Genomic DNA, 57,215 nt, shown 5'->3' with positions numbered 1-57,215 from the left:
CCCGCCTGGACGGCGCCCAGCACTGGGTCCTGCACGACCGGGACCCCTACCTCCTGCACTTCGCCGCCGTCGCCTCCCCGCGGTCCGCCGCCGACGGCAGCCGCGTCAGCGTGGAGACCCGGCGCGGCGACGTCGCCCTGCTCACCGCGGACGCGCTGTCCGGCGCCTCCCTGGTGACGGCGTCCGCACTCCTCGACGTCCTCACCCGCGAGGACGTCGACGCCCTCGCCGCCGCCTGCGCCGGAGCCGGCTGCCCGGCGCTGCTGACGCTGTCGGTGGCCGGACGCGTCGAACTGACCGCGCCGCACCCGCTGGACCAGGAGATCACCGAGGCGTTCAACGCCCACCAGAAGCGAGGCGGACTGCTCGGTCCGGACGCGGCCACCGCCGCCGCGGAGGCCTTCTCCGAGCACGGGGCGACCGTACGGCTCGACCCGAGTCCCTGGCGGCTCGGCCCCGAGCACGCCGGGCTGACCGCCCAGTGGCTGCGGGGCTGGGTCGGCGCGGCGGTCGAGGAACGCCCCGAACTGGCCGAGCCCGCCGACCGGTACCTGACCGAGCGTCTGGAGGCCTGCGCCGCGGGCGACCTGCGAGTCGTCGTCCACCACACCGACCTGCTCGCCCTGTGCCGGCCGGCGGGCGGCGCCGAGTGACCGCCAGGGCGGTGGAGACACCGGTCCTGGGCCTGCCGGTTCCGGAGACGTCCCCGCCGCGCCCCGCACGCACCGGTGGCGGTGCCGGCACCGCCACCGGCCCCCGCGCCCTCCTCGCCCGGCTCAACACCCCCGCCGTACGCACCCGCCTCGGCACCCTCGCCGGCGTCGTCATCCTCGCCGTGCTGCTGTGGCGCCTGGGCACCGGTGTCCTCGTCGACGGGCTGCGCCGGATCGACGGGCCGTCCCTGCTGGCGGCGCTCGGGATCGGACTGGTGACCACGGTGTTCAGCGCGTGGCGCTGGGCGCTGGTGGCCCGCGGCCTGCGCATCCGGCTGCCGCTCGCCCCGGCGGTCGCCGACTACTACCGCGCCCTGTTCCTGAACGCGGCCCTGCCCGGAGGCGTCCTCGGCGACGTCCACCGCGCGGTACGGCACGGGCAGAGCACCGGTGACCTGGGCCGCGGGGTACGGTCCGTGGTCCTGGAGCGGACCGCCGGACAGCTCGCGCTGTTCGCCTCCGGCGCCGTGATGCTGCTGACCATGCCGTCCCCGGTCCGCGACGACCTCCGGCAGGCGGCACCCATGGCGGGCCTCGCCGCGCTGGGCGCCTGCGCCGTCGTCCTCGCCCTGCGCATGAACCGGCCGGGGCCCTCCCGCCGGGGCCGGGCGCTGCGGTCGGCGCTCGCCGAGGCACGCGAGGGGCTGCTGTCCCGGCGCAACGGGCCGGGCGTCCTCGTCTCCTCCGCCGTCGTCCTGGCCGGATACCTGGCGATGTTCGTCCTCGCCGCCCGCGTCGCCGGGGTCGGCGCGGCGGTGACCGAGCTGCTGCCGCTGGCCGTCCTGGCGCTGCTCGCCATGTCGCTGCCGCTGAACGTCGGCGGCTGGGGGCCCCGCGAGGGCGTCGCCGCCTGGGCGTTCGGCGCCGCGGGACTGGGCGCGGGCCGCGGCCTGACCGTCGCCGTGGTCTACGGGGTGCTCAGCCTCGCGGCGAGCCTGCCCGGCGTGATCGTGCTCGTCGCCCGCTGGTACGCCGGCCTGCGCGCCGGACGCCGGACGGCCGCCGCGACCGGACCCGCCCTGGACGCGCAGGAGACCCCGGACTACGCGCCGCTGCCGCCACCGGAGGCCGAGGTCGGGGAGGAGGCGGAGGTGAGCATCGAGAAATACGCGCCGAAGGAATCCACGAGGCTCACCAGGAGTTCCCTGCCCTTTTCCGCCGAGCCCAGCGAAGGACGGCCGATGACACCGGAATCGGTATAGGCGGACATTCCCCGCGTGAGCAACTGGCGCCGGTCGTCGGCGACGTGATCGGAGGTCTCATAACCGGGTCGAAGCAATTCGGGATGAGTGTGCAGAAGGATGGAGGTCTCGATTTCCCCCGCATGCATGTCGGTGAGCAGTGAGGTTTCCACACCGGCGTGCCGGAGCGCGGTCTCCCAGTCCTCCGGGGCGGGGAACAGCGCCATGCGTTCACCGCGGGCGGAGGATTCCTGGACGACGTTGCCGAGTACGTAGTTGCCGCCGTGTCCGTTGACCACCACCAGGGTGTCCACACCGGACCGGCGCAACGAGTCGGCGATGTCCCGTACCACCGCGTGAAGGGTCACGGAGGAGATGGAGACGGTCCCCGGCCAGGCCGCGTGCTCGTGCGAGCAGCCGATCGTCACCGGAGGCAGGAGATGCACCGGATACGCGTCGGCGATCTCCCGCGCGACGGCACACGCCACCAGCGTGTCGGTCGCCAGCGGCAGGAACGGGCCGTGCTGCTCGAAACTCCCGACGGGAAGGACCGCGATCTGCCGTGAGACGCCGGCGCCCCGCTTCCGTACCTCTTCTGTAGTATCCGCCGGCAACAGACCGTGGACCGGGCCGTATGCCGCCGACCGCTTTGGTGAACCACTCATATCCTCACGGCCTTTCGTCTCTGCTTAGGAACTCGAGAATCATGACAGAAAACATAGGCGTACTCGGCAAGAAGACCCCGCAGCGGACCGGCGTGGAACGCGTCGTGAATGCGCCGCTGCCCACCGTGTACGGAAAGTTCCAGGCGGTCGGCTACCTGGACCACGACCGCGGTGACGAACAAGTCGCCCTGGTCCACGGCGACATCGGCACGGACCGGGTCCTCACCCGGCTGCACTCGGAATGCCTGACCGGGGACGCGTTCGGCTCCCAGCACTGCGAGTGCGGCGACCAGCTGGCCGCCGCACTGCGCGCCGTCGCCGCCGAAGGGGCGGGCGTGGTCGTCTACTTGAGAGGGCACGAGGGCCGCGGCATCGGCCTGCTGGCGAAGCTGCGCGCGATGGCCCTGCAGGCGGAGGGCCTGGACACCGTCGAGGCGAACCTCGCCCTCGGCCTGCCGGTGGACGCCCGCGACTACGGAGTCGCCGCCGGCATCCTTCAGGACCTGGGCGTCGAATCGGTCCGGCTGATGTCCAACAACCCACGCAAACGCGACGCGTTGCAGCAGCACGGCATCCAGGTCACCGAGCAGGTGCCGCTGTTGATCCCGCCGTGCGAGAGCAACATCACCTACCTGCGCACCAAGCGGGAACGCCTCGACCACAACCTGCCCCACCTCGACGCGGTGGCGCACTGGTCCTGACGGCGCCCCCGGCCGGACAGTGGGCGGTTCAGCCGGTGACGGCCTCGTGCACGAGCCGCCTGAGGTCCCGGAAGACCGTGTGGGAGGACCTGGGCCGCACCTGCGTGTAGAACTGCACGGTCAGATCGCGGCCCGGGTCGACCCAGAACGCCGTGGTGGCGACCCCCGTCCAGCCGTACGTGCCGAGGCCGGACGGGGTCTGCGTACGGGACGGGTCGATCACGACGGAGACACCGAGGCCGAAGCCGATCCCCTCGTTGCCGGGCTCGTCGTGGGCCGGACGGCTGCCGACGGCGCGCAGATCGGCGCCGCCGGGAAGGTGGTTGCGGGTCATCAGGTCCACGGTCTGCGGAGCGAGCAGCCGGACCCCGTCCACCTCGCCCCGCCGCCGCAGGAGTTCCGTGAACCGGTGCATGTCGTGGGCCGAGGCCACCATGCCCCCGCTGCCGGACAGGAACCGCGGCCGGCCGTGCAGCGGCAGCCCGGCGACGGGCTTGATGCCGCAACCGCCGCTGCCGCTGCCGTCGCCGGAGCCGTCCGTCTCCCCGTACAACTCCGCGAGCCGTGCGGCCTGTTCGTCGGAGACCTGGAACCCGGCGTCCGTCATCCCGAGCGGACCGAAGATCCGCTCGGCGAAGAACACGTCGAGCGGCCGCCCGGACACCACCTCGATGATCCGCCCCAGCACGTTGGAGGCGACCGAGTAGTTCCACTGCGTCCCCGGGTCGAACTGCAGCGGCAGCCGCGCGTACGCGTCGACCGTCCCCGCCAGGTCCGTTCCCGGCGCCACCGACGAGCCGAGCCCCGCCTCGCGGTACAGCGCGTCCACCGGATGGGCGTGGTAGAAGGCGAACGTCAGCCCGGCGGTGTGGGACATCAGATGCCGTACGAGCAGGGGGCCCGCGGCAGGACGCGTCCGTATCCCGCCGCCGGAGCCGCTCTCGTACACACGGGGCTCGGCGAACGCCGGCAGGTGGCGGCCGACCGGGTCGTCCAGGGACAGCCGGCCCTCCTCGACGAGGATCAGCGCGGCCACGGCCGTCACCGGTTTGGTCATCGAGTAGATCCGCCACAGCGTGTCGCTCCGAACCGGCAGCCCGGCCGCGACGTCCCGCTGCCCGTACGCCGTGAGGTGGGCGATCCGCCCGCCCCGGGCGACGGACACCAGGAATCCGGGCAGTCGCCCCTCGTCGACCTCGTGCGCGAAGTGCCGGTCCATCCGGTCCAGCGCCTTCGCGTCCAGACCGGTCTCCTCCGGGCCGGCCTCTTGCCGCAGCAGTCCCATGGCACTCCTTCGATCAATCTCACGAGCCGATTCTCGGAATACCCCGCCCGGACCGGGTCAGACCTCGCCGCACACGGGAACACACCGGCGAACCCGGCCGGGGAACACCCGACCCGGTGCGTTCCGTTGAGCCGGGTATGACACAGGACACACAGCGGGCCCTGCTGGAGCTGATCGGCGACGAGGACGGCGGGGTGCTCGTCACCCTGAAGCAGGACGGACGGCCCCAGCTGTCGAACGTCAACCACGCCTACTACCCCGACGAGCGGATGATCCGTGTCTCGGTCACGGACGGCCGCGCCAAGACCCGCAACCTGCGGCGCGACCCCCGGGCGTCCTACCACGTGACGACCGCCGACCGGTGGGCGTACACGGTCGCCGAGGGGACCGCCGAGCTGTCGCCCGTCGCCGCCGACCCGCACGACGGGACGGTGGAGGAACTCGTCCGGCTGTACCGCGACGTCCAGGGCGAGCACCCCGACTGGGACGACTACCGTGCCGCCATGGTCCGTGACGGCCGCCTCGTGCTGAGGCTGCGCGTGGAGCGCGCGTACGGGATCCCGCGACGCGACGCGTCACAGGCGTAGCAGGCAGGCGGACGCGGGTGACGGACGCGGGTGACGGACGAAAGCCGGCCGGGACCCTCGAGCCGACGGTGCGGCATCCAGGGTCCCGGCCGGCGAGGGGACGGGGGCGGACTGGGGGACGGGGGTAACGGAGCGGGGCGGCCGATGCGGGTCAGGCCGTCACTTTCTCCGGACGGGCCGACCCGTCGTTCACCCGTTCGCCGAGCTGCTCGGTCGGGACGCGGTGCGTCTCCCGGGCGGAGAGCGCCGCGATGACCGGCGGCACGCACAGGGCGGCCGTGAACAGCGCCACCGCCATCCAGTCGTCACCGTCCGGGCCCGCGATCTGCGCGGCGAAGGTGACCGCGAAACCGGCCACGGCGAACCCGATCTGGGTGCCGATCGCCATGCCCGAGAGCCGCACCCGGGTCGGGAACATCTCGCCGTAGAAGGAGGGCCACACACCGTTCGCGGCGCTGTAGACGACACCGAAGGCGAGGATCCCGAGGAGCATCGTCAGCGCGAAGTTGCCGGTGGAGATGGCCCACAGGTAGACGAACATCGCCACCGCGCTGCCCGCGGCGCCGACCAGGTAGACCGGGCGGCGGCCGATCCGGTCGGAGAGCGAGGCCCACAGCGGGATCGCGGCGAGCGCGGCGACGTTCGCCAACGCGGCCACCCACAGCATCGACGTCCGGGACATGCCGACCGAGTCGCTGGTCGCGTACGCCAGCGCCCACACCGTGAAGATCGTGCTGACCGAGGCGACCAGCGCACCCGCGACCACCCGCAGGACGTCCGCCCAGTGCTCACGCAGCAGCACCACCAGCGGCAGCTTCACGACACCCTCGGTCGCGCTCTGCTGCTCGAAGGCCGGGGTCTCGTCGAGCTTGCGGCGGATCACGTACCCGACGACGGCCACCGCGACGCTCATCCAGAACGGCACCCGCCAGCCCCAGGAGAGCAGCTGCTCCTCGGGCATCGCGGCCACCGGGATGAAGACCAGCGTCGCAAGGAGCTGACCGCCCTGCGTGCCGCTCAGGGTGAAACTGGTGAAGAAGCCGCGCCGGTGGGGCGGCGCGTGTTCCAGGGTCATCGAGTTCGCGCTGGCCTGCTCACCCGCCGCCGAGATGCCCTGCAGGATGCGGCACAGCACCAGCAGGACCGGTGCGAGGGTGCCGACCTGGTCACGGGTGGGCAGACAGCCGATGAGGAACGTCGACAGGCCCATCAGCATCAGCGTGAAGACCATGATCTTCTTACGGCCGACCCGGTCCCCGAAGTGTCCGAGGAACAGCGCGCCGATGGGCCGTGCCGCGTACGCGACACCGAACGTGGCCAGGGAGAGCAGGGTGGCGGTGGCCGGGTCGGAGTCGTCGAAGAACACCTCCGGGAAGATCAGCGCCGCCGCGCTGCCGTAGATGAAGAAGTCGTAGTACTCCAGGGCGCTGCCGATCCAGGCGGCGGTCGCCGCCTTCTTCGGCTGCCCGGCCGGCTGTCCGGCCGGCTGTCCGGGCGGGGAGGAGTCACGGGGCGGGTTGGGGACGGACACGGCGGGCTCCTTCGAGGGGACTCCACGACGGTACGCGGAGGACGAGCGGAGGGGAGGCGCCGCTGTGCTAATTAACCCACTGGGTAGTTAGTTGCGGCTGGGTAGGGATGCTGCGCCCGACCGTCCACGGTGTCAAGGGGTGGCGTCGTACGGACTTGGTCCGGGGCCCGCCGGAGCGGGGCCGCAGGTCCTGGGGTCGTGCGGGGCCCGCAGTCGGTCCGCCGTCAGTCCGTCGTCCGCTCCGCCGTCAGGTACGCGATCACCATGTCGCCCAGCATCGCCCGGTAGTGCTCGCGCCGGTCCGCGTCGACCAGGTCGCGGCCGAACAGCACGCCGAAGGTGTGCCGGTTGGACACCCGGAAGAAGCAGAACGCGCTGATCATCGCGTGCAGGTCGACGGCGTCCACGTCAGCAGTGAACAGGCCCGACCTCTGCCCCGCCGCCAGGATCCGGCGGATCACGTCGAGCGCGGGCGAGCCCATCCGCCCGAGCTTCTCGGAGGCCGCGATGTGCTCCGCGCCGTGGATGTTCTCGATGCTGACCAGGCGGATGAAGTCCGGGTGCTGCTCATGGTGGTCGAAGGTCACCTCGGCGAGGCGCCGGATGGCCGCCACCGGATCCAGATGGTCGACGTCCAGCTCCTGCTCGGCCTCCCGGATCACGCCGTACGCGCGCTCCAGCACGGCCGTGAACAGCTGCTCCTTGCCGCCGAAGTAGTAGTAGATCATCCGCTTGGTGGTGCGGGTGCGGGCGGCGATCTCGTCGACGCGGGCGCCGTCGTAGCCGGCCCGCGCGAACTCCCGGGTCGCCACGTCGAGGATCTCGGCCCTGGTGCGGGCCGCGTCACGGATGCGCTCACGCTCGCCGGGCCGTGCCGGTTCTTCGACGCTGGTCATGGGTTCCTTCGGGGAGAGGGCCGTGCCGGTGATTGTAGAAGGGGGCCGCTCCCGGCCCGTCGGGTCTTCCGTGCGGCCCGACCGGCTGATATAGCTAACGTACTGGTTCGTACATTAGTGAGCCGCTCTCTGGAGGCCTCGGTGCTCAAGGACTCGTATCTCGTCGGGCTGATCGGCTCCGGCATCGGCCCGTCGCTCAGCCCCGCGCTGCACGAGCGGGAGGCCGGCCGGCAGGGCCTGCGCTGTCTGTACCGGCTCCTCGACCTGGACACGATCGGCCTGCCGCCCGAAGGGGTGGGCGAGCTGCTGGACGCCGCCCGGCTGCTCGGATTCGACGGGCTCAACATCACCCACCCGTGCAAGCGGCACGTCGTCGAGCACCTGGACGCGCTCGATCCGCAGGCCGAGGCACTCGGCGCGGTCAACACCGTCGTCTTCGAGGACGGCCGGGCCGTCGGCCACAACACGGACGTCACCGGCTTCGCCGCCTCCTTCGCCCGCGGCCTGCCCGACGTGCCGCTGGAGCGGGTGGTGCAGCTCGGCGCGGGCGGCGCGGGCGCCGCCGTCGCGCACGCCGTCCTCACCCTCGGCGCCGGACGGGTCAGCGTGGTCGACGCCGTGCCCGAGCGGGCCGACGAACTCGCCGGCTCCCTGAACCGCGCCTTCGGCGCCGGCCGCGCCACCGCCGCCCCCCTGGACCTGCTGCCCGAGCTCCTCGCCGCCGCCGACGGCAGCGGCGGCCTGGTGCACGCGACCCCCACCGGCATGGCCGCGCACCCGGGCCTGCCCCTGCCCGCCGGCCTGCTGCACCCCGGACTGTGGGTCGCCGAAGTCGTCTACCGGCCCCTGGAGACCGACCTGCTGCGCGCCGCCCGCGCCGCCGGCTGCGCCACCCTCGACGGTGGCGGCATGGCCGCCTTCCAGGCCGCCGACGCGTTCCGCCTGTTCACCGGCCGGGAACCCGACCGGGCCCGCATGCTCGCCCACCTCACCGACCTCACCGGTCCGGTCCCCGCTCCCCGGTAGCCCTCACCGCACGGAACTCCACGGAACTCCACGGAACGTCACGGAAGCAGAGGTACCGACGTGCGTACGTCCATCGCCACCGTCTCCCTCAGCGGCACCCTCACCGAGAAGCTCACGGCCGCCGCCCGCGCGGGCTTCGACGGCGTGGAGATCTTCGAGAACGATCTGCTCGCCAGCCCGCTCACCCCCGGGGAGGTCCGCACCCGCTGCGCCGACCTCGGCCTCACCGTCGACCTCTACCAGCCGATGCGGGACATCGAGGCGGTGCCCGCCGAGCTGTTCGCCCGCAACCTGCGCCGTGCCCGGCACAAGTTCGCCCTGATGCGCGAACTCGGCGCCGACACCGTGCTCGTCTGCTCCAGCGTCGACCCCGAGGCGGTCGACGACGACGCCCTCGCCGCCGCGCACCTGCGAGAACTCGCCGACCTCGCCCAGGACTTCGGCGTCCGTGTCGCCTACGAGGCGCTGGCCTGGGGGCGGCACGTCAGCACGTACGACCACGCCTGGCGCATCGTCGAGGCGGCGGGGCATCCGGCGCTCGGCACCTGCCTGGACAGCTTCCACATCCTCTCCCGGGGCTCCGATCCCCAGGGCATCGAGGACATCCCCGGCGAGAAGATCTTCTTCCTCCAGCTGGCCGACGCCCCGCTGCCCGCGATGGACGTGCTCCAGTGGAGCCGCCACCACCGCTGCTTCCCCGGCCAGGGCGGCTTCGACGTCGCCGGGCTCGTCCGGCACGTCCTGCGCACCGGCTACGCGGGGCCGCTGTCCCTCGAGGTGTTCAACGACGTGTTCCGGCAGGCCGAGGCCGCCCCGACCGCCGTCGACGCCCGCCGCTCCCTGCTCGCGCTGCAGGAGGAGGTGGGGACGGGGGAGGACACACCGCCCGCGTCCCTCACGCCCACCCCGGTCATCCCCGCCCCCGTCGTCCCCACCGGCTTCGCCTTCGCCGAACTCGTCGCCGCCGACGCCGAACCCCTCACCGGTCTCCTCGCCGCCCTGGGCTTCGCCCGCACCGCCCGCCACCGCAGCAAGCCCGTCGACCTCTGGCAGCAGGGCGAGGCCCGCATCCTCGTCAACACCGGAGCCGTCGTACGCCGCGACGCCGCCCACCTCGCCGCCGTGGGCCTGGAGTCGCCCGACCCGCGCGGCGCCGCCGACCGTGCGGAGGCCCTGCTGGCGCCCGTGCTGCCCCGTCGCCGCGCACCCGAGGACGCCCCGCTGGACGCGGTCGCCGCCCCCGACGGCACCGAACTGTTCTTCTGCGACGCCCGGCACACCGACTGGCGCGCCGACTTCGAGGACACCGGACAGACTCCGGCCGCCACCGCCACCGCCGGCATCCGCCGCATCGACCATCTCGCGCTCACCCAGCCCTGGCACCACTTCGACGAGGCGACGCTCTTCCACCGCAGCGTGCTCGGACTGGACGCCGAGGACAGCGTCGACGTCGCCGACCCCTACGGCCTGCAGCGCAGCCGCGCGGTCAGCAACCCCGACGGCACCGTCCGGATCGCCCTCACCGTCGGCGCCGCGCCCACCGACGACACCGTGCACGCCCAGCACATCGCGTTCGCCACCGACGACGTGGTCGCCGCCGCCCGCCGGCTCCGCGACGCCGGGGCCCCGTTGCTGCCGATCCCGGCCAACTACTACGACGACCTCGCCGCCCGCCACGAGTTCGCCGACGGCGAGCTGGAGACGTACCGGGAGCTGGGCATCCTCTACGACCGTGACGACAGCGGCGGCAGCCTGCGGCACTGCTACACCCGCACCGTCGGCCGGGTGTTCTTCGAACTCCTCCAGCGTGACGGCGGCCACCGCGGCTACGGCGCCCGCAACGCGCCGGTACGACTGGCCGCCCAGCACGCCGTACGGACCGCGAGCGCCCTCAGCGGCGGTGGCTGAGAAGCCGACGGACGGACCCTGCGCGGGCCGGGCCGCCGCGCCACGTCGCCGCTCGGGTCACGGCCGGGTGTTCCACTCCTCGATCACCGGACTGCCGTGCTCCAGCGACAGCCGGCTCAGTGTGCCCGTCTCCAGCCGGAACAGCCGTCCGTCCGCGGGCGGCAGACCCAGCCGGCGTGCCGTCAGGACGCGCAGCAGGTGACCGTGCGCCACGAGCATCACATCGCCCGCGTCGAGCGCCCCGGCCACCTTGGACAGCACCCGGTCGGCCCGTGCGCCGACCTGCCCGGGGGACTCGCCGGGGAACTCGGGGCCGGGCGGCACCCCGTCGGTCCACAGGTCCCAGCCGGGCCGGATGCGGCGGATGTCGGCGGTGGTGACGCCCTCGTAGCCGCCGTAGTCCCACTCCCGCAGGTCCGGCTCGGGCAACGCGTCCGCCAGACCCGCCAGTTCGGCGGTGCGCCGGGCGCGGGCCAGCGGGCTGGTGAGCACGAGGGCGAAGGAGCGGCCCGCGAGCAACGGGGCCAGCGCCCTGGCCTGCGTCTCGCCGTCCTCCGTCAGGGGCAGGTCGCTGCGGCCGGTGTGCCGCCCCGACCTGCTCCACTCCGTCTCACCGTGCCGGGCGAGCAGCAGGTCGCCCACGGCCGCTACACCTCGTCCGGGTTTCCCGGGTTTCCCGGGTTTCCCGGGTCCGCTCGGCCTGCCCGGACCTCTCCTGCGGTCCGGCTTCCCTGGCCCTGTGGGCTTCCATGGCTTCCCTGGTCGGGCCGGTCCGTCGACGTACCCGCGGACGTACCCGCGGACGTGACCGCGTGCCCGCCGAACTGCTTGCGCAGCGCCGCGACCATCTTCATCTGCGGAGAGTCCTCCTGCCGGGAGGAGAACCGGGCGAACAGGGAGGCCGTGATCGCGGGAAGCGGCACCGCGTGGTCGAGGGCCGCCTCCACGGTCCAGCGGCCCTCGCCCGAGTCCTCGGCGTAGCCGCGCAGCTTCTCCAGGTGGGCGTCCTCGTCGAGGGCGTCGACCGCGAGGTCGAGGAGCCAGGAACGGATGACCGTACCGTCCTGCCAGGAGCGGAACACCTCGCGGACGCTGTCCACCGAGTCGACCTTCTCAAGGAGCTCCCAGCCCTCCGCATACGCCTGCATCATGGCGTACTCGATGCCGTTGTGGACCATCTTCGCGAAGTGCCCGGCACCGACCCGGCCGGCATGGACGTAGCCGTACGGTCCCTCCGGCTTGAGCGCGTCGAAGATCGGCTTCAGGGGTTCCACGTGCTCCTCGTCGCCGCCGACCATGAGCGCGTAGCCGTGCTCCAGCCCCCACACACCGCCCGAGACACCCGCGTCGACGAAGCCGATGCCCCGGGCACCCAGCTCCTTGGCGTGCTTCTCGTCGTCCGTCCAGCGGGAGTTGCCGCCGTCGACGACGGTGTCACCCGGTTTGAGCAGGGTCCCCAGCTGGTCGATGACGTGCTGGGTGACGGCACCGGCCGGGACCATCACCCAGACCGCGCGCGGCCCGTCGAGCCGGTCGACGAGGTCGGACAGGTGGGCGACGTCGGAGAGGTCGGGGCGGGTGTCGTAGCCGACGACGGTGTGCCCGGCGGCGCGGAGGCGCTCGCGCATGTTGCCGCCCATCTTGCCGAGACCAACAAGACCGATCTGCATGTCAGTTCACTTCCCGATGTCGTGGTGGGGCGGCCCACCGGGGCGGCGGGTCGGTGCGGACGTGTCACCCGTGTCAGGCATGGAGGCGGAGGGAGAGGGGACTCTCAGGCAGGGCCGGTGGCCTCCTTGGCGCTCTCGCCGCGCAGGGCGACGGCGTACATCTCGTCCGCGTCGAGCCGCCGGAGCTCCTCGGCGAGCAGCTCGGACAGGGGGCGGACCTTCAGCGCGAGCCGCCGCGACGGCTGCCCCGGCAGCGACAGCGTGGCCATCGGGCCCTCCGGCCGGTCGATGACGATCTCGCCGTCCGCCGTGCCCAGCCGCACCCCCGTGACCACCGGGCCGGCCGTCTCCACGCGCTCGACCCGCACGTTCAGCCGGGCCTCCAGCCAGCGCGCCAGCAGCTCCGCGCTGGGGTTCTCGGCCTCGCTCTCCACGGCCGCCGACGTCACCGTCATCCGGGCCTGGTCCAGGGCGGCGGCCAGCATCGAACGCCACGGCGTCAGCCGGGTCCAGGCCAGGTCGGTGTCGCCGGGCGCGTAGGTGCGCCTCCGGGCCGACAGGACCTCCAGAGGCTTCTCCACCGTGTACAGGTCGGTGATCCTGCGCTGGCCCAAAGCGCCCAGCGGGTCCTTCGAGGGGGTCTCGGGCGCGTCCGCCGGCCACCACACGACCACCGGGGCGTCCGGGAGCAGCAGCGGCAGCACCACGGAGTCGGCGTGGTCGGACACCTCGCCGTAGGTCCGCAGGACGACCGTCTCGCCCGTACCGGCCTCCGAACCGACCCGCACCTCGGCGTCCAGCCGCGGATGGGTGCGCTCGCGCGGAGTGCGGGCGTGCCGCTTGATGACGACCAGCATGCGCGAGGGGTGCTCGTGCGAGGCCTCCTCGGCGGCCTTGATCGAGTCGTAGGCGTTCTCCTCGTCCGTGACGATCACCATCGTCAGGACCATGCCCACCGCCGGGGTGCCGATGGCGCGGCGGCCCCGCACCAGCGCCTTGTTGACATCACTTGCCGTGGTGTCGGTCAGATCGATCTTCATGGCCTGCGCCAGCTCCGTCCGTCTCGTGCGAGCATCTCGTCGGCTTCCGCGGGTCCCCAGCTGCCCGAGGCGTACCGCGCCGGTCTGCCGTGGGATGCCCAGTACTCCTCGACCGGGTCGAGGATCCTCCAGGACTCTTCCACTTCCTGATGCCGGGGGAACAGGTTGGCGTCCCCGAGGAGGACGTCGAGGATGAGCCGCTCGTACGCCTCCGGGCTGGACTGGGTGAACGACTCGCCGTAGGCGAAGTCCATCGTCACGTCCCGGATCTCCATCGAGGTGCCCGGCACCTTGGAACCGAACCGCACCGTCATGCCCTCGTCCGGCTGCACCCGGATGACGACGGCGTTCGACCCGAGCTCCTCGGTGGCGGTGGAGTCGAAGGGGGAGTGCGGCGCCCGCTGGAACACGACCGCGATCTCGGTGACCCGGCGGCCCAGCCGCTTGCCGGTGCGCAGGTAGAAGGGGACGCCCGCCCAGCGGCGGTTGTCGATGCCCAGCTTGACCGCCGCGTAGGTGTCGGTGGTGGAGCCCGCGTCGATGCCCTCCTCCTCCGTGTAACCCGGTACCCGCCTGCCGCCCTGCCAGGCGCCCACGTACTGCCCGCGCACGGTGTGCCGGCCCAGGTCCTCCGGCAGCCGCACGGCCCGGAGGACCTTCAGCTTCTCGGTGAGCAGCGACCCCGCGTCGAAGGAGGCCGGCTCCTCCATCGCGGTGAGCGCCATGAGCTGGAGCAGGTGGTTCTGGATGACGTCGCGGGCGGCGCCGATGCCGTCGTAGTAGCCGGCCCGGCCGCCGATGCCGATGTCCTCGGCCATGGTGATCTGCACGTGGTCGACGAAGGACCGGTTCCAGACCGGCTCGAACATGGTGTTCGCGAAGCGCAGGGCCAGGATGTTCTGGACGGTCTCCTTGCCCAGGTAGTGGTCGATCCGGAAGACCTGGTCCGGGTCGAACACCTCGTGGACGACCGCGTTGAGCTCCTGGGCCGACCTCAGGTCGTGGCCGAACGGCTTCTCGATCACCGCGCGCCGCCAGGAGCCCGCGGGATCGTCGGCCAGCCCGTGCTTCTTCAGCTGCTGGACCACCTTCGGGAAGAACTTCGGCGGTACCGAGAGATAGAAGGCGTAGTTTCCGCTGGTGCCCCGGGAAATGTTCAACTCGTCGACGGCGGAGCGCAGTTGCTCGAACGCCGTGTCGTCGTCGAAGTCGCCCGGCACGAACCGCATGCCCTCGGTGAGCTGCTGCCAGACCTCCTCGCGGAACGGTGTGCGGGCGTGCTCCCTGACCGCGTCGTGCACCACCTGCGCGAAATCCTGGTCCTCCCAGTCCCTGCGGGCGAAACCGACCAGCGAGAAGCCCGGCGGCAGCAGACCCCGGTTGGCGAGGTCGTACACCGCCGGCATCAGCTTCTTGCGCGACAGGTCGCCGGTCACCCCGAAGATGACCAGCCCGGAGGGACCGGCGATGTGCGGGAGACGGCGGTCGCGCGGGTCACGCAGGGGGTTGGGCCAGCCGGCGCCGGCCCCGGGCGCCCCGGTCGCCTCGATCTCCTCGGTCATTCCGCGTCAGCTCCTTGTCGTCGAGGTGGTCGAGGGCCTGCCCCGCCGCGTCCCGTGTGTCCCTGCCGGGCGGCATCGCCGTACCTCGTGACGCCCTCGGTCCTCTCCTCCACCTACAGGGTGTCCCGGTACGCCCGAACCCTCACCTCCGTAACACGTTCACGAGTAAAAGTATGACGTATTCGCGGGGGGAGGACCCTGCGGCGCGGGCGGCCCTGCGGCGCGGCGCTCCAGGGGAACCACCGGGGCACGGGCGTGATCGAGGGGGCCCCACGCGTGCGTGGAGCCCCCTCGGCGGAGCAGCGGAACCGATGCGGAACCGCGATGGGTCAGCGGCCGAACGTGAACCAGTTGACGTTCACGAAGTCCTGCGGCTGGCCGCTCGTGAAGGTCAGATACACGTCGTGCGTGCCCGTCACGGACCCGATGTTCGCCGGGACGGTCCGCCACGACTGCCAGCCGCCCGTGTTGCCCACAGAGAAACTTCCGACGGGGGCGTTGCCGAGGCTGTCCAGGCGTACCTCGACCAGACCGCTGACCCCGGTGGGCGCACCGCTCGCCACCCGGGCCGAGAACTGCGTGGCCGCGGACGAGCCGAACTTCACGCCCTTGAACCGCAGCCAGTCACCGTTGGCCAGCGCGCCCACGTTCTGACCGCCGCCGGAGTCCGAGGTGGTCTCCGTCATCGTGCCGGACTGGCCGTCGAAGGACTCGGCCTGGATGGTGCCGTAGGCGTCACGGTTGCCGGACGGCGGCGGCGTGGTGCCACCCCCGCCGCCGGAGGACAGCACCTGCACGTAGTCGACGAGCATCGAGTGCCCGGGCTGCGTACCGGCGTCAGGGCCGCCGCCGAAGGCGTCGGGGAAACCGCCGCCCATCGCCACGTTGAGAATGACGAAGAAGCCGTGGTCGGTGGCGTTCGTCCAGGTCGTCGCGTCGACCTGGTTCTCCCGCACGGTGTGGAAGTTGTTGCCGTCGAGGTAGAAGCGGATCTCCTCCACGCTCCCCGAGCGGTCCCACTCCAACCGGTAGGTGTGGAAGCCGGCCTGACAGGTCGTGCCCTGGCAGGTGGTCGAACCCCCGATGCCACTGTTCTCGTTGCACGGCCCGCCGGGCGCGGTGCCGCAGTGCATCGTGGCGAAGACGGTGTTGTTGCCCTGCGTGTTCTCCATGATGTCGAGCTCGCCCACGGCCGGCCAGTTCCAGTAGTTGCCCCGGTACGGCGCGCCCAGCATCCAGAACGCCGGCCAGTAGCCCTTGGCGGCGGCACCCGTCACGTTCGGCACCTGGATACGGCTCTCGACGCGCAGGACGCCACCGGCGGGCGGCTCGAAGTCGGAACGGTTGGTCTCGACGCGGCCGGAGGTCCAGTTCCCGGAGGCGTCCCGGCGCGGGGTGATACGAAGATTGCCGTTGCCGTCGAGGGAGACGTTCTCCGGGTTCGACGTCATCGTCTCGATCTCACCGGTGCCCCAGTTGGCGGGGCCGCCCGGGTATCCCTTGCCGGTCGCGTACCGCCAGTCGGAGGTGTTGACGCCGCTGCCCGCGGCGCCGTTGAAGTCGTCGACGAAGACCTGGTTCCAGCCCGAGGGGGGAGCCGGGGCGGAGGCACTCGCCGACGGCAGGGCGATCGTGGAGGCCGCGAGCGCGAGCCCGAGCGTGCCGACGGCGGCCGACAGCGCCCGCCGCAGCGAGCGGGATCTGCGCGGGACGCGGGGTCTGCGGGGTGTGCCGGAGGAGTCACTCATGTGGGGATGCCTCTCGGAAACGGGTGCGGATGCGTGGGTCGATCCAGGTGAGGGGAGTGCCCGGAGAGCCCTGCCCATCGGTTCTGAGAGCGCTCTCACAGTGCCGCCAATGTGCTCCGCGACCCCGGGGCCGTCAAGAGGTGTGACCGAGAAAGTCCTTGTGCGCGGGGAGAGTTCATCTCATGAACTGACGCGAATGGGTGCAACAGCGCCACGCCCGCCCGCACGAAGCGGCGCCCGGCCGGTGACCGGGCGCCGCGCACGGTTCTCTGTCCGGCCGCACACCGAGTGCGTGCCGGCCGGATGCCCCGGTGCCCGCCGGAGGCGTCATGATCGAGGGCAGGACCGGCGGCGGTGACGTCGTGGACGAACGGATCGGCAGGCGTCGACGCCGCCGTGGTGGGAAGGGTGCGGACGTGAGACTGACGATTCTGGGCGGCGGAGGATTCCGGGTCCCGCTGGTGTACGGCGCGCTCCTCGGGGACCACGCCGAGGGGCGGGTGACGCGGGTCGTCCTGCACGATGTCGACGACCGTCGACTGTATGCGGTCGCCCGTGTGCTGACCGAACAGGCGGCCGGCGTGCCCGACGCCCCCGAGGTGAGCACCACCACCGACCTGGACGAAGCGCTGCGCGGTGCCGACTTCGTCTTCTCCGCGATCCGCGTCGGCGGGCTCGAGGGCCGAGCGCACGACGAACGGGTCGCGCTCGCCGAGGGTGTCCTCGGGCAGGAGACGGTCGGCGCGGGCGGCATCGCCTACGGGCTGCGCACCGTCCCCGTCGCCGTGGACATCGCCCGGCGGGTGGCCCGGCTCGCCCCCGACGCCTGGGTCATCAACTTCACCAATCCGGCGGGCCTGGTCACCGAGGCCATGTCCCGGCACCTCGGCGACCGGGTCATCGGCATCTGCGACTCACCGGTCGGCCTCGGCCGCCGCATCGCCCGGGTGCTCGGCGCGGACCCGCGCGAGGCGTGGATCGACTACGTCGGCCTCAACCACCTCGGCTGGGTGCGCGGCCTGCGGGTCAAGGGCCGTGACGAACTCCCGCGCCTGCTCGCCGACCTGCCCCTGCTCGGCTCCTTCGAGGAGGGCCGGCTCTTCGGCGCCGACTGGCTCCGCTCCCTCGGCGCGATCCCCAACGAGTACCTGCACTACTACTACTACAACCGGGAGACCGTACGCGCCTACCAGCAGGCCCAGAAGACCCGCGGCGCCTTCCTCCACGACCAACAGGCCCGCTTCTACACGCAGGTGGGCGACTCCGACATCCCCGCCCTCGCCACCTGGGAGCGCACCCGCGCCGAACGCGAGGCCACCTACATGTCCGAGAACCGCGAGACCGCCGGAGCCGGCGACCGCGACGAGGACGACCTGTCCGGCGGCTACGAGAAGGTGGCCCTCGCCCTGATGCGGGCCGTCGCCCGCGACGAACGCACCACCCTGATCCTCAACGTGCGTAACCGCAGCACCCTTTCGGCGCTGGACGGGGACGCGGTCATCGAGGTCCCCTGCCTCGTCGACGCCCAGGGAGCCCATCCCGTCTCCGTCGATCCGCTGCCCGGCCACGCCACCGGCCTGGTCTGCTCCGTCAAGGCGGTCGAGCGCGAGGTGCTCCGTGCCACCGAGTCCGGCTCCCGCACCCACGCGGTCAAGGCGTTCGCGCTGCACCCGCTCGTCGACTCCGTGAACGTGGCCCGCCGCCTCGTCGACGGCTACACCGCCGTCCACCCCGGCCTCGCCCACCTCAAGTAGCCCTGCGGGAAGAGCACCTCAGGAGGGGAGCACCTCATGCACGACGAACGCCACCGGATCGAGAACCGCGCCCAGCGACTCCACCACCAGCGCGTCAAACCCGCGGTCCACGCCGCCACCGTCCCGCTCGCCGTCGAGGCCTGGCACGCACCGGGCGAACCGGTCCCCTTCGCCGAGGCCGCGGCCGCCTCCTACGCGCCCTTCGCCCCCGGCACCCCATGGGGTCCGCCCTGGGGCACCACCTGGTTCCGGATGCGCGGACAGGTTCCCGAGGAGTGGGCCGGCCGGCGCGTCGAGGCGGTCATCGACCTCGGCTTCACCGGCGCCGGACCGGGCTTCCAGGCCGAAGGCCTCGTGCACCTGCCCGACGGCACCCCCCTGAAGGCCGTCAACCCGTTCAACCGGTACGTCCCGGTCGGACGCCCGGCCGCGGGCGGTGAGGAGATCGACTACCTGGTCGAGGCGGCCTCCAACCCCGACATCCTGGCCGACGGTTTCGCTCACCCGACCCCGCTCGGCGACCGGCTCACGGCGGGCGACACACCGCTGTACGTGTTCCGCGGCGCCGACCTCGCCGTCCTCGACGAACCGGTCTGGCACCTCGACCTCGACCTCCACGTGCTGCGCGAACTCATGGCCGAACTGGGCGAGCACGAGCCCCGCCGGCACGAGATCGCGCACGCGCTCGACCGGGCGATGGACGCGCTCGACCTCGACGACGTCTCCGGCAGCGCCCCCGCAGCCCGCGAGATCCTCGCCACCGTCCTCGCGCAGCCCGCGCACGCCAGCGCGCACACCGTCTCCGGCGTCGGGCACGCCCACATCGACTCCGCCTGGCTGTGGCCGCTGCGCGAGACCCGGCGCAAGACGGCCCGCACCTTCTCCAACGCCACCGCGCTCGCCGACGAGTACGACGAGTTCGTCTTCGCCTGCTCGCAGGCCCAGCAGTACGCGTGGGTGCGCGACCACTACCCCCAGGTGTGGGAGAGGATCAAAAAGGCGGTCGAGAAGGGACAGTGGGCGCCGGTCGGCGGCATGTGGGTCGAGGCCGACGGCAACCTGCCCGGCGGCGAGGCCCTCGCCCGCCAACTCGTCCACGGAAAAAGGTTCTTCCTCGACCACTTCGGCATCGAGACCAAGGGCGTCTGGCTGCCCGACTCCTTCGGCTACACCGCCGCCTACCCGCAGCTCGCCAAGCTCGCCGGCAACGACTGGTTCCTCACCCAGAAGATCTCCTGGAACCAGACCAACAGGTTCCCCCACCACACCTTCCGGTGGGAGGGCATCGACGGCACCCGCATCTTCACCCACTTCCCGCCGGTCGACACCTACAACGCCGCCTTCACCGGCGAAGAGATGGCCCGCGCCGTGCGCAACTACCGTGAGAAGGGCGGCGGCAGGCGCTCGCTCGCGCCGTTCGGCTGGGGCGACGGCGGTGGCGGCCCGACCCGCGAACACATGGAGCGGGCCCGCCGGCTGGCCGATCTGGAGGGCTCCGCGAAGGTCGTCGTCGAACACCCCGACGCCTTCTTCGCCAAGGCCCGTGAGGAGTACCCGGACGCCCCGGTCTGGAACGGCGAGCTCTACCTGGAACTCCACCGCGCCACCTACACCAGCCAGGCCCGCACCAAACAGGGCAACCGGCGCAGCGAACACCGGCTGCGCGAGGCCGAGCTGTGGGCCACGACGGCCGCCCTGCACGCGCCGGACCAGTACTCCTACCCGTACGACACCCTCGACCGGCTGTGGAAGACCGTCCTGCTGCACCAGTTCCACGACATCCTGCCCGGCTCCTCCATCGCCTGGGTGCACCGGGAGGCCGAGGCCGAGTACGCCAGGGTCGCGGAGGAACTGGAGACGCTGACGAGGGAGGCGACCGCCGCCCTGGGCGGCGGCCGCCCCGGAGCCGGCGCCCGAGTGTTCAACACGAGCCCGTACGACCGCGCCGAGGTGGTCCGCACCCCCGACGGCCCGCCCGCGTACGTGACGGTGCCCGCGAACGGCAGCGCACCTCTGGACGCGGTGGCGGACGCGGCTTCGGCCGTGCCCCCGCAGCCCGTCACCGTCACGACCGCGGACAGGGGACGGGTGCTCGACAACGGGCTGGTGCGGGTGCGGGTGGCGGACGACGGCACACTGTCGTCCGTATACGATCTGCGGTCGGCCCGCGAGGTACTGGCAGGTCCCGGCAACCTGCTGCGGCTGCACACGGACCTCCCCAACCACTGGGACGCCTGGGACATCGACAAGCACTACCGCAACCGCCGCACGGACCTGCTCGGCACCGAGTCCGTCACCGTCGTCGCGCAGGACCCGCTGATCGGCGCCGTCCGTGTGGAGCGCGCCTTCGGCAACGGCTCACGGATCACCCAGACGATCACCCTGCGCGCAGGCAGCCCCCGGATCGACTTCGAGACCGAGATCGACTGGCACGAGGCCGAGAAGATCCTCAAGGCCGGCTTCCCGGTGGACATCCGGGCCCCGCACTCCTCCGCGGAGATCCAGTTCGGCCACGTCCAGCGTCCCACCCACACCAACACCAGTTGGGAGGCGGCCCGGTTCGAGGTGCCCGGCCACCGCTGGGTGCACCTCGGCGAACCCGGCTACGGCGTCGCAGTCCTCAACGACTCGACGTACGGCCACGACGTGACCCGCACGGTCCGCGACGACGGCGGAACGACCACCACGGTCGGCCTCAGCCTGGTGCGCGCGCCCCGCGTCCCGGACCCCGGGGCCGACCAGGGCGTCCACCGTTTCACCTACGCGCTGCTGCCCGGCGCGGGCATCGAGGACGCCGTCGCGGAGGGCTACGCCCTCAACCTGCCGCTGCGCGTGACCCGGGCGGCGGTCCCGCCGGACCCACAGGCCCCCGTGGCTCCCGCCGCTCTCGCCGCTCCTGTGGTCTCCGTGGACGGCGGGGGAGTGACCGTCGAGGCCGTCAAGCTCGCGGACGACGCCTCCGGTGATGTCGTCGTCCGCCTCTACGAGTCCCGCGGCGGGCGCGCCACCGGCACCCTGCGCACCGGCTTCCCGCTCGGCGGCGCCACGGTGACCGACCTCCTGGAGCGCCCGCTGGAACCGGCGGACACGGACGGGGACGCCGTGCCGGTGGCCCTGCGCCCCTTCCAGGTGCTGACCCTGCGGCTGGCGGTGCGGCGGGACTGAGGCGGGACCGGCGGTGTGCGTACCGACGGTGTGCATCGGATCGGCCGGTCGCCCCCCGTGACAGCGGCCGACCGACCCGAGCCCCCCGTTCCCCCGTGCTTTCCCCCCGGGCTTCCCCCATCCCCTCCGGAAGGCTTCCCCACCCCCCCCGGAAGGGCTTCCCCCGTCGCCCTTCACCGTTAAGAGCGCGACACCCGCCGCCTGATACACCCCCCGGAGGAATTTCCCGAAAAAAATCCGGCCCCGGCGCAGGAAGCGTGCCGGGACCGGTCGACGGGGGCGGGGGTGACGGGGGAGTGCGGAGGAGATTCGGGTTCTAGCGGTGGCTCGTTCCCCAGGCGGGGCCCCCGGCAACGGCGTCCGCGGCGGCGGTGCGCACCTGATCGGAGCCGACCGCCGTCCGAGGCCCGGCGGGCACGGCCGGGGCCGGTACACCGCTCAGCGCGGGCGTGGGCACGTCCGCGGGCAGGCCCGCGCGCTGCTGCGGCACCGAGACCGGCCGCAGCGGACGCAGCCCCGACACCACCGAGTAGTCCTGGCCCAGGAACGGCGGGGACATCTCCCCCGGATCGTCACCGAGCGCCAGCCGCACGGCGGCCCACGGCGCGTTCACCCCGCACAGCGACAGCTGGTGCAGACCGCCGGCCGGCCGGGTGTTGACGTCCATCAGCACGGGCCGTTCGCCGAACATCCGGAACTGGATGTTGGACAGATGGTGCAGCCCGAACCCCTCCGCGATCCGCCGGGCCGGCTCCAGCCACTGCTCGTGCAGCGTGAACCCCCTGCGGCGGCCGTTCTTGGTGCGGCCGACGGCCAGCCGGACCCTGTTGTCCGGCCCGGTGAGGCAGTCCACCGACACCTCCGGCTGTCCCAGTACCGGCATCACCAGCCAGTCCACCGGCTCCTCGGCCTGCCGCACCGCCTCCAGTACCAGCTCCAGCGGCACGTACGGGCTGGGGAAGCCGTTCAGCTGCGTGAGCGAGAAGGGGGCTCGGGTGATCACCCGGTAGCCCACACCGCCCGCGCCGGACGCGGGCTTGAAGCACGCCCGGTGACCTCGCGCCTCCAGCTCCTCGACCGCGCGGACCAGCTCGTCCGCCGACCGCACCCGCCACCACGGCGGCACCGGCACCCCGATCGCCTGGACGGCCTCGTAGGCGATCACCTTGTCGTGGAAGACGGCCACCGCCTCGGGCGGCGGCGCCAGCAGCGCAGTCCCGGCCGCCTCGAACTCCGCGCGGTGCGCGACGATCGCGCCCTGGTGCAGCCGCGGCACGAACACGTCGATGCCGCGCCGCGCGCACTGGGCGAGCGCGTACTCGACGTACGCCGCCGGGGACAGGCCCTCGGGTTCGAGCTCGGCGGTGTCGGCGGCGGCCAGTACGGGGGAGTCCGGGTCGCCGTGGGTGGCATGGATCTCGACGGCCCGGTCGCTGGGATTCCTTCTCAGCTGATCCATGAAGAACACGTTCTCCGCGTACGTGCGGTTGAGCCATACGCGTACGCAAGAGGCCATGCAGGGCCGCCTTTCACAGGGTGCGGGCAGGCCTCGGCGGCCCGTGCCCGGGCAGAGGGTGCGGAGGGTCGCCGAACGGCCCCGGGGAAGGGCTTCACTGCGGCGGTGTAGCGCCGATCATACGGCTTCGATCCGCGCTCCCGAACCACGGGCGTGTTACGGATTCGGTGATCCTGCCCGCCGGTGACCGTACTCTTCGTGCCATGGTGTGCGTACGGATTGATCGTTCAGGTTCAAGGGGCGACAGATGACGTCAACAGCAGGCGGCGGCGGACAGCTGTGGGCCATCAGCGACCTTCACATCGGCTACGACGAGAACCGTGCCCTGGTGGAGCGGATGCGCCCCGAATCGGACGACGACTGGCTCCTCGTGGCCGGAGACGTCGCGGAGACCGTGGACGACATCCGCTGGGCGCTCAAGACCCTCGCGGGCCGGTTCCGGAAAGTCGTCTGGGCGCCCGGCAACCACGAGCTGTGGACCCACCCGAAGGACGCCGTCACCCTGCGTGGCGTCGCCCGCTACGACCACCTCGTCGCCCAGTGCCGCGACCTCGGCGTGGTCACTCCCGAGGACCCCTACCCGGTCTGGGAGGGCCCCGGCGGTCCCGTGGCCGTGGCCCCGCTGTTCCTCCTGTACGACTACTCCTTCCTGCCGGCCGGGTGCGCCACCAAGGACGAGGGGCTGGAGTACGCACAGGGCACCGGCGTCGTCTGCACCGACGAACACCTGTTGCACCCCGACCCGTACCCGAGCCGGGAGGCCTGGTGCCGGGCCCGGGTCGCGGAGACCGAACGGCGGCTCGCCGGCCTGCCCGACGGCCTGCCCGTCGTCCTCGTCAACCACTACCCGCTGCACCGGCACCCCACGGACGTCCTGTGGTACCCCGAGTTCGCCATGTGGTGCGGCACCGTCCTCACCGACGACTGGCACCGCAGGTTCAACGTCCACACGATGGTCTACGGCCACCTCCACATCCCGCGCAGCACCCGGCAGGACGGCGTCCGTTTCGAGGAGGTGTCCGTGGGCTACCCCCGCGAATGGCGGAAGCGGCCGACACCGCCCGGGCGGCTGCGCCGGATCGTGCCGGGGGAGGCGACGGAGTCCGCGTCCGCGCCCGGGGCCGTGGTGGGGGAGGGTGGGAACCGGTGATCGGGGAACTGCTGCCCGACACGGTCGTCGTGGTGGAGGCCTACGGCGACGAGGGCACCGATGCCCCGCTGTACCCCGAGGAGGCGGCCGTGGTGGCGCGGGCCGTCGACAAGCGCCGGCGGGAGTTCACCGCGGTACGCTCCTGCGCCCGCCGGGCGATGAAGAAGCTCGGCGTCCCCCCGCATCCCGTGCTGCCCGGCGAGCGCGGCGCGCCCGGCTGGCCCGACGGGCTGGCCGGCAGCATGACCCACTGCGCGGGCTACTGCGCCGCCGCCCTGGTCCGTACGGGCGACCTGGCCTCCGTCGGCATCGACGCGGAGGTCCACGGACCGCTGCCCGAGGGGGTGCTGGCCTCCGTGGCCCTTCCCGGAGAGGCGGAGCGCGTCGCCCGGCTGACCCGGGAACGGCCCGGGGTGCACTGGGACCGGCTGTTGTTCAGCGCCAAGGAGGCCGTCTACAAGGCGTGGTTCCCGCTCACCGGGAAGTGGCTGGACTTCATGGAGGCCGACATCGAGCTGTTCGCCGAACCTGCCGACGGCACCGGCACCGGTGGTTCGGGCGCTTCGGCGCGCGGTGGGTTCCGGGCGGTGCTCCTGGTCCCCGGCCCGTGGGTGGGCGACCGCCGCCTCGGCCACTTCGACGGCCACTGGAGCGCCGAGGGCGGTCTGGTCGGGACCGCGGTCGCCGTACCGCACGGCTGACGGGGGCATCGGGTCCGGGGCACGGTCCGCGACCGGCGTGGCGCCGCCCCGGACCCGTACCGCACGGCTCCGGCCGGCGGTGCGGACGGCTTTTGTCAGCCGTGCGGCCCGGTCACGGCTCCGGGTGCCAGTCGCGGAGCATCCGGAAGAAGGACTCCTCGTTGCCGGACAGCCCCGCCCGGGCCAGGGCGGTCTCCGCTTCCGCGAGGACGGAGGGCGCCACGACCGGGGGCCTGTGGGTGCCCGGCGGGCCGGTCTCCGCGTCGTGGGCGGCGCGCACCGTGTGCAGCAGTCGCAGATAGGCCTGGACGGCGGTGCGCTCGCGGTCGGTCGGTACGGCGGTGGGCATCGCGCGGCTCTCCCCAAGTCGTGATCCGGCATCGCGCGTCCCGCGCGGTGCGGGCGCACCCCCAGCTTGCCGCCCACCACTGACAACCGCTCCGTGCCGCGGGCCGGTGTGCCCACCCGGCTGAACCGCCCAGCCCGGCTCAGGCCTTCGGAGGCTGGACGCTCTCCAGGAGCATGTCCAGCCACTCCGCGACCTTGTCGCGGTGCTGGTCGGTGGGGAGCTGGGCGGCCCGCCACGCGATGCCGCGCACCCCGTGGTCCTGCAGCAGCCGCTCCAGCGGGTCCCCGGCCGCCACGGCGGCCCGCCGCTCACGGTCCGCCAGGCTCTGCAACAGCTCCTGCTCGGTGTGCTGGAGTGCGTTCGCGAGCGCTTCGGGGTCCTCGGCGGTGAGGAATCCGGCGTGCACCCGGAAGAACCGCTGGATGGCGTCGCAGTGCTCCATGGTGGGACGCCGGTCGCCGTTGATCAGGGCGCCGGCCTGCTGCCGGGACATGCCCGCGCCGTCGGCGATCTCCTGCTGCGTGTACTTGCGGCCGTTCGGCTTGAGGCGGGTGCGGCGCAGCAGGTCCAGGCGCTGCACGAACCGGGTCTGCACCTCGGGCTCGCCCGCCGGCCGGCCGCTCAACAGGGCCTTGACGACGGGCTCCGGGACTCCGGAGGCCGCGGAGAGCCGGCCGACGCCGAAGACCTCGGCGTGCGGCACGTCGAGCCGGTCGGCGAGTGCGGCGACGCGGGCGACGACGGCCGGCAGCGCGGTCGTCGGCGCGGTGTCCTGACCCTCACCCACGAAGCCACCGGTCACCGACAGATCTCCTACGTCTACGTCTCTCACAGGCTTCTCACACGGGATTGCCGTGAACTTCACGGAGACTAGCCCGTGTCTCGAACTCACATCCAGGTCTCGCCACAACTGTGGCCAATTTCAGCCGTCAACCGTCATGAAATGCCACGATAGTTGACACGCCCGAGGTCCTGGCCGCAGGATCGGGGCGCCGCGTCAAGGCCGCACAGGCAAGAGGGGTGAGCCTCCCGATGGCACATCAGGCAGGAGGGCAGCGGCCGATGCCGCGGCCCGGCCCCGAGACCCCCGAGGCGCGGGCCTACCTGGAGGACTACGCCGCGTTCCTCCACGCGGTGCCCTTTCCCTCCCTGGTGGTCGACCGCCGCTGGGACGTGCTGCTGGCCAACACCGCTTTCCGGACACTTTTCCGGGATGTCGAACCGCATCCGACGGCCATGCCCGGCGACAACTTCCTCCGGTTCGTCCTCTTCCACCCGGACGCCGCCACCGTGCTGGGGGAACACGAGTCGAGCTGGTGCCTGCCGATGCTGGCGCACTTCGCCAAGACGGTGGAGCGGCACGACCACGACCACGGGCTGCAGGCCATCCGCCGGGACATCGCCCAGGACCCCATCATGGAGGCCGCCTACCGGCAGGGGCTGCCGCACTGGCTCCGTGCCGTCGGCGAGCAGGCGGCCGAGCACGACGGCGCCGTACGGCCGTTGCGGCATCCTGATCCGCGCTGGGGGGTCACCGAGTGCCGTCTCGTCGTGGAGACGACCAGGGTTCTCGACGACATGGACTGCGTCCGGCTGACGCTGGTCCTGCGCGAGGCGCCCCGCACCCCGGCCGGCCACCGCAGACGCCGGCGCGCCGCTTCCCACCTCAGCGTGGTGCCGGCGGCGGACTGAACCGTCCTGCCGGAGCCGTCGTGGTGCGCCGATTTCTTGCGCGCTGACGCAAGCCGCTTGCGTGACTTGCGCTATTCTTGCGTTCATGACGCGACGACTTGCTGTGGTGGCGAAGAAGGTCGGGGTCAGCGAGGCCACGGTCAGCCGGGTGCTCAACGGCAAGCCGGGAGTCTCCGAGTCCACCCGGCAGGCCGTGCTCTCCGCCCTGGACGTGCTCGGCTACGAGCGGCCCACCCAGCTGCGCGGCGAGCGCGCCCGCCTGGTCGGCCTGGTGCTGCCCGAGCTGCAGAACCCGATCTTCCCCGCCTTCGCCGAGGTGATCGGGGGTGCGCTGGCCCAGCTCGGACTGACGCCGGTGCTGTGCACCCAGACCCGCGGCGGCGTCTCCGAGGCGGACTACGTGACGCTGCTGCTCCAGCAGCAGGTGTCCGGCGTCGTCTTCGCCGGCGGGCTCTACGCCCAGGCCGACGCGCCCCACGACCACTACCGGCAGCTCGCCGAGCGCAACATCCCGGTCGTCCTCGTCAACGCGGCCATAGAGCACCTCGGCTTCCCGGGGGTCTCCTGCGACGACGCGGTGGCCGTGGAACAGGCCTGGCGGCATCTGGCCTCGCTCGGCCACGAGCGGATCGGTCTGGTGCTCGGCCCCGCCGACCACGTTCCGTCGGCCCGCAAGCTGGCCGCCGTCCGCGCGGTCGCCGGTGAGGTGCCCGACGAGCACGTCGCCCGCGCCATGTTCTCCATCGAGGGCGGGCACGCCGCCGCCTCCCGGCTCATCGACCGGGGCGTGACCGGCTTCATCTGCGCCAGCGATCCGCTGGCCCTCGGTGCCGTACGGGCCGCCCGCCGCCGGGGGCTCGACGTCCCCGCGCGGATCTCGGTCGTCGGATACGACGACTCGGCCCTGATGAACTGCACCGAGCCCCCGCTCACCACCGTCCGCCAGCCCATCGAGGCCATGGGCAGGGCCGTCGTGGACCTGCTGAACGCGCAGATCAACGGGGGGCAGGTCGCCGCCGAGGAGCTGCTGTTCGAGCCGGAGCTGGTGGTGCGCGGGTCGACCGCACAGGCACCCCGGGCCTGAGGACCGGTCTGCCCGGGCCCCTTGGGTCCGGGACCCGCGGGCCCCTCGGGATTGCCGCCGCCCCGCTTCCGGTCGTCTGTCGAATAATTTCATATTCTGCGCGACATCTTGCGGACCCCTGTCGTCGGTGCTTGAGTGTGCCCCGCCCACCGCTCCTGTCCGAGGGGTTCACCCGCTCCTGTCCCAGAGGGGTCCACCGATGAGAAGCACCGGGATCCGCCGTACCCTCGTCGCGCTAGGCGTCGGCGCCCTCACGCTCACCGCCTGCGGGTCGAACGACGACCAGGCCGCCGACGGCAAGACCCGCATCACGGTCAACTGCATGCCGCCCAAGAGCGCCAAGGTCGACCGCCAGTTCTTCGAGGAGGACATCGCCGCCTTCGAGAAGAAGAACCCGGACATCGACGTCGTCCCGCACGACGCGTTCCCCTGCCAGGACCCGAAAACCTTTGACGCCAAGCTCGCCGGAGGGCAGATGGAGGACGTGTTCTACACGTACTTCACCGACGCCGGCCATGTCGTCGACATCAACCAGGCGGCCGATCTCACCCCGTACGTGAAGGAGTTGAAGAGCTACGGGACGATCCAGCAGCAGCTGCGGGACATCTACACCGTCGACGGCAGGATCTACGGCGTACCGCGCACCGGGTACTCCATGGGGCTCATCTACCACCGGGAACTCTTCGAACGGGCCGGACTCGACCCCGACCGGCCGCCCACCACCTGGGCCGGGGTCCGCGACGCCGCGAAGAGGATCGCCGCACTCGGCGACGGCACCGTCGGCTACGCCGACTACAGCGCCCAGAACCAGGGCGGCTGGCACTTCACCGCCGAGCTCTACTCCCAGGGCGGCGACGTCGTCACCCCCGACGGGAAGAAGGCCGCCGTCGACTCGCCCGAAGGCCGCGCCGTGCTGCGGACCCTGCACGCCATGCGGTGGGAGGACGAGTCCATGGGCAGCAAGCAGCTGCTCGTCATCAACGACGTCCAGCAGATGATGGGCGCCGGCAAGCTCGGCATGTACCTCGCGGCCCCCGACAACATCCCGATCCTGGTGAAGGAGAAGGGCGCCGAGTACAAGGACCTCGCCCTCGCCCCCATGCCCGGCGGACAGGCCACCCTCATCGGAGGCGACGGCTACATGTTCAACAAGAAGGCCTCGCCCGAACAGATCAGGGCCGGCCTGAAGTGGCTCGACCACATGTTCCTCACCCCCGGCGACGGCTTCCTCGGCGACTACGCCCGCGCCGAGAAGAACGACGCACCGGTCGGCCTGCCCGAGCCCCGGCTGTTCACCGGCGCCGCCGACGCCAAGGACCAGCAGGTCAAGGAGGATCACGCCAACGTCCCGGTGGAGAACTACCAGGCCTTCCTCGACGGCAACCAGAGCCTGGAGATGAGGATCGAGCCGCCGCAGGCGCAGCAGCTCTACTCCGTCCTCGACGGTGTCGTCTCCGCGGTCCTCACCAAGGAGGACGCCGACATCGACCGGCTCCTGAAGGACGCCTCGACAAAGATCGACGGCATCCTGGCGCGAGGCTGACCGGCGATGACCACCATCACGGCCACCGTCATGGCCTCCACCCCGCGTGAGGCCGGCCCGCGATGACGAAGACCGCCACCGCACGGCGCGCCGCCCCGCCGCCCGCCGTCCGCCCGGTGAAGGCGCCGCCCCCGTCCAGGGACCGGAGGCGGCGCCGCCTCGCCGACCAGGCCCACGCCTACGGCTTCCTCCTCGGCGGCCTCGTCTGCTTCGCCCTGTTCTCCTGGTACCCGGCGATCCGCGCCGTCGTGATCGCCTTCCAGAAGTACACGCCGGGCTCGCCGCCCGAATGGGTGGGCACCGCCAACTTCACCCGCGTCCTGTCCGACCCCGAGTTCGGCGCGGCCTGGCGCAACACCCTCACCTTCACCCTGCTCGCCCTGCTGCTCGGCTTCGCCGTTCCGTTCGTCCTCGCCCTCGTGCTGAACGAACTCCGTCACGCCAAGGCGTTCTTCCGCGTCGTGGTCTACCTGCCGGTGATGATCCCGCCGGTGGTCAGCGCCCTGCTGTGGAAGTGGTTCTACGACCCGGGCCCCGGCCTCGCCAACGAGGCGCTGCGGTTCCTGCACCTGCCCACCTCGAACTGGTCCAACGGTGCCGACACCGCCCTGGTCTCCCTGGTGGTCGTCGCCACCTGGGCCAACCTGGGCGGCACCGTCCTGATCTACCTCGCCGCCCTCCAGTCCATCCCCGGCGAACTGTACGAAGCCGCCGAACTCGACGGCGCGAACCTGCTCCAGCGCATCCGGCACGTGACGATCCCCCAGACCCGGTTCGTGATGCTGATGCTGATGCTGCTTCAGGTCATCGCCACCATGCAGGTGTTCACCGAACCGTTCGTGATCACCGGCGGCGGCCCGGAGAACTCCACCGTCACCGTCCTCTACCTCATCTACAAGTACGCCTTCCTCTACAACGACTTCGGCGGTGCCTGCGCGCTGAGCGTGATGCTCCTCGCCCTCCTCGGACTGTTCTCCGCCGTCTACCTCCGGCTCACCCGCTCCTCCCAGGAGGCAGCATGAGCGGCACCCGCACCCTCGTCTCCCCGGCCGTCCTGGCCCGCCCCCGGGGCCGGGCCGTCTACTGGACCGTGTTCACCGGCGTCGTCCTGCTCTTCGCGCTGGCCTTCCTCTTCCCGGTCTGCTGGATGGTCACCGGCGCGATGAAGTCCCCGGACGAGGTGGCGCGCACTCCGCCCGACCTCCTCCCGGACCGGTGGAGCACGAGCGGCTGGACCGACGCCTGGGAACTGATGCAGCTCCCCACCCACCTGTGGAACACGGTGGTGCAGGCGGCCGGAGCCTGGCTGTTCCAGCTGGTGTTCTGCACGGCAGCCGCCTACGCCCTGTCCAGACTGCGGCCCGCCTTCGGCAACCTGATCCTCGGCGGCATCCTCGCCACCCTCATGGTCCCCGCACAGGCCCTGGTCGTACCCAAGTACCTCGTCGTCGCCGACCTGCCGCTGGTCCACACCAGCCTGCTCAACGACCCGCTCGCCATCTGGCTGCCCGCCGTCGCCAACGCCTTCAACCTCTACCTGCTCAAGCGGTTCTTCGACCAACTGCCGAGGGACGTCCTTCAGGCCGCCGAGATCGACGGCGCCGGACGGCTGCGCATCCTGTGGTCCATCGTGCTGCCCATGTCCCGACCGGTGCTCGGCGTCGTGTCGATCTTCGCCCTGGTCGCGGTGTGGCAGGACTTCCTGTGGCCGCTGATGGTCTTCTCCGACACCGACAAACAACCGATCGGCGTGGCCCTGGTGCAGCTGTCGCAGAACGTCCAACTGACCGTCCTCATCGCCGCGATGGTGATCGCCAGCATCCCCATGGTCACGCTGTTCCTCGTCTTCCAGCGGCACATCATCGCCGGGATCGGCGCGGGCGGCACCAAGGGCTGACCCGGTCCCGAGGACCGACGCCGGACCCGTCCACCGAAGAGAAAGGCACGCACCGTGGGAGAGCCCACCCCTGCCCGCAGCGACGACGACTGGTGGCGCTCCGCCGTCATCCACCAGGTGTACGTCCGCAGCTTCGCCGACGGAGACGGCGACGGCACCGGCGACCTCGCCGGAGTCCGCGCGAAACTGCCGTACCTCGCCGAACTCGGTGTGGACGCCCTGTGGTTCAACCCCTGGTACCTGTCCCCGATGAAGGACGGCGGCTACGACGTCGCCGACTACCGGACGGTCGACCCGGCCTTCGGAACCCTCGCCGAGGCGGAGAAACTCATCGCGGAGGCACGCGAACTCGGCATCCGCACGATCATCGACATCGTGCCCAACCACGTCTCCGACCAGCACGCCTGGTTCCGCGCCGCCCTGGCCGGCGGCCCCGAACGGGAGCTGTTCCACTTCCGGCCGGGCCGCGGCGAGAACGGCGAACTGCCCCCGAACAACTGGACGTCGGAGTTCGGAGGCCCCGCCTGGACCCGCCTTCCGGACGGCGACTGGTACCTCCACCTGTTCGCCCCCGAGCAGCCCGACCTCAACTGGGCGCACCCCGCGGTCCGCCAGGAGCACGAGGACATCCTGCGCTTCTGGTTCGAACGGGGCGTGGCCGGCGTCCGCATCGACTCCGCCGCCCTGCCGGCCAAGGACCCCCTGCTGCCGGACCTCCTCGAGGGCCGGGGCCCGCACCCGTACGTCGACCGGGACGAACTCCACGACGTCTACCGCGCTTGGCGGGCCATCGCCGACGAGTACGGTGCCGTCTTCGTCGGCGAGGTCTGGCTGCCGGACGCGGAACGCTTCGCCCGCTATCTGCGCCCCGACGAACTGCACACGGCGTTCAACTTCTCCTTCATGACCTGCCCCTGGGACCCGGTCCGGCTGCGGACCTCCATCGACGAGACGCTCGCCGAGCACGCGCCCGTCGGCGCGCCCGCCACCTGGGTGCTGTGCAACCACGACGTGACCCGCACGGTCACCCGCTACGGCCGCTCGGACACCGGATTCGACTTCGCCACCAAGGCCTTCGGCACCCCGACCGATCTGGCCCTCGGCACCCGTCGCGCCCGCGCCGCCGCCCTGCTGTCGCTGGCGCTTCCCGGCGCGGTCTACCTCTACCAGGGAGAGGAACTCGGCCTGCCCGAGGCGGAGGTGGCACGGGAACACATCCAGGACCCGATGCACGCCCGCTCGGGGGGCACCGACCCGGGGCGCGACGGATGCAGGGTGCCGCTGCCGTGGGCGGCACGGGAACCGTACGCGGGATTCGGGTCCCGGGACACGCCGTGGCTGCCGCAGCCGGACGACTGGGCCACGTACGCGGTCGACCGGCAGCAGGACGATCCCGGCTCCATGCTCACCCTCTACCGCCGGGCGATCCGCCTGCGCCCCGCCTTCGGCACGGGCCCGCTCACCTGGCTCCCCGCCCCCGACGGTGTCCTGGCCTTCGAGCGCGCCGACGGCACGCGGTGCCTCGTCAACCTCGCCGACACCCCGGCCGACCTGCCCGAGCACACCGGGATCCTGCTCGCCAGCGGGCCCCTCGACGCCGGGAACCGGCTGCCGGGGGACACGGCCGTCTGGCTCCGCACGCGGGCGGCCCCGGCCGGGGCCGACAGGACCTAGCGGACCGGAGGCGCGTCCTTCCCGAAGTCCACCGGGGTGTCCGTGTCCTCGGCCGCCGTCGTCGCTCGTCGCGCAGGTACGGGAGTCGTCCTCGCTGCGCGTCCTGGACGGCGACGACATCGTCTACGTGGCCCGCGTCCCGACCCGGCGCATCATGAGCGCGGCCATCACCGTGGGCACGCGTTTCCCCGCCCACGTCACCTCGGTCGGCAGGGTCGTGCTCGCCGATCTGCCGGACGACGAGCTCGACGCCCGGCTGGACCGCGCCGACCTGCGGCCGAACACCTCCCGGACCCTCACCTCGCCGCGCGCGCTGCGCGCCGAACCGCTCCGGGTCCGCCGGCAGGGCCACGCACTGGTCGACCAGGAACTGGAAGAGGGCCTGCGGTCGGTCGCCGCCCCGGTGCGGGGCCGGGACGGCACGGTGGCGGCCGGCGTGAACATCGCCGCGCACGCCGGCCGCGACTCCGTGGAGTCCGTCCGCCGCGACCTGCTGCCGCACCTGCCGGCGACCGTCGCGCGGATCGAGGCGGACCTGTGGATCACCGGCCCGGCACGAGCCGCCTCCCACGGAAACGAGGCCGGGAACGGGGCCGAGCAGTGAGCACGGTCGCCCCGCCTCACCGCCCTCCCGCTCCGGCGCCGGGCCTCGGGCCCGACTCCGGTGCCACCAGGTGCCGTACCTCGTGCGGGATCACCGCCCCCACCACCGCGTCGTAGCCGGGCCGGGCCCGCAGCCGTCCGGCCCGGTGCGGCGGGGCTCCCCACGGCTTTCGCGGCCCGGTGACGAGGACCCTGTCGCCGGGGCGGACGGCTGCGGACCGGCCGCGTACCCCCAGGGGCGTACGCGGCCTCGGGCGCCGGGGCGCGGCCCGCCGCCGGGCGGAGGGAAGGCGCAGTCGGCACGGCCCGCCGGTCCCGGCCGTCGACCTGCCGGGAGGGCCGGGGCGTTCTAGGGTGGACGGCACCGCGCCACACAGCGACCGGGAGCTCTCATGCGTCTGTCCATCGAACCCAGGCACGTGGCACCCCGTCTGGCCACGGGGGCGTTCATCCTGAACTCCGGACTGTCCAAGCGGGACGTCGACGAGGAGACGGTCGCGCAGTTGCACGGGATGGCCAGGAACACCTACCCGTTCCTCGAGAAGGTGCAGCCCGCCGCCTTCGCCCGGCTGCTCTCCGCCGGGGAGATCGCGCTGGGCGCCGCCCTGCTGCTGCCCGTCGTCCCCACGGCCGTGGCCGGTGCCGGGCTGGCCGCGTTCTCGTCGGCGCTGCTGGGGATGTACCTGCGGACGCCGGGGATGCGTGAGGAAGGCAGCCTGCGGCCCACCCAGGAGGGACTCGCGCTGGCCAAGGACGTCTGGATGCTCGGCGTCGGAGTCGGGTTCGTCGTCGACGAGTTGACGCGCGACAGGCGCTGACCGGGCCGGTGGCCGGCCCTGGGTCCGGCCCTTTTCCGCGGCTTTGCCGTGCAGCCGTCTACGCCACGTCGGCCGGGTGGCCCGGTTCGGGCTGCCGATGCCGATGCCGATGCTGGAGCCGGTGCCTGCGCCGTGGCCGGGGTACGAGGCCGGTGGGTTCGGACGGCGCCGCCGGTCCCGGACGCAGGGTGAGGACCACCGCGGCCACGGAGTGCTCGGTCCCGGGGGGTTCGGTCCCGGAGTGAGCGGCCTCGGAGCGATCAGGCACGGGGGAGGCCGCCGCAGGGTGCACTCCGGGGTGCTCGCCGGGCCGCGGGCGTGGTGTCGCCCGGGTCAGGAGGATCACGCCCCATGACGCGAGTGCCGCACCGGTCAGTGCGAACAGCACCCCCGCCGGGCCGCCCCGGAACCGCTCGCCGAGCAGACAGAGTCCGATCACCGCGGCGGCCACGGGGTTCGCCAGGGTCACCACCGCGAGCGGGGCGCCCAGCCCGCTGCGGTACGCGGTCTGGGACAGCAGCAGCCCGCCGGCCGCGAACACCGCGACGAGCAGGGCCACCCCGATCACCCGGACGTCCAGCAGCGGACCCGAGCGGTCCGCCACGGCCACCGTCACGGACTGGGTGAGCGCCGACGCCACCCCGGAGACGATGCCCGACGCGGTCGCGTGCCGCAGCCCGGGCCGGGCGCCGGGCCGCGACAGTACGCCGATCAGAGCGGCCGTGGCGCCCGCGACGAGCAGCGCCTCGGACACGGACAGCGTGCCCTCCGGCGCCGGCCCCGACGCGGTGACCAGGATCGCCGCGAGACCGGCCAGGGTGAACGCCGTGCCCCGCCACTCGGCGCGCCCCACCCGCCGCCCCGCGATCCACGCCCCCATCGGCACGGCCACGACCAGCGTGAGCGCGCCGAGCGGCTGGACCACGGTCAACGGGCCGTACGCGAGCGCCACGACGTGCAGCAGCGCGCCCGCGGCGTTCAGCACGACCGCCCACCGCCAGGCGCCACTGCCCAGCAGCCGCAGGGCACCGGTGCCGGGGGACCGTGACGCCAGCCGTTCCTGCGCGACCGCGGCGGCCGCGTAGGCGACGGCGGAGACGAGGGACAGGGCGACGGCGACGAGGACCGCGCTCATCGGCGTACCCCCACGAGTTCCTCGTCCACGGACCTCGCCCCGTCCGCCGCGCCCCCTTCGTCCCTTTGTGCCGGCACGGCCGGCACCGCCGACGGCCGGCGGGCATGGCGGGGGAGGCGCAGGGCCGTCAGGGCGGCGCCGAGCAGGGCGGCCGCCACGATCGCGTCCAGCCAGAAGTGGTTCGCCGTACCGACGATCACCAGCAGTGTCAGCAGCGGATGCAGCAGCCACAGCCACCGCCACCGCGAGCGCGTGGCGACGACCAGGCCGATCGCCACCATCAGCGCCCAGCCGAAATGCAGCGAGGGCATCGCCGCGAACTGGTTCGACAACGTGTCGGTCTGCGGAGGCCCGTAGACCGACGGCCCGTACACCCGCGCGGTGTCCACCAGACCGGTGGCGGCGAGCATCCGGGGCGGCGCGAGCGGGAACGCCAGATGCAGCACCAGGGCCGCGGCGGTGACCGCGGCAAGTATCCGTCGCGCCCACACGTAGTGCACCGGACGGCGCAGGAAGAGCCAGATCAGAAGGGCGGCGGTGGCCGGGAAATGGACGGCCGCGTAGTAGGTGTTCGCGAGGTGCACGAGGCCGTCGCCGTGCAGCAGCAGGGACTGCACCGCTCCCTCGCCGGGCAGACGGAGTGCCCGTTCCAGCTCCCACACGTCGTGCCCGTTGCGGAGGGCGGCCCCGGAGTGGCCCGTAGCCAGCCGCCGGCCGAACTTGTAGACGAGGAAGAACCCCACCACGAGCAGGAGCTCACGGAGGAGGGGTGGGCGCGCCGGTGCGCCGGACGCCGACGGCGGGTCGGTCCTCGCCGGTGGCGGCTCGCTCGGTGGCTCGCTGCGGGCATTCATCCCCCGGCCCTTTCGCCGACGCTGGTTCTGTGGTGGTGCTGGTGGCACGGGTGGTACCGGGTTGCGCTGTGGTGTCGAGCCTCAGCGGTACGAGTTCGATTCGACACGAGACCGTACCGACACGAGACCGTACCGACACGTAAGCGTACCGATACGATGTCGTACCGATACGTCAGTGTACCGATACGGCACGGTTCCGGTACGCTGGCGTATCGATGGGTGGGGGCATGCCGGGAGCCGGCACCCCGGAGGACCCGCCCCGGAGAGCCCACCTTCAGGACAAGGAGCCGAGCCGATGACGTCGCAGGCCGCGGACCGGCCGGAACCGGCCGGCAGCTCGCGCCGCTCCAAGATCACGCCTGAGCGTGAGCGGGAGTTCTTCGACGCGGTTCTGGAACAGATCCGCCAGTGCGGCTACGACGCCGTCACCATGGAGGGGGTCGCCGCCCGGACGCGGTGCAGCAAGTCCACGCTGTACCGGCAGTGGCAGACCAAGCCCCGGTTCGTCGCCGCGGCCCTGCGGTCCAGCGGGCAGGCGCGCTTCGCCGGCATCGACACCGGTACCCTCGCCGGGGACCTGCGCGAGGCAGCCCGGAGCGCGGGCGCGTGGTCGGCGAAGGACACCTCGCTGTTACAGGCACTCGGACACGCGGTCACGCAGGACCCGGAACTGGCGCAGGCCCTGCGCGAAGCGCTGGTCGAACCGGAGATCGTCGCACTGAAGGCGATCGTGCGCCGCGGGGTCGAACGCGGTGAGGTCCCCGCGGACAACCCCGCGCTGGCCTACATTCCGGCCCAGTTCTTCGGCGTGCTGCGGGTGCGGCCCCTCCTGGAGGAGGAGAACGCGGACCCGGACTACCTGCTCCGGTTCGTGGAGGCCGCCGTACTGCCGGCACTCGGCCTCGAATGAGACCAGGGCCGCCGCTCCCGGACGACCGGGCGGCGACCCGACCGCGCCGCACCGTGGGGACGGGGGCGGCGCGCACCACCGGCCGGGTGGGGCTCCCCTTGAGCGGAGGGGGACCCCACCCGGCCGTCGTTTCCATGGCCGGACGCCCAGGCGGACGCCGAGGAGGACGTCACGGCGGTGGGCTCAGACGTCCTGGCCGGTGCCGCCGCCGCTGCCCTCCGCCTCCTCTATGCCCTTGGTGATGTCGTCGAGGACGGACTGCTTCTGGTCCGTGTCCACACCGAAGCGGACCACGACGATCTGCTCCGGCTGCGCGGGGGAGGGGAAGGCCAGCGACTGGACGTACCCGTCGGACCCCTTGCTGGTGACCGCCTTCCAGCGCACCAGGTAGCCCTTCTGCCCGGCGACGGTCACCGCCTTCGACTCGAGGACCTCGTGCGAGCTGATCTTCCCGTAGGAACCGCCGCCGTACGACTCCTCGGCGTTGGCGGAGATGTCCGCCTTGGCCACCTCCTCCGCGGTGGAGCCACGGGTGCCGAGCGCCAGCGCCGGTGCCGAGTACGCGCCGCCCTTGGTGCAGGTGCTGGAGGTGTCGCCGGGGCAGTCGTACGTGTCCTCCGACATGATCTGGGCGCCCGCCTGGCCCTCCTGGCCGTACCAGCCGTCCGGGATGGGCAGGCTGATCCCGCTCAGTCCGTCGGTCACCGACCCGCTCTCGACCCGCGGGGGCTCCGAATCGTCCGGGCCGGGGCCCCCCTCGCCCTCCTCACCCGGACCGCGCTCCGTGTCCCCGCCCGGCCCGCCGTCCCGTCCGCCCGGTGCCTGCGAGGCGGTGGAGCTGTCGCTCCCGCCGTCGTCGGTCAGCGCGTACACGCCGACCCCGATGCTCGCCAGCACCGCGACGGCCGCCGCCACGGCGATGCCGATGCGCAGTCCGCGCCCTCGGCCGGAGCCCGAACCGGACTGCACGACCCCGGGATACCCGGGATGCGCCGGGTACGCGGGATACGTCGGCTGGGTCGGCCGGGTGGAATACGCCGGGCCCGGTATCGGAGGGCCCCAGGCGGGCGCCGATCCCGCCGGCCGGACCTGGTCCGTCCAGGCAGTGCCGTCCCACCAGCGCTCGGAGGCCGGTCCGTCATTCGTCTGCCCGGGGTCGGGATACCACCCGGGAGGAGTCGCCTGCGTCATGCCCCCACCGTATGAGGCGTCGGTGAAAGAGGGATGAGAGAGGTCCGTATATCCGGGATTCCGAGGTTCCCCGGGCCCTCGCGGGCTCCCGCGTGTGCGCCCGTGCGGGCCCGCGAGCCCGAACGGGCGGGCGGCAGGGTGTCCGACTCCCGGGAACCCGTCCCCGGAGAGCCTCGCCCCGAGGTCCCCGTCCCGAGGTCCCCGCCCCGCCTCCCGCCCCTGCCGAAACGATCCGACGCACCATCACCCGCCCCCACCGTGAAAGGCGTTGACCGTCGGGGCCCTGGTGAGCGGTAGGGTGCGTCGACCTCTGTACCCGGTGTCACCCGTCACGGCAAGAGCCCGGCCGGTACCGCTCCGTCGGGGCCGCCGGAGGACTACGCTCGACGTCTGTACGTCGTTCGGGCGACTTGGGGAGGTAGTGGGATGACGGAGGTACGGCCCACGGCATCGGCCTCGGCCTCTCTCTGGGAGCGGGACGAGGAGGTGGCCGCCATCACCGCGGTGGTCGACACCCTGTGCACGGACCGCTCCTCGCCCGGCAGCCTGCTGGTGCTGCGGGGCGAGGCGGGGCTCGGCAAGACCGCACTGCTCGCCGAGACCCGGCGCATCGCCGAACAGCGTGGCTGCACCGTGTGGTCGGCCCGCGGCGGCGAGACCCTGCGCACCGTCCCGTTCCACGTCGTACGCCAACTCCTCCAGCCCGCGCTGGTGTCGATGGCGCCGGAAGAGGCCCGCGAGTACCTCGGCGACTGGTACGGCATCGCCGGCCCCGCCCTCGGCATAGCCGAGCCCGGCGACCGGCACGCCGACCCGCAGGGCGTCTGCGAGGGCCTGGTCGCCGCCGTGCGCCGGCTGGCCCGCCGGGACTGGCCGCTGGTGCTGACGATCGACGACGCCCACTGGGTCGACCAGGAGACCCTGTACTGGCTCTCCGTCTTCGCGAAAAGCCTGGCGGACCTGCCCGTTCTCGTCGTGGTCGCCCGTCGGCCCGGCGAGATCTCCGGGGTGAGCGCCCGCCACCTGGACGCCGTCGCCGAGGCGGCCGGGTACCCCGTCACCGTTCTCAGCGCTCTGACCCCGCCCGCCGCGGCCGGCCTCACCCGCGCCACCCTCGGCGAGCACGCGGACGACGCGTTCTGCCGCGAGGTGTGGGCCGTCACCGGCGGCAACCCCTACGAGACCGTCGAACTGCTCGCCAAGGTCCGGGACAGCGCACTCGAACCCGTCGAGGCGCACGCCGGTGAACTGCGCGACCTGAACCGCTCCGCCCGCGGCGGCGGACTCGTCACCCGGCTGGAAGAACTCGGCATAGACGCCACCCGGTTCGCCTGGGCCGCCGCCATCCTCGGCAGCGACATCACCGTCGGCCTGGTGGCCGAGCTCGCCACCCTCGACCACGCCGACGCCGTCCGCTGCGCCGAACGCCTGCGCACGGCCCGCATCCTCACCGCACCCGAACCCGGGGCCGGCCGCAGCGGACCCGCCGACCTCGAGTTCGTCCACCCGCTGATCGCCACCGCCGTCTACAACTCCATCCCCGACGCGCTGCGCCGTGCCATGCACGGCATAGCCGCCCGGATCGTCACCGACTCCGGACGAGGCGCCGCGGCCGCCTCCCGCCACCTCCTCGAAGTGCACCCGGACGACGACGAGGAACTCGTCCGGCAACTGCGGGACGCCGCCGGTGAACACCTCGCCGTCGGCGCCCCGGACGCCGCCCGCCGCTGCCTGGAGCGAGCCCTCGGGGAACCGCCCCGCCCCGAGGTCCACGCGCGCGTGCTCTACGAGTTGGGCTGCGCCACCTTCCTCACCGCGCCCGCCCGGACCATCGGCCATCTGCGGACCGCGCTCGGCATGTCCGGCCTCGACGGGGACGCGCGGGTGGACGCCGTGGTCCGGCTCTCCCAGGCGCTGATGCACAACAACCAGATGGAGGAGGCCGTCCGCACCGTCGAGGCGGAGACCGCCCGGCTGGAGCCCGGCGCCGCCCGTATGCGACTGCAGGCCGTGCAGTTCATGTGGGAGGGCATCCACGCCGGCGAGACCACCGCCCCCGGCCGCTCCGAACGCCTCGCCGCCCTCGCCGCCACCTGCACCGGCCGGGACAACTCCGAGCGCGCGCTGCTCATTCTGCGTGGCTTCGACGCCATGATGCGCGGCGAGAACGCCGAGGAGGTCGCCGCGATCAGCGACCGCGCCGTCGTCAACGGCCGTCTCGCGCCCGGCCTCGGCTGGACCGACGCCGAGTGGGGCGTCGAACTGCTCCTGATGCTCGCCAGCACGTACGCCTACACCGACCGCCTCGACCGCGCCGAGAGCCTCTACACCGAGGCCCTGCGCTCCTACGAGTCGGCGGGCTGGAGCGGCGGCCACCTGGCCCTCGCCCACGCCTACGTCGGTCTCGCACACCGCAGGCGGGGCCGCCTCGCGGCGGCGGAGAAGTCGCTGCGCGAATCCCTGAGCCTGGCCGAACGGGTGGGCCGCGGCCTGCCCCTGTACTGGACGGCGACCTGCAACCTGGTCGACACCCTGCTCGTCCGCGGCCATGTGGACGAGGCCTGGGAGATCGCCGAACGACACGGGTTCACGCCTCCCTACCCGTCCACCATCGTGCTGCCCGACCCCCGCTCGGTGCGCGGCAGGCTGCTGCTCGCGGTCGGCCGTACGAAGGACGGCATCAACGAACTGGAGGCCGCCGAGAAGGCGGCGGCCTCCCGCGGCCACCACAACCCCGTCCATGTCTTCTGGGCCGCCGACCTCGCACGCGCCCTCGCCACCGAGGACCCGGCCCGTGCCGCCCGGCTCGCCGTCGAGCACCGCCGCCAGGCGGAGCGCTTCGGCACGGACACCGCCATGGGGGAGGCCCTGCGCTGCGCCGCCGCCCTGGAGACCGGTCGGCGGGCGGTGCGGCTCGCCGCGCAGGCCGCCGCCTACCTGGAGTCCTCACCCTGCCAGTACGAACACGCGGCGGCCCGCGTCGAGTACGGCATCCTCGCCCGCTCCCGGACCGACCTGGAGCGGGGCCTGGCCCTCGCCCGCTCCTGCGGTGCGGACGGCCTGGCCGCCCGCGCCGAGGCCGAACTGACCGCGGTCGCCGGCCGGACGGCGACCGCGGACCGGGCCGTGATCCCCGGAGGAGTCCCGGACCACCGGCCACGGTGACCCCCGGGCCCGCAGCCGATGGGCGCCGCCCCACTCGACCACCGACCGGCGCGCGTGCTCCCGGGCGGGGCGACCCATGGCGACGGCCGCCCCGCCCGGAGCCCCGGCGGCAGCGGACCCGTGCCGGTGTCACCCACGGAAGGTACGGGCCGCCGGGGCATTCGCCGCGGTGTGGCTGCCGCGGTCCGCGCCCGCCTTCCCGTCGTCCACCGGCCCGGCCGCGGGTCACGACGCTGCGCCGGGCTCCTCCGTCTCCGCTTCCGTCTCCGCCAGGACCCGCTGGGCCGTGGCGAACGCCGAGTTGGCCGCCGGGACTCCGCAGTACACCGCCGTCTGCAGCAGGACGGCCCCGATCTCCTCGGGGGTGAGCCCGTTGCGCCGTGCCGCGCGGACGTGCATGGCCAGCTCGTCGTAGTGGCCGTGCGCGACCAGGGCGGTGAGCGTGATCATGCTGCGTTCGCGGCGGCTGAGCGTCGGGTCGGTCCACACCTCGCCCCAGGCGTAGCGCGAGATGAAGTCCTGGAACCGCGCCGTGAACGGCGTCTGCCGGGCCTGGGCCCGGTCCACGTGCGCGTCCCCGAGGACCTCGCGCCGTACCCGCATCCCGCTCGCCGCGTCCCCGCCGAAGTGCGCCCGCAGCGCCGTCAGCACCGCCTCTGGACGCTGCGCCGGCGCCAGATGCGAGGCACCCGGAATCTCCACGAGCGCCGCCCCCGGCACCGCGTCGGCGATCTCGCGCAGATGCGCCGGGGGCGTCGCCGGATCCTCCCGGCCGGCCACCAGCAGCGTCGGCGCCCCGATCCCGGCGAGGCGGTCCCGCAGATCGAACGCGGCCAGCGCGTCGCAGCAGGCGGCATACGCCCCGGGATCGGCGTCCCGGTGGTCGCGGACCAGCTCGGGCACCGTGAAACCGGGCGTGAACCAGCGGGAGTCCGCGCTCTTCGCGAGCCCCGCCAGGCCCTCGCTCCGCACCAGCGCCGCCCGCTCCTCCCACGCCTTCGCACCGTTGAAGTGCGCCGAGGAACAGATCACGGCCAGCGACGACACCCGCTCCGGATGCCGTACCGCCAGCTCCAGACCCACCGCCCCGCCCAGCGACACCCCCGCGTAGGCGAACCGCTCGATGCCGAGCGAGTCGGCGAGCGCGATCACCAGGTCCGCGAGATCGCCGACTCTCGCGCCGGGGCCGATCAGCCCGGCCGCCGAACCGCCGTGCCCCGGCAGGTCCCAGCGGACCACCCGGTGCACGACCGACAGCTCGGGCGCCACCTCGTCCCACAGGGCGTACGACGTGCCCAGTGAGGGGCCGAGCAGCAGCGGGGGAGCGGAACGGGACCCTTCGACAAGGTGGTTGAGGAGAGTGTCGGTCACGAGCGCTCCAGTGCACGGTCGGTGAGAGGTCCGGCGGAGCCGGTGTAACGGGCGGGGTCGGTCGCGGCGGCGAGGTCGAAACTCTTCCACTCCGGGCGCTCAGCCAACTCCGGTTCCGTGGAAAGCAGTTCCTCGAGCATCTCGCCGAGCAACGCCCCGAGGCCGCGGTTCTCCGCATACGCGCGCCGCGCCAGACCGGTGAGCAGCTCCTTCGCCCGGCCGCGCCCGAGGACGGGCGCCAGCTCGGCGGACAGCCGCTCGGAGACGATCAACCCGTGCGTCAGGTCCAGGTGTTCGCGCATGACGTCCGCGTGCACCCGGAGTCCTTCGGTGAGTTCGGCGGCGTTGCAGGCCGCGCCGCCGGCCAGGCGCAGCAGTTCCCGCAGCGGCTCCCACTCGGCGTGCCAGGCCCCGGCCGGCCGCTCGTCCTCGGCCGCCAGCGAGCCGTACAGCGTGGCCGCGAGCTGCGGGGCCTGCCGGGCCGCCGCCGCGATCAGCGTAGAACGCACCGGGTTGGCCTTGTGCGGCATGGCGGAGGACCCGCCGCCGCTGCCCTCGGCGACCTCCGCGATCTCGGTTCGGGAGTACGTGAGCACGTCCGCCGCGAGCTTGCCCAGCGCTCCGGCGGTGAAGGCGAGAGCGCCGGCGAGGTCGGCGACCGGGGTGCGCAGCGTGTGCCAGGGAAGAGCGGGCGGGCACAGCCCCAGCTCCCGGGCGTAGAGCGTGGGAAGCCCGGTCGGATCCGTCGCCCCGTACGCCGTGAACGCGGCCAGTGTCCCTGCCGCGCCGCCGAGTTGGGCGGGGAGCGTGACGCGTACGGCCGTCGCCCGGTCGCGTGCGTCGAGCACCAGGGAGCGCCAGCCGGCAGCCTTCAGCCCGAACGTCGTCGGCACCGCGTGCTGGGTCAGCGTCCGACCCGGCAGCACCGTGTCGCGGTGCTCGGCGGCGAGGCCGGACAGCGCCCGCTGAGCGCGGTCGAGGTCCTCGAGAAGCGGACCGAGGGCGCGGTGGGCCACCAGCATCAGCGCGGTGTCCATGATGTCCTGGCTGGTGGCACCCCGGTGCACATAGGGGCCGTAGGGCTCGCCCACCGCCCCGGTCAGATCCGCGACCAGCGGGATCACCGGGTTCCCGCCGCCCCGCGCCCGCTCGGCGAGGGAGGAGAGGTCGAAGCGCCCGGGGTCGGCGGCCGCCTCCGTGACCGCCGCGGCGGCCCCGGCGGGGGCGAGCCCGGCGGCCGCCTGCGCCCGGGTCAGCGCGGCCTCGGCGTCGAGCAGCGCCCGCAGGACGGCGCCGTCACCGGCCTCGGCGGCGGCCGGTGAACCGGCCCACCCGGGGGCGAGCAGGCCGGTGCCGGCATCGGCTGATGTCACGTGAACTCCAAGAAGACCGTTTCACCCTCACCCTGAAGACGGACGTCGAAACGGTATGTCCCCCGCCCCTCGTCCGCCGCGATCAGCGTGGCGCGGCGCTCCGTGTCGAGCCGGGACAGCAGCGGGTCCGCCGCGAGTGCCGCCTCGTCGCCCGGCAGGTGGATCCGGGTGAACAGATGCGTCAGCAGGCCCCGCGCGAACACGCACAGACTGAGGTACGGAGCGTGCCGCCCCCGTGCCCCCGGCCGCAGCGTGCGCACGTACCAGTGGCCGTCGGCGTCGGTCTGGATCCGGCCGAAGCCGGTGAACTCCACCCCGTTGCGGCCCAGGAAGTCGCCGCTCGCCGGGTCCCGCCGCATCGAGCCGTCGGCGGTCGCCGGGTTGCCCCGGGAGTCCGGCCCCCACACCTCCAGCAGCGCGTCCGGCAGCGGGTCGCCCCCGCCGTCGTACACGTAGCCGTGCACGGTGACGGTGTCCGGGTGGCCGAGCGGCGCTATGTCCTCGCCGCCGCGGAACGGCAGCGCGTACCCGTAGAAGGGGCCCACGGTGTGCGAGGGGGTGGGCAGCACGCTCTCCGGACTGCCTGTGTCGATCTTCGTCATGCCGGTCAGCGCCCTTCTTCCGTCCAGGTGGCCCGCGGCCCGTCGAGCACGATGTCCCAGTGGTAGCCGAGGGAGAACTCAGGCACCGACAGACTGTGGTCGTAGGTCGCCACCAGCCGCTGACGGGCCGCGTCGTCGGTCACCGACTGCAGGATCGGGTCGTAGGGGAACAGCGGGTCGTTCGGGAAGTACATCTGTGTCACCAGCCGCTGGGTGAAGGCGGTGCCGAAGACGGAGAAGTGGATGTGCGCCGGGCGCCACGCGTTGACGTGGTTGCGCCACGGATACGGGCCCGGCTGGATGGTCGTGAAGCGGTAGAAGCCGTCGGCGTCGGTGAGGGTGCGGCCGGCGCCGGTGAAGTTCGGGTCCAGCGGGGCGTCGTGCTGCTCCCGCTGATGGGCGTACCGCCCGGCCGAGTTGGCCTGCCAGACCTCCACCAGCTGACCGCGCACGGGACGCCCGTCCCGGTCGAGGAGCCGCCCGGAGACGGTGATCCGCTCGCCGACGGGCTCGCCGGTGTGCTGCCGGGTGAGATCGTTGTCGGTCCCGGTGACGTCACGTTCCCCCCAGGCGGGGGAGGACAGCTCCACCAGCTCGGGGTCCCTGGTCACGTCGACCGCGATCGCCGGCTGCCGGGGGTGGCGCAGCACCGACGAACGGTACGGCCGGTAGTCGCGGCGCGGATGGTGCTCGACAGGGGCGCCGCCCGCCACCCGCTTCTCGTACGCGGCGTGCTCGGCCGCGATCTCCTGGTCGATGTCGTGCTGGGTGAGAACGTCCGTCACAGAGGCCACCACCTTCATTAGTCAGGGCACTGAGTATTTTCGCAACAACTCCTTCACGCTGCCACCGTCGGGCGGGAGCGTCAATACCCTCGCTCTTCCTGCGCCGATGTCGTCATGGGTCGCAGACAGGGCCGGCCACGCAGAGGTATTGTTCAGTGCACCAACGAATCGGCAGCATCGGCAGCATCGGCAGCGAGGGGCGTACATGGCCGCGGTGGACCTCACCACGCATCCCGGGCACCTGGCCCGGCGGCTCCAGCAGGCGCACCACCTGCTGTGGAACACGATGGTGTCCGAGGAGATCACCTCCCCGCAGTTCGCGGTCCTCAACGCGCTCGTCGCCGAGCCGGGCCTGGACCAGCGGACCGTGGGGGAGCGGGTCGGTCTCGACCGGTCCACCATCGCCGAGGTGATCGGCCGGCTCATCCGGCGGGAACTGCTCGACAAGGTCCGTGACCCGCAGGACGGCCGCCGCTTCCTGCTCCGGCTCACGGACGGCGGCCTGCGCACCCACCGCAGGCTGACGGTGCGTACCGCCCGGATGAACCAGGTCTTCCTGGGCCCGCTGGACGCCGACGAGCAGGCCGCCTTCTTCGAGCTGATCCGACGGGTGGCGGACGCGGCCGAAGGGCTGCGCCGTCCCGGCGAGCCGGCGGCCCCGGCGGCCCGGTGACCCGGCGCCCGGGTGACCCGGCGCCCGGGTGACCCGGCGCCCGGGTGGGCCGGCGCCCGGGTGGGCCGGTGACGGTCCCCGCGCCGGTCAGGCGGTCTCCGCGTAGACCACCCACACCTGTCCCGGCGCGAAGTTCACCGGAGTGCCGTCGTCCGTCGTGAAGGCGGTGCCGTCCGAGGCGTCCGGGCGGCTCCAGCGGACGTCGTGGGCGCGCCCGTCGCGCAGCACGGTGGCCGTTCCGGAGCCCACCGTCTCGGTGTACGGCGTGTTGTTGCCCTGGGAGTCGTGGTAGCCGGACGGGCGGACGGTCACGTACTGCACGACGACGGTCGCGGGCGCCACCGGCTCGCCCCGCGCGGTGACCGTGGGGGTGCCGTCCATGGAGACCAGCCAGCGGTCCCGGGCGTCGGACCAGGTGAAGGTGAAGCGGGCCGCCGGATAGCGCACCGTACGCGTGCTCTCGGATCCGCCGCCCGCGGGCGGCGGGCCGTTGCGGAAGCCGGTGGTCAGCGAGGCCCGGCCGGGCGGGCCGTCCATGAACAGCCGGGGCTGGAGATAGAGGTTGTGCGGGGCGGACCGGGTGGCACCCCGGACGTAGACGTCCGCCTCCGCGCCGGACGTCCCAGGTGTCAAGGGCTCCAGCGGTGCCCGGTCGATCAGCGGCAGCAGCCTGCCCTGCGCCCCGGAGAACGCCAGAACCGGCCGGTCGAACTGGCGCAGCAGCTCCAGGTCGGCCTCCCGGGCACTGCGCACCGGTCCGACGGACTCGGGCAGCCGGGTGGCGTAGACCGCCATCAGCCGGCTCAGGCCGCCCTCGACCTGCTCCACGTACACCACGTCCGCCGACTCCAGGCCCGTCTGGGGCCGGGCCGCGGGGGCGTTGTCGATCTTCACCGCGAGGACCGCCGGGCGGCCGTCCCCGTCGGTCCCCTCCGTCCCGCCCGGCCGCGTTGTGCGGGGCGCTCCGCGTCCGTCGTCACCCGGACCGTTCGACGCCGTGCAGCCCGCCGCCAGACCGGCCGCCAGCAGTGTCGCCAGCAGCGTTCCCGCCGTCGCGACACGTCGTGTGTGCGCTCCTCGTCCCGTGCCCACCGTCGCCACCCTGCCTGCCCCACATCATCGGTTGTCTTGATTGTGCGCTTTTCTGATCGTCGGTGGCCATGCCTGATCGACGGTGTTCCCGCGCGGCGGCCTCCGCCGATCGGCTCAGCGGCGCGCGGTTCGGCGGGGAGCGCACGGGTACCCGGAACCCGCCGTACGGACGGCGCACCGGCCACGACGACGCAGGAAGCAGGCGGCGATGAAGGCAGTGACCTGGCAGGGAAAGAGGGACGTCCGCGTGGAGGACGTGCCCGACCCACGGATCGAGGAACCGACGGACGCCGTCATCCGCGTCACGTCCACCGGACTGTGCGGCTCCGATCTGCACCTCTACGAGGTGCTCACCCCGTTCATGACCCCCGGCGACATCCTCGGCCACGAGCCCATGGGCATCGTCGAGGAGGTCGGCGCCGGCGTACCGGACCTCCAGGCCGGTGACCGCGTCGTCGTGCCGTTCCAGATCGCCTGCGGCAACTGCTGGATGTGCCTCACGGGTCTGCCCACCCAGTGCGAGACCACCCAGGTCAGCGCCGAGGGCATGGGCGCGGCCCTGTTCGGCTACACCCGTCTCTACGGCGCGGTGCCGGGCGGCCAGGCCGAGTACCTGCGGGTCCCCCAGGCCCAGTACGGCCCGATCAAGGTCCCTGAAGGGCCGTCCGACGACCGGTTCGTCTACCTCTCCGACGTGCTGCCCACCGCCTGGCAGGCGGTGGCCTACGCCGACGTCCCGAAGGGCGGCAGCATCGCCGTGCTCGGCCTCGGCCCCATCGGCGACATGGCCTGCCGGATCGCCCGGCTCAAGGGAGCCGACCGGGTCTTCGGCGTGGACCTGGTCCCGGAACGGCTGCGCCGGGCCCGCGAACGGGGCGTGGAGACCTTCGACCTGCGCTCCTTCGACGACGAGAAGGAACTCGTCGGCGCGATCCGCGACCAGACCGACGGCCGCGGCCCCGACGCCGTGATCGACGCCGTCGGCACCGAGGCACACGGCAGCGCGGCGGCCCGCATGGTGCAGAACGCCGCGGCGCTGCTGCCCCGGAAACTCAGCGGTCCCCTGGCCGAACGCTTCAGCGTCGACCGGCTCGCCGCCCTGTACACCGCGATCGACCTGGTGCGCCGCGGCGGCACCGTCTCGATCTCCGGCATCTACGGCGGCTCGGCGGACCCCATGCCCCTGCTCACCATGTTCGACAAGCAGATACAGATACGCATGGGGCAGGCGAACGTGCGCCGCTGGAGCGACGAGATCATCCCCCACCTCACGGACGACGACCCCCTCGGTGTCGATGACTTCGCCACCCACCGCCTGCCGCTGTCGGACGCGCCCCGGGCCTACGACATGTTCCAGCGCAAGCGGGACGGCGCGGTCAAGATCCTCATGCAGCCGTAGCCGTAGCCGTAGCCGCGCGCTTCACCGGACCCGGCGGTCCGCCGTGCCCGCCCGAGTGTCCGAAGACGCCGGGTGAACCCCGGCGGGTACGGCCGGGGCGGGGCGGGGAGCCCCGGCCCCCCGCGCCCCCCCCCCGCGCCCCCCCGCACCCCCCCCGGGGCATCGGCGGGGTGTGACGGCGGGTGGGTGCCGCCCCCCCGTTTCACGGCAGTTCCCTGATCCGGACGTCCCGGTACGAGACCACGTCCGTCGTGCCGTGCACCTGGAGGCCGAGGTAGCCGGAGGCGAACCGCCGCCCGTCCGTGCCCGGGTCGTCCGAGCGCGGAGGGGTGAAGTCCTGACCGCCGGTGTTGTCGAACTCGTTGATCAGCACACCGTTGCGGAAGACCGAGTAGTGCTGGCCCTCCACCCGGATCTCGTAGTCGTTCCAGGTGCCCTTCTGCGTCACACCGGCGCCTGCCAGGCCCACCCGGTCGAAGCCGTAGACCGAACCCGTCTTGTACATGTCGCCGGTGGGCGAGTCGAACACCTGGACCTCGTGCCCGTACTTGATGGCGACCCACTCCGGCCGGGTCTCCTCCGGGTGGTCGTGGACCTGCGGGAACCGCACGAACACACCGGAGTTGGCGTTCCCGGTGCCCGGGGCGTCGTCACGCCACTGCAGCTTCAGCGAGAAGTCGCCGTACTTGCGCTCGGGGAACCACAGCATGCCGAGCCCGGACTTCGTGGTGCCGGAGGTGATCGATCCGTCCGGGTTCAGCGCGAACGAACCACCGCCCACCTGCTGCCACTTGGCGAACGCCTCCGCACTGCCGTCGAGGATCTTGCGGTAGCCGTCGGTCTGGCCCGGCTTGCCGATCCCGGACTGGCGGGCCGCCTGGTTGACGGCCCGGTACTCGCGCTGGTCGACGACACCTTCCTTCTTGAGCTTGTCCAGCACGCTCCTCACGTGCTTCAGGAACAGCGCGTGGGACGCCCACTCCTTCTCGTCCTCGATCAACTCGCCGATCCGGCACCGGTTGTTGGTGACCCGGTTGGGCACGCCCGAATCGACCTCGCCGACGATCACCGTCAGTCGCTCGTCGTACTCCGGGCAGGGTGGCGCGGGGACCTGGCCGGTCACGACGGTGAAGCTCACCGTGAGCGGTGCGGAGGTGTTGCCCGCCTTGTCGCTCGCCCGGTACGCCACGGTGTGCCTGCCCGCCCGGTCGACGACGACGGGCTCCGTGTACGCCAGGTAGGGCCCGGAGTCGAGCGAGTACTCGATACCGGCGACGCCGGAACCGTCGTGCCCGTCGGTGGCGCTGACGGTCACCTTCGCGCTGCCGACGTACGCCCCGTCGGAGTTCTTCGCGCCTTCGACGTTCACGCCCGTCACCGGCGGGGTGGTGTCCTGCGGGGGCGCGGGGACGACGGTGAACCCGACGCTCTTCTCCGCCGAGACGTTGCCCGCCTTGTCGGTGGCACGATAGCGCACGGTGTGGGTGCCGGCCTGATGCACCATCACCGGGCCGCCGTACGCCTGCCAGGCACCGTCGGCGCCGAGCGCGTACTCGATGGTGTTGACCCCGGAGCCCGTGTCGGAGGCGCTGACGGTGACGGTCGCCATGTCGATGTAGTCACCGTCGGCGTTCTTCTCGCCGTCCACCGTCGCCGAGGTCTCCGGTGCGGTGGTGTCGTCCGTCGGCGGGGCGACGACGGTGAACCCGACGCTCTTCTCCGCCGAGACGTTGCCCGCCTTGTCCAGCGCGCGGTAGCGCACCGTGTGCGTGCCGACCTGGTCGACGACCACCGGCGCTGTGTACGGCTGCCAGGCGCCGTCGGCGCCGATCGCGTATTCGATCCGGTCGACGCCCGAGCCCTCGTCGGTGGCCTCGACGGCGACACCCGCCGAACCGACGTACGCGCCCTCGGCGTTCTGCGTGCCGGTCACCTCGGCCGTCGCCTCGGGTGCCGTGGTGTCCTCCCCGCTGCCCTCGGTCACGACGAGGATGCCCTGCATCATGCCGTGGCCGGGGATCGTGCAGTGGTAGAAGTAGCGGCCCGGGGTGAGCGTGACCTCGGCGGTGTGCCGGCCGCCCTGGGCGTCACCGGGGTTGGCCAGGATGTTCAGCTGGACGTCGTCGTTGAACTCGGGGTCCGACGTGGCGAACGTCAACGTGTGCGGCATACCGGTGGTGTTGCCGGTGGCCACGCTGTTCTCGAAGACGATCGTCGCCGGTCCGGCCACCGCGGTCGCCGGTGCGGTGAGGTACTTGTCGATGTCGTTGCCCGCGGTCCAGGTGAGTACCTGGACCGCCGAGGCCCCGGCCTTCCCCGTCCGCCCGGCCTCCGGCTCGCCGGCCGCGGAGGCGGTCTGCAGGCCGAGCATCATGAGGAGGGCGGCCAGCAGTGCGGCCCAGACTCTTCGTTGCCTACGCATCACTGGTTTCACTCGGCCTTCCTCGCCAGCTGACCGGCGGCCGGGGTCGGGCCGCCGCCCGTGTAGGTGACCCGCCACAGAGCGGACTTGGAGTCCGAGGTGAAGAAGCCGCGGCCGTAGTCGAGGACGTACAGCGCGCCGTCCGGACCGAACTTCCAGTCCATCAGGCTCTTGATGCCGTCATTGCCGACCGGCACGATCTTCTTCAGCGACTCCGAGTGCACCGGCAGTCCGCCGTCGCCCTGCGTCTTCGGGTTCATGAGCACCGCGTTGCGCGGCTGGTCGGCGTCGTAGAAGTCGCCGACGAACCACTTGCCGTCCCAGTAGGCCGGCCACTTGGTGTCGCTGCCGCTCGCCTCGTCGAAGCGGTAGACGGGCCCGTTCATCGCGGCCTGCCCGCCGCCCTTGAGCCAGGGCAGCCGGTAGATGGCCTCGTCCTGCCGGTAGGACGGGACACCGTTCCCGTCCCGGGGGAAGTCCGGGCCGCCGCCCTGCGGCGAGTACCAGATGTTGTTGCCGGTCACCGGCGGCAGATCGACCAGGCCGTCGTTGTTCGGCGACTCGTTCTTCGGGTTGTCGCAGTCGTACCAGCCGAGCGGCTGCGACGGATCGGGAAGGTTCCGGTCCCGGTAGGGCTGCTTGTTGCCCATGCAGTACGGCCAGCCGCGGTTGGACGCCTTCGTGATCACGGCGAAGGTGTCGTACTTGGCCGGGCCCCAGGTCGTCGACGGCTGACCGGCGTCCGGGCCGACCCAGCCGGCGTAGAGCACGTCGGTCGCCGGGTCGACGGAGATGCGCGACGGGTTGCGCACGCCCATCACATAGATCTCGCCGCGCGTCTTGCCGCCGCCCTCGGCGCTCTCCTCGCCGGTGAACAGGTTGCCCTCGGGGAGGGTGTACGTGCCGTCCGGTTCCGGGTGGATGCGCAGGATCTTGCCGTTGAGGTTGTTGGTGTTGCCGGCCGTGCGGCGCGCGTCCGCGAAGGAGACGCCCTTGTAGTTCGGCTCGGGGTTGTTGCCCGAGTAACCGTCGCTGAAGCGACTGGAGTTGTTGTCACCGGTGGCGATGTACAGGTTGTCCTCGGAGTCCCAGGCCAGCCCGCCGCCCGCGTGGCAGCAACTGTGGATCTGCACCGGCCAGTCGAGCAGGACCTTCTCACTGGCCAGGTCCAGCTTGCCGGTGGACTCGTCGAACGTGAAGCGGGAGACCCGCCGGTCGGCCATGCGTTTGTCACGGTCGATCTCCGAGTGGGGCGTGTAGTGCAGGTACACCCACCCGTTCCGTTCGAACCGCGGGTCCAGCTCGATGCCGAGCAGCCCCTCCTCGGCCTTGACCAGTTCGTCGCCGCTGCCCTTGTTGCCGAAGACGGTCAGCGCCCCGGCGAGCGTGACCTTCCCGGTCCTGGGGTCGTAGACGTGGATCTCACCGGTGCCCTTGCCGATGTCCGGGTCGTTCCAGTCGGTGACCACGGGCTGCGAGGAGTCGGCGCCGCCGCGGCCGATGTAGAAGACGCGGCCGTCGGGGGCCGTGACCAGTCCGTGCGGCTCACCGATCTGGTCGTTCCGGCCCGGCTGGTTGGGCTGGGTCAGCCGCTCCGCGTCGTAGTTGCCGTCGATCGTCGCCTTGCAGTCGGCCTGCACCAGCCGACTGGTCCACAGCAGGGCGCCGCGCAGATGGTCGCGGAAGTCGGTCTCGTCGTACGACGAGACCGTGCCGCCCATGCCGGTGTAGAAGGACCGGCCGCCGTCGTAGTCGCGGCACCAGCTCACGGGGTGGTCCGCGCCGTTGGCGCTCGCCCCCGGCCGGTAGCTCGACTCGCGGACCCTGGCGACGGTGTGCACCTCGCCGGACGGGTTCTTCTCCCAGTTCAGCCATGTGTCGGGCCGCTTCCACTCCTGCGGCAGGCTCTTGGTCGCCGGGTGCTGCCGGTCGCCGACCTCGACGGTCGCCCGCTGCACGTTCGCCGGGCCGGCCGCGGCCGGGCGGGCGCCGATGAGACCGGTGAACCAGTCCGAGTACGGCTCCGCGCGGGCCGCGTCATGCACGCCGACGAACCCGCCGCCGGCCTCCATGTAGGCCTCCAGGCCCGCCTCCTGGGCCGGGTCGAGGACATCCCCGCCGCCGGTGAGGAAGACGACCGCGTTGAAGCGGCTCAGCCTGGTGTCGTCGGTGAACACCGAGGCGTCGTCCGTCGCCGTGACCCTGAACCGCTGGTTCTGCGGACCGGACAGCCCGATCTTCTCGATCGCCTCGATCCCGGCGTTCACCAGCGGCGACTCGTCGCCGGCCGCGGCGGAACCGTGGAACAGCAGTACCCGTACGTTCGCGCCGCCCGGGGGCGACTTGATCGACATCGTTGTCAGGGCCGGGTCGGGAGCCGGGCGCGCGGTGGCGGCGGGACCCGACAGCAGTCCGGCGGCGACGGCCCCGGCGGCGACGGTCGCCGCCCAGGCCCTTCGTCTCGTTCTGGTCGCTCTCGTGCTTCTCGTGCTCAACCCGTGCAAGCGCATGGGTCCTTGATGCGATGTGAACCGCACGTGGCCACCCACCCCTCCTCGGTCGCAGCAACAGCGTCAAGGAAGCTAGACCTCTTTGCGCCATACGCCAATACCTATGGCCGCAGTGAAACGAACTTTGTCCTGAGTGTGGATAAACGGAAGGGGGGCCGGTACGGTTTCCCAGGTTCATGACAGCCAGCTCATGGCCGTCGTACAGCCATCGTGCTCACGCCTCTCGATCATCGGCCCCATCACGTTCCGTACCAGTAGGGGGAGTTCGGCATGGACAGACGCGACTTCAACCGACGGGTGCTGCTGGGCGGAGCGGTCGCCGCGACATCGTTGTCCCTGGGATCCTCCGAGGCGGTGAGCGCGCCGGGACCGGCGAAGACCGCGCCCGCCGGCGGCGAGGTCAGACGCATCAAGCTGTACGCCGAGCGCCTCGACGGCGGAAGGATGGGCTACGGCCTGGAGAAGGGCAAGGCGTCCGTCCCCGGCCCGCTGATCGAGCTCAACGAGGGCGACACGCTGCACGTCGAGTTCGAGAACACCATGGACGTACCGGTGAGCCTGCACGTCCACGGCCTGGACTACGAGATCTCCAGCGACGGCACCAGGATGAACCGCAGTGACGTCGCGCCCGGCGGCACCCGCACCTACACCTGGCGCACCCACAAGCCCGGACGGCGCCCGGACGGGACCTGGCGGTCGGGCAGCGCCGGCTACTGGCACTACCACGACCACGTCGTCGGCACGGAACACGGCACCGGCGGCATCCGCAACGGCCTGTACGGCGGGGTGATCGTGCGGCGCAGGGGAGACGTGCTGCCGGACCGCACGCACACGATCGTCTTCAACGACATGACGATCAACAACAGGCCCGCCCACACCGGCCCCGACCTCGAGGCCACCGTCGGCGACCGCGTCGAGATCGTCATGATCACGCACGGCGAGTACTACCACACCTTCCACATGCACGGTCACCGCTGGGCCGACAACCGCACCGGCATGCTCACCGGACCCGACGACCCGAGCCAGGTCATCGACAACAAGATCGTCGGTCCCGCGGACTCCTTCGGCTTCCAGATCATCGCGGGGGAGGGGGTGGGAGCGGGCGCCTGGATGTACCACTGCCACGTCCAGAGCCACTCCGACATGGGCATGACCGGGATGTTCCTGGTGAAGAAGCCGGACGGCACGATCCCCGGCTACGACCCGCACGAACACGACCACGGTCGGGAGCCCGCCCCGGAGAAGGGCGGAAGCGGGGAACACGAGCACTGACGGCGACCAGGGGCGCGGGCCACGGGACACGGGCGTACCGCGGGGCGGCCCCTCGGCGAGAGCGCTCTCACCTCCCGGGACTCCGGGGCTATCCTGATCGGCAGCCGCTGGTGAGGAGTCCCCGACGTGACCGAGACAGTGCCGCGCCCCACCCTGGAGGCCGTGGCCGCGCGGGCCGGGGTCTCGCGGGCCACCGTCTCCCGCGTGGTCAACGGCGCCGACGGCGTCACCGAACCCCTGGCCGAGCGCGTCCGGCGGGCGGTGGAGGAACTCGGCTACGTGCCCAACCAGGCCGCCCGCACCCTGGTGACGAACCGGCACGACGCCGTCGCCGTCGTCGTCGCCGAACCCGAGAGCCGCGTCTTCGCCGACCCCTTCTTCGCCCGCCAGCTGCGCGGCATCAGCAGGGAGCTGACCGCGCACGACAACCAGCTCGTGCTGCTGCTCACCGAGGGCCGCCACGACCACGCCCGCGTCGCCCGCTACCTGGCCGGCGGCCATGTCGACGGCGCGCTGGTCTTCTCGCTGCACCTCGACGACCCGCTGCCCGAGCTGATCCAGCGCGCGGGCGTCCCGGTCGTGTTCGGCGGCCGGCCCGGCTGGTCCGGTGGCGGGAACGGTGTCGTCTACGTCGACAGCGACAACCGCGGCGGCGCCCGCGACGCCGTGCGGCACCTGCTCGGCCTCGGCCGCGGCCGGGTCGCGCACATCACCGGCGCCCTGGACCAGACCTCGGCCGTGGACCGGCTCGACGGCTACCGGGACGCCATGGCCGACGCCGATCCGCGGCTCGTCGCGGAGGGCGACTTCACCCTGGCCGGCGGCGAGCGGGCGATGCGGGAGCTGCTGGAGAACTGCCCCGGCCTGGACGCCGTGTTCGCCGCCAACGACCTCACCGCGGTGGGAGCGCTGCGGGTGCTGCGCGAGCACGGGCGCCGGGTGCCGGACGACGTGGCGGTGGTCGGCTTCGACGACATGCTGCCGTTCGCCGAACAGGCCGACCCCCCGCTGACCACCGTCCGCCAGGACATCGAGGAGATGGGCCGGCTCATGGCCCGGCTCCTGCTGCGCGGCCTCGACCGCACCACCGCCGCGCACGAGACCGCGGGCGGCGCCCCCTCCGGCGTGATCTTCCCGACGACCCTGGTGCGCCGCGCCTCCGCATGAGGTCCGGGCGCCGGGGCCCCTGCCCCCGACGGCGCCTGCGCGTGCCCGTGCCCCGACGTGAAACACTCCGCGCGCCGCCGTGCGTTCCGGCGCCGGTGCGGGCATCGTTCGTGCGGACGGACGGACGGTCGGACGGACGGCGAGGGCGCGGGCATGGGCGTCCGGGTGCGGGCCGGAACCCCAGGCGCGGGGAGCCGCGTTGATCCCGCGTTGATCGAACGTTTTTCGCCGCCCGGCACGCTGTCGGGCATGCACATCGACACCATCGCGTCGCCCGACCTCGCGTGGCAGGAGGAGGCCCTGTGCGCGCAGACCGGGGGAGACTTCTTCTTCCCCGAGCCCGGCAGCTCGGTCCGTGACGCCAAGCGGATCTGCGGTCTGTGCCCCATCCGGGCCGCCTGCCTCGACTACGCCATGAGCAACGACATGCGCTTCGGCGTCTGGGGCGGACTCTCCGAGAAGGAGCGGCTGGAGCTGCGCCGTCCGTCCCGGTAACAGACAGCGGGTGCGGACGAGGCCGTTGGGGCCTGTCCGGCGGATCATGCCGAAGACGCGGGGTCCGGCACACCCTCCCCCGAGCTCTTCGAGCAGAGGGTGCGCCCAGCGGCGTTGTCGTCGCTTGCCGGCCCCCGGCCCGGCTCCGCTCGAGCGGGGAGGGGCCCCACGCGTGGGAGGGGCCCCGGCGTGTCGGCTGCCCCTCCGCCTCGTGGCTGGACGCACCAGACCCCGCGCTCGCGCCGGCCGGAAAGACGCCGCCGGTCACCTCCGACTTGACCCGCCGGCCCCCGGGGACGACGGCCGGCGGGGCAGACGGCGGCGGGCCGCCCCGTCCGCC

44 protein-coding genes and 3 pseudogenes (1 of these 47 running past the window's edge) are annotated in these 57,215 nt (G+C 72.5%); 25 read left to right on the top strand and 22 right to left on the bottom strand.

What is annotated here, in order from left to right:
- Both ACFWVE_RS02295 and ACFWVE_RS02290 read left to right on the top strand, forming a co-directional pair.
- A protein-coding gene (locus tag ACFWVE_RS02295) for a class I SAM-dependent methyltransferase (protein ID WP_384007430.1) crosses the window boundary here: on the top strand, nt 1–653 show its 3' portion. 409 nt of this gene lie to the left of the window's left edge; the window shows 653 of its 1,062 coding nt (coding positions 410–1,062); the start codon falls outside the window, past its left edge; the stop codon is at nt 651–653.
- A gap of 11 nt (nt 654–664) precedes the next feature.
- Entirely contained in the window at nt 665–1,915 is a 1,251-nt protein-coding gene (locus ACFWVE_RS02290) for a lysylphosphatidylglycerol synthase transmembrane domain-containing protein (protein ID WP_384007428.1), read from the top strand.
- Here the strand turns inward: ACFWVE_RS02290 and ACFWVE_RS02285 are convergent.
- A pseudogene (locus ACFWVE_RS02285) lies at nt 1,798–2,559 on the bottom strand (creatininase family protein); the annotation flags it as partial. The gene ACFWVE_RS02290 and the pseudogene ACFWVE_RS02285 overlap by 118 nt on opposite strands.
- Nucleotides 2,560–2,600: 41 nt before the next feature.
- On the opposite strand from ACFWVE_RS02285, the gene ribA reads away from it, so the two are divergent.
- Nucleotides 2,601–3,260, top strand: coding sequence for a GTP cyclohydrolase II (ribA, locus tag ACFWVE_RS02280; RefSeq protein WP_384007426.1), 660 nt, complete (start codon nt 2,601–2,603; stop codon nt 3,258–3,260).
- Nucleotides 3,261–3,288: 28 nt separating this feature from the next.
- Here ribA and ACFWVE_RS02275 read toward each other — a convergent pair whose 3' ends face one another.
- Nucleotides 3,289–4,545, bottom strand: coding sequence for a serine hydrolase domain-containing protein (locus tag ACFWVE_RS02275; protein ID WP_384007425.1), 1,257 nt, complete (start codon nt 4,543–4,545; stop codon nt 3,289–3,291).
- A 137-nt stretch (nt 4,546–4,682) separates the two neighbouring features.
- Here ACFWVE_RS02275 and ACFWVE_RS02270 point away from each other — a divergent pair, with 137 nt between their 5' ends.
- Entirely contained in the window at nt 4,683–5,132 is a 450-nt protein-coding gene (locus ACFWVE_RS02270) for a PPOX class F420-dependent oxidoreductase (RefSeq protein ID WP_384007423.1), read from the top strand.
- 151 nt (nt 5,133–5,283) lie between these two features.
- Here the strand turns inward: ACFWVE_RS02270 and ACFWVE_RS02265 are convergent, their stop codons facing one another.
- Nucleotides 5,284–6,663, bottom strand: a complete 1,380-nt coding sequence (locus ACFWVE_RS02265) for an MFS transporter (protein ID WP_384007421.1) — start codon at nt 6,661–6,663, stop codon at nt 5,284–5,286.
- Nucleotides 6,664–6,887: 224 nt separating this feature from the next.
- Complete coding sequence (locus tag ACFWVE_RS02260; protein WP_384007419.1) at nt 6,888–7,559, bottom strand: TetR/AcrR family transcriptional regulator; 672 nt, start codon at nt 7,557–7,559, stop codon at nt 6,888–6,890.
- 141 nt (nt 7,560–7,700) lie between these two features.
- On the opposite strand from ACFWVE_RS02260, the gene ACFWVE_RS02255 reads away from it, so the two are divergent.
- Nucleotides 7,701–8,585 (top strand): shikimate dehydrogenase, encoded by an 885-nt coding sequence (locus ACFWVE_RS02255; protein WP_384007562.1) that lies wholly within the window; start codon nt 7,701–7,703, stop codon nt 8,583–8,585.
- Between the two features lie 60 nt (nt 8,586–8,645).
- Nucleotides 8,646–10,493, top strand: a complete 1,848-nt coding sequence (locus tag ACFWVE_RS02250; protein ID WP_384007417.1) for a bifunctional sugar phosphate isomerase/epimerase/4-hydroxyphenylpyruvate dioxygenase family protein — start codon at nt 8,646–8,648, stop codon at nt 10,491–10,493.
- A 57-nt stretch (nt 10,494–10,550) separates the two neighbouring features.
- Here the strand turns inward: ACFWVE_RS02250 and ACFWVE_RS02245 are convergent, their stop codons facing one another.
- The 5 genes and pseudogenes from ACFWVE_RS02245 to ACFWVE_RS02225 all read right to left on the bottom strand — a co-directional run bounded on the left by ACFWVE_RS02245 (nt 10,551) and on the right by ACFWVE_RS02225 (nt 16,513).
- Entirely contained in the window at nt 10,551–11,135 is a 585-nt protein-coding gene (locus ACFWVE_RS02245) for a histidine phosphatase family protein (protein WP_384007415.1), read from the bottom strand.
- 158 nt (nt 11,136–11,293) lie between these two features.
- Nucleotides 11,294–12,163: pseudogene (gene gnd / locus ACFWVE_RS02240) on the bottom strand (phosphogluconate dehydrogenase (NAD(+)-dependent, decarboxylating)); the annotation flags it as partial.
- A 104-nt stretch (nt 12,164–12,267) separates the two neighbouring features.
- Nucleotides 12,268–13,203: a glucose-6-phosphate dehydrogenase assembly protein OpcA gene (gene opcA / locus ACFWVE_RS02235; RefSeq protein WP_384007413.1), complete on the bottom strand. Its 936-nt coding sequence runs from the start codon at nt 13,201–13,203 to the stop codon at nt 12,268–12,270.
- On the bottom strand, nt 13,200–14,765 hold the full coding sequence (gene zwf / locus ACFWVE_RS02230; RefSeq protein WP_384007411.1) for a glucose-6-phosphate dehydrogenase: 1,566 nt from the start codon (nt 14,763–14,765) through the stop codon (nt 13,200–13,202). Before zwf ends, opcA begins: the two co-directional genes overlap by 4 nt.
- A 329-nt stretch (nt 14,766–15,094) precedes the next feature.
- Nucleotides 15,095–16,513, bottom strand: a complete 1,419-nt coding sequence (locus ACFWVE_RS02225) for a glycoside hydrolase family 16 protein (protein ID WP_384007409.1) — start codon at nt 16,511–16,513, stop codon at nt 15,095–15,097.
- A 416-nt stretch (nt 16,514–16,929) separates the two neighbouring features.
- Here ACFWVE_RS02225 and ACFWVE_RS02220 point away from each other — a divergent pair, with 416 nt between their 5' ends.
- Nucleotides 16,930–18,267, top strand: a complete 1,338-nt coding sequence (locus ACFWVE_RS02220) for a 6-phospho-beta-glucosidase (RefSeq protein WP_384007407.1) — start codon at nt 16,930–16,932, stop codon at nt 18,265–18,267.
- A gap of 36 nt (nt 18,268–18,303) precedes the next feature.
- On the top strand, nt 18,304–21,432 hold the full coding sequence (locus tag ACFWVE_RS02215; protein WP_384007405.1) for an alpha-mannosidase: 3,129 nt from the start codon (nt 18,304–18,306) through the stop codon (nt 21,430–21,432).
- A 316-nt stretch (nt 21,433–21,748) separates the two neighbouring features.
- Here the strand turns inward: ACFWVE_RS02215 and ACFWVE_RS02210 are convergent, their stop codons facing one another.
- Entirely contained in the window at nt 21,749–22,948 is a 1,200-nt protein-coding gene (locus tag ACFWVE_RS02210; RefSeq protein ID WP_384007403.1) for an ATP-grasp domain-containing protein, read from the bottom strand.
- A gap of 247 nt (nt 22,949–23,195) precedes the next feature.
- Here ACFWVE_RS02210 and ACFWVE_RS02205 point away from each other — a divergent pair, with 247 nt between their 5' ends.
- Both ACFWVE_RS02205 and ACFWVE_RS02200 read left to right on the top strand, forming a co-directional pair.
- On the top strand, nt 23,196–24,098 hold the full coding sequence (locus ACFWVE_RS02205; protein ID WP_384007401.1) for a metallophosphoesterase family protein: 903 nt from the start codon (nt 23,196–23,198) through the stop codon (nt 24,096–24,098).
- Nucleotides 24,095–24,799 carry a 4'-phosphopantetheinyl transferase gene (locus ACFWVE_RS02200; protein WP_384007399.1) on the top strand — a complete coding sequence of 235 codons (705 nt, stop codon included), beginning with the start codon at nt 24,095–24,097 and terminating at the stop codon, nt 24,797–24,799. The genes ACFWVE_RS02205 and ACFWVE_RS02200 overlap by 4 nt, the downstream gene beginning before the upstream one ends.
- A gap of 112 nt (nt 24,800–24,911) precedes the next feature.
- Here ACFWVE_RS02200 and ACFWVE_RS02195 read toward each other — a convergent pair whose 3' ends face one another.
- Together ACFWVE_RS02195 and ACFWVE_RS02190 are read right to left on the bottom strand one after the other, a co-directional pair.
- Entirely contained in the window at nt 24,912–25,148 is a 237-nt protein-coding gene (locus tag ACFWVE_RS02195; RefSeq protein WP_384007397.1) for a hypothetical protein, read from the bottom strand.
- Between the two features lie 139 nt (nt 25,149–25,287).
- Nucleotides 25,288–25,950: a helix-turn-helix domain-containing protein gene (locus tag ACFWVE_RS02190; protein WP_384007395.1), complete on the bottom strand. Its 663-nt coding sequence runs from the start codon at nt 25,948–25,950 to the stop codon at nt 25,288–25,290.
- Nucleotides 25,951–26,180: 230 nt separating this feature from the next.
- Between ACFWVE_RS02190 and ACFWVE_RS02185 the strand changes: the two genes are divergently transcribed.
- The 8 genes and pseudogenes from ACFWVE_RS02185 (at nt 26,181) to ACFWVE_RS02150 (ending at nt 34,459) form a co-directional block, all read left to right on the top strand.
- A complete protein-coding gene (locus ACFWVE_RS02185) occupies nt 26,181–26,840 on the top strand; it encodes a hypothetical protein (protein ID WP_384007393.1) in 660 nt (219 codons plus the stop codon).
- An 85-nt stretch (nt 26,841–26,925) separates the two neighbouring features.
- Nucleotides 26,926–27,924, top strand: coding sequence for a LacI family DNA-binding transcriptional regulator (locus ACFWVE_RS02180; RefSeq protein WP_384007391.1), 999 nt, complete (start codon nt 26,926–26,928; stop codon nt 27,922–27,924).
- Between the two features lie 199 nt (nt 27,925–28,123).
- On the top strand, nt 28,124–29,467 hold the full coding sequence (locus tag ACFWVE_RS02175) for an ABC transporter substrate-binding protein (RefSeq protein ID WP_384007389.1): 1,344 nt from the start codon (nt 28,124–28,126) through the stop codon (nt 29,465–29,467).
- A gap of 62 nt (nt 29,468–29,529) precedes the next feature.
- Nucleotides 29,530–30,489, top strand: a complete 960-nt coding sequence (locus tag ACFWVE_RS02170) for a carbohydrate ABC transporter permease (RefSeq protein WP_384007387.1) — start codon at nt 29,530–29,532, stop codon at nt 30,487–30,489.
- Nucleotides 30,486–31,364 (top strand): carbohydrate ABC transporter permease, encoded by an 879-nt coding sequence (locus ACFWVE_RS02165; RefSeq protein WP_384007385.1) that lies wholly within the window; start codon nt 30,486–30,488, stop codon nt 31,362–31,364. The genes ACFWVE_RS02170 and ACFWVE_RS02165 overlap by 4 nt, the downstream gene beginning before the upstream one ends.
- A 54-nt stretch (nt 31,365–31,418) precedes the next feature.
- Nucleotides 31,419–33,038 carry a glycoside hydrolase family 13 protein gene (locus tag ACFWVE_RS02160; protein WP_384007383.1) on the top strand — a complete coding sequence of 540 codons (1,620 nt, stop codon included), beginning with the start codon at nt 31,419–31,421 and terminating at the stop codon, nt 33,036–33,038.
- A 64-nt stretch (nt 33,039–33,102) separates the two neighbouring features.
- A pseudogene (locus tag ACFWVE_RS02155) lies at nt 33,103–33,642 on the top strand (IclR family transcriptional regulator C-terminal domain-containing protein); the annotation flags it as partial.
- Nucleotides 33,643–34,033: 391 nt separating this feature from the next.
- Entirely contained in the window at nt 34,034–34,459 is a 426-nt protein-coding gene (locus ACFWVE_RS02150; protein ID WP_384007381.1) for a hypothetical protein, read from the top strand.
- A gap of 58 nt (nt 34,460–34,517) precedes the next feature.
- On the opposite strand, the gene ACFWVE_RS02145 is transcribed toward ACFWVE_RS02150, so the two are convergent.
- Together ACFWVE_RS02145 and ACFWVE_RS02140 are read right to left on the bottom strand one after the other, a co-directional pair.
- A complete protein-coding gene (locus ACFWVE_RS02145) occupies nt 34,518–35,594 on the bottom strand; it encodes a hypothetical protein (RefSeq protein ID WP_384007380.1) in 1,077 nt (358 codons plus the stop codon).
- Nucleotides 35,591–36,448: a phosphatase PAP2 family protein gene (locus ACFWVE_RS02140; RefSeq protein ID WP_384007378.1), complete on the bottom strand. Its 858-nt coding sequence runs from the start codon at nt 36,446–36,448 to the stop codon at nt 35,591–35,593. Before ACFWVE_RS02140 ends, ACFWVE_RS02145 begins: the two co-directional genes overlap by 4 nt.
- Nucleotides 36,449–36,743: 295 nt before the next feature.
- Here ACFWVE_RS02140 and ACFWVE_RS02135 point away from each other — a divergent pair, with 295 nt between their 5' ends.
- Nucleotides 36,744–37,358 (top strand): TetR/AcrR family transcriptional regulator C-terminal ligand-binding domain-containing protein, encoded by a 615-nt coding sequence (locus ACFWVE_RS02135; protein WP_384007376.1) that lies wholly within the window; start codon nt 36,744–36,746, stop codon nt 37,356–37,358.
- 183 nt (nt 37,359–37,541) lie between these two features.
- Here the strand turns inward: ACFWVE_RS02135 and ACFWVE_RS02130 are convergent, their stop codons facing one another.
- Nucleotides 37,542–38,549 (bottom strand): DUF2510 domain-containing protein, encoded by a 1,008-nt coding sequence (locus tag ACFWVE_RS02130; RefSeq protein ID WP_384007374.1) that lies wholly within the window; start codon nt 38,547–38,549, stop codon nt 37,542–37,544.
- A 426-nt stretch (nt 38,550–38,975) separates the two neighbouring features.
- Here ACFWVE_RS02130 and ACFWVE_RS02125 point away from each other — a divergent pair, with 426 nt between their 5' ends.
- Entirely contained in the window at nt 38,976–41,714 is a 2,739-nt protein-coding gene (locus ACFWVE_RS02125; protein WP_384007373.1) for an ATP-binding protein, read from the top strand.
- Nucleotides 41,715–41,939: 225 nt separating this feature from the next.
- Here the strand turns inward: ACFWVE_RS02125 and pcaD are convergent, their stop codons facing one another.
- The 4 genes from pcaD to pcaH are packed head-to-tail and all read right to left on the bottom strand — an operon-like array spanning nt 41,940 to nt 45,863.
- Complete coding sequence (gene pcaD / locus ACFWVE_RS02120) at nt 41,940–43,085, bottom strand: 3-oxoadipate enol-lactonase (RefSeq protein ID WP_384007371.1); 1,146 nt, start codon at nt 43,083–43,085, stop codon at nt 41,940–41,942.
- Entirely contained in the window at nt 43,082–44,458 is a 1,377-nt protein-coding gene (pcaB, locus tag ACFWVE_RS02115; protein WP_384007369.1) for a 3-carboxy-cis,cis-muconate cycloisomerase, read from the bottom strand. Before pcaB ends, pcaD begins: the two co-directional genes overlap by 4 nt.
- Nucleotides 44,455–45,060 (bottom strand): protocatechuate 3,4-dioxygenase subunit alpha, encoded by a 606-nt coding sequence (pcaG, locus tag ACFWVE_RS02110; RefSeq protein WP_384007368.1) that lies wholly within the window; start codon nt 45,058–45,060, stop codon nt 44,455–44,457. The genes pcaB and pcaG overlap by 4 nt, the downstream gene beginning before the upstream one ends.
- A 5-nt stretch (nt 45,061–45,065) precedes the next feature.
- Nucleotides 45,066–45,863 (bottom strand): protocatechuate 3,4-dioxygenase subunit beta, encoded by a 798-nt coding sequence (gene pcaH, locus ACFWVE_RS02105; RefSeq protein WP_384007366.1) that lies wholly within the window; start codon nt 45,861–45,863, stop codon nt 45,066–45,068.
- Nucleotides 45,864–46,050: 187 nt separating this feature from the next.
- Here pcaH and ACFWVE_RS02100 point away from each other — a divergent pair, with 187 nt between their 5' ends.
- On the top strand, nt 46,051–46,518 hold the full coding sequence (locus tag ACFWVE_RS02100) for a MarR family winged helix-turn-helix transcriptional regulator (protein ID WP_384007364.1): 468 nt from the start codon (nt 46,051–46,053) through the stop codon (nt 46,516–46,518).
- Between the two features lie 87 nt (nt 46,519–46,605).
- On the opposite strand, the gene ACFWVE_RS02095 is transcribed toward ACFWVE_RS02100, so the two are convergent.
- Entirely contained in the window at nt 46,606–47,619 is a 1,014-nt protein-coding gene (locus ACFWVE_RS02095) for a DUF3048 domain-containing protein (protein WP_384007362.1), read from the bottom strand.
- Nucleotides 47,620–47,818: 199 nt separating this feature from the next.
- Between ACFWVE_RS02095 and ACFWVE_RS02090 the strand changes: the two genes are divergently transcribed.
- On the top strand, nt 47,819–49,009 hold the full coding sequence (locus tag ACFWVE_RS02090) for a zinc-dependent alcohol dehydrogenase (RefSeq protein ID WP_384007360.1): 1,191 nt from the start codon (nt 47,819–47,821) through the stop codon (nt 49,007–49,009).
- Nucleotides 49,010–49,211: 202 nt separating this feature from the next.
- Here the strand turns inward: ACFWVE_RS02090 and ACFWVE_RS02085 are convergent, their stop codons facing one another.
- On the bottom strand, nt 49,212–51,431 hold the full coding sequence (locus ACFWVE_RS02085) for an OmpL47-type beta-barrel domain-containing protein (RefSeq protein ID WP_384007358.1): 2,220 nt from the start codon (nt 51,429–51,431) through the stop codon (nt 49,212–49,214).
- Nucleotides 51,432–51,439: 8 nt separating this feature from the next.
- Nucleotides 51,440–53,941 (bottom strand): ThuA domain-containing protein, encoded by a 2,502-nt coding sequence (locus ACFWVE_RS02080; RefSeq protein WP_384007356.1) that lies wholly within the window; start codon nt 53,939–53,941, stop codon nt 51,440–51,442.
- A gap of 270 nt (nt 53,942–54,211) precedes the next feature.
- Here ACFWVE_RS02080 and ACFWVE_RS02075 point away from each other — a divergent pair, with 270 nt between their 5' ends.
- From ACFWVE_RS02075 to ACFWVE_RS02065, 3 genes are all read left to right on the top strand, one after another.
- Nucleotides 54,212–55,213: a multicopper oxidase domain-containing protein gene (locus tag ACFWVE_RS02075; RefSeq protein ID WP_384007354.1), complete on the top strand. Its 1,002-nt coding sequence runs from the start codon at nt 54,212–54,214 to the stop codon at nt 55,211–55,213.
- A gap of 126 nt (nt 55,214–55,339) precedes the next feature.
- Nucleotides 55,340–56,380, top strand: coding sequence for a LacI family DNA-binding transcriptional regulator (locus tag ACFWVE_RS02070; protein ID WP_384007352.1), 1,041 nt, complete (start codon nt 55,340–55,342; stop codon nt 56,378–56,380).
- Between the two features lie 249 nt (nt 56,381–56,629).
- A complete protein-coding gene (locus ACFWVE_RS02065; RefSeq protein ID WP_384007350.1) occupies nt 56,630–56,875 on the top strand; it encodes a WhiB family transcriptional regulator in 246 nt (81 codons plus the stop codon).
- Nucleotides 56,876–57,215 lie beyond the last annotated feature (340 nt).

Source organism: Streptomyces sp. NPDC058632 (assembly GCF_042717095.1).
Taxonomy (GTDB): Bacteria; Actinomycetota; Actinomycetes; order Streptomycetales; family Streptomycetaceae; genus Streptomyces.
Note: the sequence above shows the minus strand (reverse complement) of the source record. Positions and strands in the feature narration are given on the sequence as shown.

Excerpts from the sequence above, each read along its gene's own strand:
- ACFWVE_RS02185 (WP_384007393.1), top strand. The coding sequence starts at position 26,181 with ATGGCACATCAGGCAGGAGGGCAGCGGCCGATGCCGCGGCCCGGCCCC.
- ACFWVE_RS02090 (WP_384007360.1), top strand. The coding sequence starts at position 47,819 with ATGAAGGCAGTGACCTGGCAGGGAAAGAGGGACGTCCGCGTGGAGGAC.
- ACFWVE_RS02225 (WP_384007409.1), bottom strand. The coding sequence starts at position 16,513 with ATGAGTGACTCCTCCGGCACACCCCGCAGACCCCGCGTCCCGCGCAGA.
- ACFWVE_RS02205 (WP_384007401.1), top strand. The coding sequence starts at position 23,196 with ATGACGTCAACAGCAGGCGGCGGCGGACAGCTGTGGGCCATCAGCGAC.
- ribA (WP_384007426.1), top strand. The coding sequence starts at position 2,601 with ATGACAGAAAACATAGGCGTACTCGGCAAGAAGACCCCGCAGCGGACC.
- ACFWVE_RS02135 (WP_384007376.1), top strand. The coding sequence starts at position 36,744 with ATGACGTCGCAGGCCGCGGACCGGCCGGAACCGGCCGGCAGCTCGCGC.
- ACFWVE_RS02215 (WP_384007405.1), top strand. The coding sequence starts at position 18,304 with ATGCACGACGAACGCCACCGGATCGAGAACCGCGCCCAGCGACTCCAC.
- ACFWVE_RS02275 (WP_384007425.1), bottom strand. The coding sequence starts at position 4,545 with ATGGGACTGCTGCGGCAAGAGGCCGGCCCGGAGGAGACCGGTCTGGAC.
- ACFWVE_RS02075 (WP_384007354.1), top strand. The coding sequence starts at position 54,212 with ATGGACAGACGCGACTTCAACCGACGGGTGCTGCTGGGCGGAGCGGTC.
- ACFWVE_RS02140 (WP_384007378.1), bottom strand. The coding sequence starts at position 36,448 with ATGAATGCCCGCAGCGAGCCACCGAGCGAGCCGCCACCGGCGAGGACC.
- ACFWVE_RS02260 (WP_384007419.1), bottom strand. The coding sequence starts at position 7,559 with ATGACCAGCGTCGAAGAACCGGCACGGCCCGGCGAGCGTGAGCGCATC.
- ACFWVE_RS02130 (WP_384007374.1), bottom strand. The coding sequence starts at position 38,549 with ATGACGCAGGCGACTCCTCCCGGGTGGTATCCCGACCCCGGGCAGACG.
- ACFWVE_RS02145 (WP_384007380.1), bottom strand. The coding sequence starts at position 35,594 with ATGAGCGCGGTCCTCGTCGCCGTCGCCCTGTCCCTCGTCTCCGCCGTC.
- ACFWVE_RS02270 (WP_384007423.1), top strand. The coding sequence starts at position 4,683 with ATGACACAGGACACACAGCGGGCCCTGCTGGAGCTGATCGGCGACGAG.
- zwf (WP_384007411.1), bottom strand. The coding sequence starts at position 14,765 with ATGACCGAGGAGATCGAGGCGACCGGGGCGCCCGGGGCCGGCGCCGGC.
- ACFWVE_RS02100 (WP_384007364.1), top strand. The coding sequence starts at position 46,051 with ATGGCCGCGGTGGACCTCACCACGCATCCCGGGCACCTGGCCCGGCGG.
- ACFWVE_RS02065 (WP_384007350.1), top strand. The coding sequence starts at position 56,630 with ATGCACATCGACACCATCGCGTCGCCCGACCTCGCGTGGCAGGAGGAG.
- pcaG (WP_384007368.1), bottom strand. The coding sequence starts at position 45,060 with ATGACGAAGATCGACACAGGCAGTCCGGAGAGCGTGCTGCCCACCCCC.
- ACFWVE_RS02125 (WP_384007373.1), top strand. The coding sequence starts at position 38,976 with ATGACGGAGGTACGGCCCACGGCATCGGCCTCGGCCTCTCTCTGGGAG.
- ACFWVE_RS02080 (WP_384007356.1), bottom strand. The coding sequence starts at position 53,941 with ATGCGCTTGCACGGGTTGAGCACGAGAAGCACGAGAGCGACCAGAACG.
- ACFWVE_RS02165 (WP_384007385.1), top strand. The coding sequence starts at position 30,486 with ATGAGCGGCACCCGCACCCTCGTCTCCCCGGCCGTCCTGGCCCGCCCC.
- ACFWVE_RS02085 (WP_384007358.1), bottom strand. The coding sequence starts at position 51,431 with ATGCGTAGGCAACGAAGAGTCTGGGCCGCACTGCTGGCCGCCCTCCTC.
- ACFWVE_RS02175 (WP_384007389.1), top strand. The coding sequence starts at position 28,124 with ATGAGAAGCACCGGGATCCGCCGTACCCTCGTCGCGCTAGGCGTCGGC.
- ACFWVE_RS02150 (WP_384007381.1), top strand. The coding sequence starts at position 34,034 with ATGCGTCTGTCCATCGAACCCAGGCACGTGGCACCCCGTCTGGCCACG.
- opcA (WP_384007413.1), bottom strand. The coding sequence starts at position 13,203 with ATGAAGATCGATCTGACCGACACCACGGCAAGTGATGTCAACAAGGCG.
- ACFWVE_RS02210 (WP_384007403.1), bottom strand. The coding sequence starts at position 22,948 with ATGGCCTCTTGCGTACGCGTATGGCTCAACCGCACGTACGCGGAGAAC.
- ACFWVE_RS02180 (WP_384007391.1), top strand. The coding sequence starts at position 26,926 with ATGACGCGACGACTTGCTGTGGTGGCGAAGAAGGTCGGGGTCAGCGAG.
- ACFWVE_RS02170 (WP_384007387.1), top strand. The coding sequence starts at position 29,530 with ATGACGAAGACCGCCACCGCACGGCGCGCCGCCCCGCCGCCCGCCGTC.
- pcaH (WP_384007366.1), bottom strand. The coding sequence starts at position 45,863 with ATGAAGGTGGTGGCCTCTGTGACGGACGTTCTCACCCAGCACGACATC.
- ACFWVE_RS02195 (WP_384007397.1), bottom strand. The coding sequence starts at position 25,148 with ATGCCCACCGCCGTACCGACCGACCGCGAGCGCACCGCCGTCCAGGCC.